General features: G+C 62.9%; 67 protein-coding genes and 1 pseudogene (2 of these 68 cut by a window edge). 53 read left to right on the forward strand and 15 right to left on the reverse strand.

Annotation, left to right across the window (positions count from 1 at the left end; all coding sequences use genetic code 11):
- From H6P80_RS04370 to H6P80_RS04380, 3 genes are all read left to right on the forward strand, one after another.
- Positions 1-743, forward strand: the 3' portion of a protein-coding gene (locus H6P80_RS04370) for a methyltransferase domain-containing protein (RefSeq protein ID WP_185800099.1). It extends 301 nt beyond the left edge of the window; 743 of the gene's 1,044 nt are visible here — the last part of the coding sequence; its start codon lies beyond the left edge, outside the window; its stop codon occupies positions 741-743.
- Position 744: 1 nt separating this feature from the next.
- On the forward strand, positions 745-1,830 hold the full coding sequence (locus tag H6P80_RS04375; RefSeq protein WP_235973708.1) for an SDR family oxidoreductase: 1,086 nt from the start codon (positions 745-747) through the stop codon (positions 1,828-1,830).
- A 222-nt stretch (positions 1,831-2,052) separates the two neighbouring features.
- On the forward strand, positions 2,053-2,832 hold the full coding sequence (locus H6P80_RS04380) for an arginyltransferase (protein ID WP_185800101.1): 780 nt from the start codon (positions 2,053-2,055) through the stop codon (positions 2,830-2,832).
- A 15-nt stretch (positions 2,833-2,847) separates the two neighbouring features.
- Here H6P80_RS04380 and H6P80_RS04385 read toward each other — a convergent pair whose 3' ends face one another.
- The 6 genes from H6P80_RS04385 to H6P80_RS04410 all read right to left on the reverse strand — a co-directional run bounded on the left by H6P80_RS04385 (position 2,848) and on the right by H6P80_RS04410 (position 8,959).
- Complete coding sequence (locus H6P80_RS04385) at positions 2,848-3,567, reverse strand: peptidase (protein WP_235973709.1); 720 nt, start codon at positions 3,565-3,567, stop codon at positions 2,848-2,850.
- A 151-nt stretch (positions 3,568-3,718) separates the two neighbouring features.
- Positions 3,719-4,543 (reverse strand): transglutaminase family protein, encoded by an 825-nt coding sequence (locus tag H6P80_RS04390; protein ID WP_185800103.1) that lies wholly within the window; start codon positions 4,541-4,543, stop codon positions 3,719-3,721.
- Positions 4,544-5,479: an alpha-E domain-containing protein gene (locus H6P80_RS04395; RefSeq protein WP_185800104.1), complete on the reverse strand. Its 936-nt coding sequence runs from the start codon at positions 5,477-5,479 to the stop codon at positions 4,544-4,546.
- Positions 5,479-6,933, reverse strand: a complete 1,455-nt coding sequence (locus H6P80_RS04400) for a circularly permuted type 2 ATP-grasp protein (protein WP_185800105.1) — start codon at positions 6,931-6,933, stop codon at positions 5,479-5,481. The genes H6P80_RS04395 and H6P80_RS04400 overlap by 1 nt, the downstream gene beginning before the upstream one ends.
- Positions 6,934-7,180: 247 nt before the next feature.
- Positions 7,181-7,882 carry a response regulator transcription factor CtrA gene (ctrA, locus tag H6P80_RS04405; protein ID WP_185800106.1) on the reverse strand — a complete coding sequence of 234 codons (702 nt, stop codon included), beginning with the start codon at positions 7,880-7,882 and terminating at the stop codon, positions 7,181-7,183.
- A 180-nt stretch (positions 7,883-8,062) separates the two neighbouring features.
- Positions 8,063-8,959: a LysR family transcriptional regulator gene (locus tag H6P80_RS04410; RefSeq protein ID WP_185800107.1), complete on the reverse strand. Its 897-nt coding sequence runs from the start codon at positions 8,957-8,959 to the stop codon at positions 8,063-8,065.
- A gap of 101 nt (positions 8,960-9,060) precedes the next feature.
- On the opposite strand from H6P80_RS04410, the gene H6P80_RS04415 reads away from it, so the two are divergent.
- Both H6P80_RS04415 and wrbA read left to right on the forward strand, forming a co-directional pair.
- The gene (locus H6P80_RS04415; protein ID WP_185800108.1) at positions 9,061-9,756 is read left to right on the forward strand and encodes a pirin family protein; all 696 of its coding nucleotides are present in this window, start codon (positions 9,061-9,063) and stop codon (positions 9,754-9,756) included.
- Between the two features lie 93 nt (positions 9,757-9,849).
- The gene (wrbA, locus tag H6P80_RS04420) at positions 9,850-10,449 is read left to right on the forward strand and encodes an NAD(P)H:quinone oxidoreductase (protein WP_185800109.1); all 600 of its coding nucleotides are present in this window, start codon (positions 9,850-9,852) and stop codon (positions 10,447-10,449) included.
- 15 nt (positions 10,450-10,464) lie between these two features.
- Here wrbA and H6P80_RS04425 read toward each other — a convergent pair whose 3' ends face one another.
- Positions 10,465-11,832, reverse strand: coding sequence for an HD-GYP domain-containing protein (locus H6P80_RS04425; RefSeq protein ID WP_185800110.1), 1,368 nt, complete (start codon positions 11,830-11,832; stop codon positions 10,465-10,467).
- Between the two features lie 111 nt (positions 11,833-11,943).
- Here H6P80_RS04425 and H6P80_RS04430 point away from each other — a divergent pair, with 111 nt between their 5' ends.
- The 4 genes from H6P80_RS04430 (at position 11,944) to H6P80_RS04445 (ending at position 14,809) form a co-directional block, all read left to right on the forward strand.
- Positions 11,944-12,603 (forward strand): RluA family pseudouridine synthase, encoded by a 660-nt coding sequence (locus tag H6P80_RS04430; protein ID WP_185800111.1) that lies wholly within the window; start codon positions 11,944-11,946, stop codon positions 12,601-12,603.
- Positions 12,590-13,003, forward strand: a complete 414-nt coding sequence (gene arfB, locus H6P80_RS04435; protein ID WP_185800112.1) for an alternative ribosome rescue aminoacyl-tRNA hydrolase ArfB — start codon at positions 12,590-12,592, stop codon at positions 13,001-13,003. Before H6P80_RS04430 ends, arfB begins: the two co-directional genes overlap by 14 nt.
- 22 nt (positions 13,004-13,025) lie before the next feature.
- Positions 13,026-13,514, forward strand: a complete 489-nt coding sequence (locus tag H6P80_RS04440) for a GAF domain-containing protein (protein WP_185800113.1) — start codon at positions 13,026-13,028, stop codon at positions 13,512-13,514.
- Between the two features lie 146 nt (positions 13,515-13,660).
- Positions 13,661-14,809: an RcnB family protein gene (locus H6P80_RS04445; RefSeq protein ID WP_185800114.1), complete on the forward strand. Its 1,149-nt coding sequence runs from the start codon at positions 13,661-13,663 to the stop codon at positions 14,807-14,809.
- Between the two features lie 74 nt (positions 14,810-14,883).
- Here the strand turns inward: H6P80_RS04445 and H6P80_RS04450 are convergent, their stop codons facing one another.
- On the reverse strand, positions 14,884-16,215 hold the full coding sequence (locus H6P80_RS04450; protein ID WP_185800115.1) for a M20/M25/M40 family metallo-hydrolase: 1,332 nt from the start codon (positions 16,213-16,215) through the stop codon (positions 14,884-14,886).
- Positions 16,216-16,270: 55 nt separating this feature from the next.
- Complete coding sequence (locus tag H6P80_RS04455) at positions 16,271-16,723, reverse strand: universal stress protein (RefSeq protein ID WP_185800116.1); 453 nt, start codon at positions 16,721-16,723, stop codon at positions 16,271-16,273.
- A gap of 142 nt (positions 16,724-16,865) precedes the next feature.
- On the opposite strand from H6P80_RS04455, the gene H6P80_RS04460 reads away from it, so the two are divergent.
- The 4 genes from H6P80_RS04460 to H6P80_RS04475 are packed head-to-tail and all read left to right on the forward strand — an operon-like array spanning position 16,866 to position 21,300.
- Positions 16,866-17,285 carry a hypothetical protein gene (locus H6P80_RS04460; RefSeq protein WP_185800117.1) on the forward strand — a complete coding sequence of 140 codons (420 nt, stop codon included), beginning with the start codon at positions 16,866-16,868 and terminating at the stop codon, positions 17,283-17,285.
- A 32-nt stretch (positions 17,286-17,317) separates the two neighbouring features.
- Entirely contained in the window at positions 17,318-18,598 is a 1,281-nt protein-coding gene (locus tag H6P80_RS04465; protein WP_185800118.1) for a pyruvate dehydrogenase complex dihydrolipoamide acetyltransferase, read from the forward strand.
- On the forward strand, positions 18,598-19,998 hold the full coding sequence (gene lpdA / locus H6P80_RS04470; RefSeq protein ID WP_185800119.1) for a dihydrolipoyl dehydrogenase: 1,401 nt from the start codon (positions 18,598-18,600) through the stop codon (positions 19,996-19,998). Before H6P80_RS04465 ends, lpdA begins: the two co-directional genes overlap by 1 nt.
- A 24-nt stretch (positions 19,999-20,022) precedes the next feature.
- Positions 20,023-21,300: a Xaa-Pro dipeptidase gene (locus H6P80_RS04475; protein WP_185800120.1), complete on the forward strand. Its 1,278-nt coding sequence runs from the start codon at positions 20,023-20,025 to the stop codon at positions 21,298-21,300.
- A gap of 19 nt (positions 21,301-21,319) precedes the next feature.
- On the opposite strand, the gene H6P80_RS04480 is transcribed toward H6P80_RS04475, so the two are convergent.
- Together H6P80_RS04480 and H6P80_RS04485 are read right to left on the reverse strand one after the other, a co-directional pair.
- A complete protein-coding gene (locus H6P80_RS04480; RefSeq protein WP_235973710.1) occupies positions 21,320-21,772 on the reverse strand; it encodes a bactofilin family protein in 453 nt (150 codons plus the stop codon).
- The gene (locus tag H6P80_RS04485) at positions 21,756-22,751 is read right to left on the reverse strand and encodes a M23 family metallopeptidase (RefSeq protein ID WP_185800122.1); all 996 of its coding nucleotides are present in this window, start codon (positions 22,749-22,751) and stop codon (positions 21,756-21,758) included. The genes H6P80_RS04480 and H6P80_RS04485 overlap by 17 nt, the downstream gene beginning before the upstream one ends.
- 344 nt (positions 22,752-23,095) lie before the next feature.
- On the opposite strand from H6P80_RS04485, the gene H6P80_RS04490 reads away from it, so the two are divergent.
- A complete protein-coding gene (locus H6P80_RS04490; RefSeq protein WP_185800123.1) occupies positions 23,096-24,022 on the forward strand; it encodes an aminotransferase class IV in 927 nt (308 codons plus the stop codon).
- A 10-nt stretch (positions 24,023-24,032) separates the two neighbouring features.
- The gene (locus H6P80_RS04495; protein ID WP_185800124.1) at positions 24,033-24,764 is read left to right on the forward strand and encodes a sulfotransferase-like domain-containing protein; all 732 of its coding nucleotides are present in this window, start codon (positions 24,033-24,035) and stop codon (positions 24,762-24,764) included.
- Here H6P80_RS04495 and H6P80_RS04500 read toward each other — a convergent pair.
- The 3 genes from H6P80_RS04500 to H6P80_RS04510 form a co-directional block, all read right to left on the reverse strand.
- Complete coding sequence (locus tag H6P80_RS04500) at positions 24,761-25,639, reverse strand: alpha/beta hydrolase (protein WP_185800125.1); 879 nt, start codon at positions 25,637-25,639, stop codon at positions 24,761-24,763. The genes H6P80_RS04495 and H6P80_RS04500 overlap by 4 nt on opposite strands.
- 9 nt (positions 25,640-25,648) lie before the next feature.
- The gene (locus H6P80_RS04505) at positions 25,649-26,998 is read right to left on the reverse strand and encodes a serine hydrolase domain-containing protein (protein WP_185800126.1); all 1,350 of its coding nucleotides are present in this window, start codon (positions 26,996-26,998) and stop codon (positions 25,649-25,651) included.
- Between the two features lie 192 nt (positions 26,999-27,190).
- A complete protein-coding gene (locus tag H6P80_RS04510; RefSeq protein WP_185800127.1) occupies positions 27,191-27,766 on the reverse strand; it encodes a uracil-DNA glycosylase family protein in 576 nt (191 codons plus the stop codon).
- 315 nt (positions 27,767-28,081) lie between these two features.
- Between H6P80_RS04510 and rpsL the strand changes: the two genes are divergently transcribed.
- The 33 genes and pseudogenes from rpsL (at position 28,082) to rimK (ending at position 49,142) form a co-directional block, all read left to right on the forward strand.
- Positions 28,082-28,453 carry a 30S ribosomal protein S12 gene (rpsL, locus tag H6P80_RS04515; RefSeq protein ID WP_185800128.1) on the forward strand — a complete coding sequence of 124 codons (372 nt, stop codon included), beginning with the start codon at positions 28,082-28,084 and terminating at the stop codon, positions 28,451-28,453.
- Between the two features lie 27 nt (positions 28,454-28,480).
- On the forward strand, positions 28,481-28,951 hold the full coding sequence (gene rpsG / locus H6P80_RS04520; RefSeq protein WP_185800129.1) for a 30S ribosomal protein S7: 471 nt from the start codon (positions 28,481-28,483) through the stop codon (positions 28,949-28,951).
- Positions 28,952-29,029: 78 nt separating this feature from the next.
- A complete protein-coding gene (gene fusA / locus H6P80_RS04525) occupies positions 29,030-31,117 on the forward strand; it encodes an elongation factor G (RefSeq protein WP_185800130.1) in 2,088 nt (695 codons plus the stop codon).
- Between the two features lie 54 nt (positions 31,118-31,171).
- Entirely contained in the window at positions 31,172-32,362 is a 1,191-nt protein-coding gene (gene tuf / locus H6P80_RS04530) for an elongation factor Tu (RefSeq protein ID WP_185800131.1), read from the forward strand.
- Between the two features lie 119 nt (positions 32,363-32,481).
- Positions 32,482-32,793 carry a 30S ribosomal protein S10 gene (gene rpsJ, locus H6P80_RS04535; RefSeq protein WP_116235891.1) on the forward strand — a complete coding sequence of 104 codons (312 nt, stop codon included), beginning with the start codon at positions 32,482-32,484 and terminating at the stop codon, positions 32,791-32,793.
- 202 nt (positions 32,794-32,995) lie between these two features.
- Entirely contained in the window at positions 32,996-33,871 is an 876-nt protein-coding gene (rplC, locus tag H6P80_RS04540; RefSeq protein WP_185800132.1) for a 50S ribosomal protein L3, read from the forward strand.
- 3 nt (positions 33,872-33,874) lie between these two features.
- Positions 33,875-34,513, forward strand: a complete 639-nt coding sequence (gene rplD, locus H6P80_RS04545; protein ID WP_185800133.1) for a 50S ribosomal protein L4 — start codon at positions 33,875-33,877, stop codon at positions 34,511-34,513.
- Complete coding sequence (locus H6P80_RS04550) at positions 34,506-34,817, forward strand: 50S ribosomal protein L23 (protein WP_185800134.1); 312 nt, start codon at positions 34,506-34,508, stop codon at positions 34,815-34,817. Before rplD ends, H6P80_RS04550 begins: the two co-directional genes overlap by 8 nt.
- Before the next feature lie 2 nt (positions 34,818-34,819).
- The gene (gene rplB / locus H6P80_RS04555) at positions 34,820-35,659 is read left to right on the forward strand and encodes a 50S ribosomal protein L2 (RefSeq protein WP_185800135.1); all 840 of its coding nucleotides are present in this window, start codon (positions 34,820-34,822) and stop codon (positions 35,657-35,659) included.
- Positions 35,660-35,662: 3 nt separating this feature from the next.
- Positions 35,663-35,935 (forward strand): 30S ribosomal protein S19, encoded by a 273-nt coding sequence (gene rpsS / locus H6P80_RS04560; protein WP_185800136.1) that lies wholly within the window; start codon positions 35,663-35,665, stop codon positions 35,933-35,935.
- Between the two features lie 3 nt (positions 35,936-35,938).
- Positions 35,939-36,316, forward strand: coding sequence for a 50S ribosomal protein L22 (gene rplV / locus H6P80_RS04565; protein ID WP_185800137.1), 378 nt, complete (start codon positions 35,939-35,941; stop codon positions 36,314-36,316).
- Positions 36,316-37,014, forward strand: coding sequence for a 30S ribosomal protein S3 (rpsC, locus tag H6P80_RS04570; RefSeq protein ID WP_185800138.1), 699 nt, complete (start codon positions 36,316-36,318; stop codon positions 37,012-37,014). Before rplV ends, rpsC begins: the two co-directional genes overlap by 1 nt.
- Positions 37,015-37,038: 24 nt before the next feature.
- A complete protein-coding gene (gene rplP / locus H6P80_RS04575) occupies positions 37,039-37,461 on the forward strand; it encodes a 50S ribosomal protein L16 (RefSeq protein WP_185800139.1) in 423 nt (140 codons plus the stop codon).
- A gap of 12 nt (positions 37,462-37,473) precedes the next feature.
- Positions 37,474-37,686, forward strand: coding sequence for a 50S ribosomal protein L29 (gene rpmC / locus H6P80_RS04580; RefSeq protein ID WP_185800140.1), 213 nt, complete (start codon positions 37,474-37,476; stop codon positions 37,684-37,686).
- A 12-nt stretch (positions 37,687-37,698) separates the two neighbouring features.
- Positions 37,699-37,953: pseudogene (gene rpsQ / locus H6P80_RS04585) on the forward strand (30S ribosomal protein S17); the annotation flags it as partial.
- A 140-nt stretch (positions 37,954-38,093) separates the two neighbouring features.
- On the forward strand, positions 38,094-38,462 hold the full coding sequence (gene rplN / locus H6P80_RS04590; protein ID WP_185800142.1) for a 50S ribosomal protein L14: 369 nt from the start codon (positions 38,094-38,096) through the stop codon (positions 38,460-38,462).
- 2 nt (positions 38,463-38,464) lie between these two features.
- Positions 38,465-38,785 carry a 50S ribosomal protein L24 gene (rplX, locus tag H6P80_RS04595; RefSeq protein ID WP_185800143.1) on the forward strand — a complete coding sequence of 107 codons (321 nt, stop codon included), beginning with the start codon at positions 38,465-38,467 and terminating at the stop codon, positions 38,783-38,785.
- Positions 38,778-39,368, forward strand: coding sequence for a 50S ribosomal protein L5 (gene rplE / locus H6P80_RS04600; protein WP_185800144.1), 591 nt, complete (start codon positions 38,778-38,780; stop codon positions 39,366-39,368). The genes rplX and rplE overlap by 8 nt, the downstream gene beginning before the upstream one ends.
- A 38-nt stretch (positions 39,369-39,406) precedes the next feature.
- Positions 39,407-39,712 carry a 30S ribosomal protein S14 gene (gene rpsN, locus H6P80_RS04605; RefSeq protein ID WP_185800145.1) on the forward strand — a complete coding sequence of 102 codons (306 nt, stop codon included), beginning with the start codon at positions 39,407-39,409 and terminating at the stop codon, positions 39,710-39,712.
- 12 nt (positions 39,713-39,724) lie between these two features.
- Entirely contained in the window at positions 39,725-40,120 is a 396-nt protein-coding gene (rpsH, locus tag H6P80_RS04610) for a 30S ribosomal protein S8 (protein ID WP_185800146.1), read from the forward strand.
- On the forward strand, positions 40,121-40,654 hold the full coding sequence (rplF, locus tag H6P80_RS04615; protein ID WP_185800147.1) for a 50S ribosomal protein L6: 534 nt from the start codon (positions 40,121-40,123) through the stop codon (positions 40,652-40,654).
- Between the two features lie 2 nt (positions 40,655-40,656).
- Positions 40,657-41,013, forward strand: coding sequence for a 50S ribosomal protein L18 (gene rplR, locus H6P80_RS04620; RefSeq protein WP_185800148.1), 357 nt, complete (start codon positions 40,657-40,659; stop codon positions 41,011-41,013).
- A 215-nt stretch (positions 41,014-41,228) separates the two neighbouring features.
- Entirely contained in the window at positions 41,229-41,921 is a 693-nt protein-coding gene (rpsE, locus tag H6P80_RS16445; RefSeq protein ID WP_185800975.1) for a 30S ribosomal protein S5, read from the forward strand.
- Between the two features lie 5 nt (positions 41,922-41,926).
- On the forward strand, positions 41,927-42,115 hold the full coding sequence (rpmD, locus tag H6P80_RS04630) for a 50S ribosomal protein L30 (protein WP_185800149.1): 189 nt from the start codon (positions 41,927-41,929) through the stop codon (positions 42,113-42,115).
- 69 nt (positions 42,116-42,184) lie between these two features.
- Positions 42,185-42,706 (forward strand): 50S ribosomal protein L15, encoded by a 522-nt coding sequence (rplO, locus tag H6P80_RS04635; RefSeq protein ID WP_185800150.1) that lies wholly within the window; start codon positions 42,185-42,187, stop codon positions 42,704-42,706.
- Between the two features lie 84 nt (positions 42,707-42,790).
- Positions 42,791-44,182, forward strand: a complete 1,392-nt coding sequence (secY, locus tag H6P80_RS04640; protein WP_185800151.1) for a preprotein translocase subunit SecY — start codon at positions 42,791-42,793, stop codon at positions 44,180-44,182.
- Positions 44,179-44,829 (forward strand): adenylate kinase, encoded by a 651-nt coding sequence (locus H6P80_RS04645; protein WP_185800152.1) that lies wholly within the window; start codon positions 44,179-44,181, stop codon positions 44,827-44,829. Before secY ends, H6P80_RS04645 begins: the two co-directional genes overlap by 4 nt.
- Before the next feature lie 85 nt (positions 44,830-44,914).
- Positions 44,915-45,436 carry an SRPBCC family protein gene (locus H6P80_RS04650; RefSeq protein ID WP_185800153.1) on the forward strand — a complete coding sequence of 174 codons (522 nt, stop codon included), beginning with the start codon at positions 44,915-44,917 and terminating at the stop codon, positions 45,434-45,436.
- 107 nt (positions 45,437-45,543) lie between these two features.
- Complete coding sequence (gene gdhA, locus H6P80_RS04655) at positions 45,544-46,902, forward strand: NADP-specific glutamate dehydrogenase (RefSeq protein ID WP_185800154.1); 1,359 nt, start codon at positions 45,544-45,546, stop codon at positions 46,900-46,902.
- A 5-nt stretch (positions 46,903-46,907) separates the two neighbouring features.
- Positions 46,908-47,315: a hypothetical protein gene (locus H6P80_RS04660; protein WP_185800155.1), complete on the forward strand. Its 408-nt coding sequence runs from the start codon at positions 46,908-46,910 to the stop codon at positions 47,313-47,315.
- A gap of 63 nt (positions 47,316-47,378) precedes the next feature.
- On the forward strand, positions 47,379-47,717 hold the full coding sequence (locus H6P80_RS04665) for a hypothetical protein (protein WP_185800156.1): 339 nt from the start codon (positions 47,379-47,381) through the stop codon (positions 47,715-47,717).
- 43 nt (positions 47,718-47,760) lie between these two features.
- Positions 47,761-48,222, forward strand: coding sequence for an ATP-dependent zinc protease family protein (locus H6P80_RS04670; protein WP_185800157.1), 462 nt, complete (start codon positions 47,761-47,763; stop codon positions 48,220-48,222).
- 14 nt (positions 48,223-48,236) lie between these two features.
- Complete coding sequence (gene rimK, locus H6P80_RS04675) at positions 48,237-49,142, forward strand: 30S ribosomal protein S6--L-glutamate ligase (RefSeq protein WP_185800158.1); 906 nt, start codon at positions 48,237-48,239, stop codon at positions 49,140-49,142.
- Between the two features lie 4 nt (positions 49,143-49,146).
- Here the strand turns inward: rimK and H6P80_RS04680 are convergent, their stop codons facing one another.
- The gene (locus H6P80_RS04680; RefSeq protein ID WP_185800159.1) at positions 49,147-50,217 is read right to left on the reverse strand and encodes a succinylglutamate desuccinylase/aspartoacylase family protein; all 1,071 of its coding nucleotides are present in this window, start codon (positions 50,215-50,217) and stop codon (positions 49,147-49,149) included.
- Between the two features lie 214 nt (positions 50,218-50,431).
- Here H6P80_RS04680 and rpsM point away from each other — a divergent pair, with 214 nt between their 5' ends.
- The 5 genes from rpsM to H6P80_RS04705 form a co-directional block, all read left to right on the forward strand.
- A complete protein-coding gene (rpsM, locus tag H6P80_RS04685) occupies positions 50,432-50,800 on the forward strand; it encodes a 30S ribosomal protein S13 (protein WP_185800160.1) in 369 nt (122 codons plus the stop codon).
- 71 nt (positions 50,801-50,871) lie between these two features.
- On the forward strand, positions 50,872-51,261 hold the full coding sequence (rpsK, locus tag H6P80_RS04690) for a 30S ribosomal protein S11 (protein WP_185800161.1): 390 nt from the start codon (positions 50,872-50,874) through the stop codon (positions 51,259-51,261).
- A gap of 97 nt (positions 51,262-51,358) precedes the next feature.
- Positions 51,359-52,432 (forward strand): DNA-directed RNA polymerase subunit alpha, encoded by a 1,074-nt coding sequence (locus tag H6P80_RS04695; RefSeq protein WP_185800162.1) that lies wholly within the window; start codon positions 51,359-51,361, stop codon positions 52,430-52,432.
- A 95-nt stretch (positions 52,433-52,527) separates the two neighbouring features.
- Complete coding sequence (rplQ, locus tag H6P80_RS04700) at positions 52,528-52,953, forward strand: 50S ribosomal protein L17 (RefSeq protein WP_185800163.1); 426 nt, start codon at positions 52,528-52,530, stop codon at positions 52,951-52,953.
- A 173-nt stretch (positions 52,954-53,126) separates the two neighbouring features.
- On the forward strand, positions 53,127-54,481 hold the 5' portion of the coding sequence (locus H6P80_RS04705; RefSeq protein ID WP_235973712.1) for a prolyl oligopeptidase family serine peptidase. The gene runs 718 nt beyond the window's last position; the window shows 1,355 of its 2,073 coding nt (coding positions 1-1,355); its start codon is at positions 53,127-53,129; the stop codon falls past the right edge of the window.

The raw sequence follows: 54,481 nt of genomic DNA on the forward strand, positions 1-54,481 counted from the left end.
CCGTCGCGCGCGCGCATCTCGATTGGCACGCCGAGCGATTCGGCTACGCCAATGTCGAATTCGTCGAAGGCGATATCGAAAAGCTCGACGCACTGGGCCTCGAGCCCGGCAGCTTCGATCTCATTGTTTCCAACTGCGTCATCAATCTTGTGGGGGACAAGGCCAAGGTCTTCCGCGAAGCGCAAGCGCTGCTGAAGCCCGGCGGCGAATTCTATTTCTCCGACGTCTATTCCGAACGCCGAGTGCCACAAGCGCTGCTCGCCGATCCCGTGTTGCACGGCGAATGCCTGTCGGGCGCGCTCTATTGGGGCGATTTCGACAGGCTGGCCAAGGATGCCGGCTTCCTCGATCCGCGCCTCGTCACCGATCGGCCGCTGGGCATCGGCGATCCCGAAGTTGCCGAAAAGGTCGATGGCATCCGCTTCTTCTCGGCCACCTATCGGCTGTTCAAGCTCGACGGGCTCGAACCGCGCTGCGAGGATTACGGCCAGGCTGTGCGCTACAAGGGCACGGTGACCGGGCACGAACGCGCGCTGACGCTGGACGGCCATCATATCATCGAGAAAGGCCGGATGTTCGCGGTATGCGGCAATACCTGGCGGATGCTCGCCGAGACGCGCTTTGCCGAGCATTTCGAATTTTTCGGCGATTTTTCGACGCATTATGGAATCTTTCCGGGTTGCGGGGAGCTGATGCCGTTCAATGCGGAAACAGGCGACGCGGCGATTTCGGGCTGCTGCTGATTTGACCACGATACTCGTCACCGGTGCCGCCGGGCTGCTCGGCGGCGAGGTTGCGGCCGCGCTTGCCGCGCGCGGTCATGGCGTGATCGGGCTCGTCCGCAAGAACCGGACCGTGCGCCACGGCGACGGCGAGGAAATCGAAACCCGGGACTGGAATGGTAGCGCGCCCGCGCCCGGCGAGGTCGCGCTGGTGACGGGCGATGTCGGCGAGCCGCATCTTGGCCTGGCCGAGCAGGATTGGCGCGAGCTCGCCGCTCAGGCCGAGACGATTCTTCACTGCGCTGCAGTCGTTGCCTTCGATGCCGCACCGGAAATCTATGCCGCGGTGAATGTCGGCGGGACGCGGCACATGCTCGATCTCGCCCGCTTAAGGCCGGGTGGTCCGGCCGGCTTTGTGCATGTCTCGACCGCTTATGTCTGCGGCGAGCGCCAAGGGGAGGTCGCAGAGGATGGCGGAGAAGCGCCCGTGCATTTCGCCAATCCCTACGAGGCCAGCAAGGCCGAGGCGGAGTCGCTCGTCCGGCAGGCGATTGTAGGCGGAATGCCAGCGGCGCTCGCCCGGCCCAGCATCATTGTCGGACGACAATCGGACGGCGCGATCGGAGCGTTTGATTCAATCTATATGGCGTTCCGGCTGCTCGCCGAAGGGCGTATTCGCACGATTCCGGCGGAGCCTGGTGCGACGCTGAACTTCGTTCCGCTCGATCATGTCGTAAAGGGTCTGGTAAGGATTGCAGAGCGGATCGAAGAGGCGAGCGGCAGGGCGTTCCATCTCGTCGCCGGATCGCCGATGCCGGTCGATGACTTCTTCGCGCTGGTCCGATCCTATCCGCAATTTGCCAACCCCGAACTCGTCACACCCGAGCGTTTCGACCTCGATATGCTGTCACCGGCCGAGCGCCGCTTCCACCGCCGCGTGGCCGTGCTCTATTCCAGTTATTTTCAGCGCAATCCGTTGTTTTTAGAAGATAATATAGAAAAATTGCTTGGCCGTTCTGGCCCCGCGGCGAATGGGGAGATGATGCGGCGCCAGATTGACTTTGCCATCCGCGCCGGCTTTCTTCCGGTCGAGTCGGTAACCGCCTGACCGTCGCCTTCTCAACTCGTCGTAGGCCCGCTGCGGACCAATTTGGCACAGCGGCGAACGTTATCCACAGTCAGGGTCAACCGGCTTGGTTAATCTTCACAGGAAATTGCACCGATTTACTAATTTAACCCTTTATTTAGGGTAAACAGCCTTTCCAACACTCTGTCCGCAAGTCATAAAAGCGCCCTCGAACAACGAAAAAGAGCGAGGGTGTCCCCAGACGTGAGTGCGCCATTCCGGTTCCCCAGATTCTTCGTCACGGCGCCGAGCCCGTGCCCCTATTTGCCCGGCAAGACCGAGCGGAAGGTTTTCACCGAGCTGCGCGGTCCGCACGCCGGTGAGCTCAACGAAGCGCTTGGGCGGATCGGCTTCCGAAGGAGCCAGTCTGTTGCCTACCGGCCGAGCTGCCAAGGCTGTCAGGCCTGCGTCTCGGTCCGCGTGATCGCCGAAGAGTTCCGGCCCAACGCCACCCAGCGCAAATTGATGCGCCGGCATCGCGATCTCGACGTCAGTGCGTGCGAAGCCTGGACGACCGAGGAGCAATTTGCGCTGCTGCGCCGCTATCTCTCCGCTCGCCATCCCGATGGCGGCATGCATGACATGGACGAGATGGACTTTGCTGACATGGTCGAACAGACGCCCGTCGATACGTTCATGATCGAATATCGCGAGCCGGCCCAGGACGGAAACCCGGGCAAGCTTGTCGGCGCCTGTCTGACCGACCGGCAGTCGGACGGGCTGTCGATGATCTACAGCTTCTTCGATGCTGGCCATCCCGACCGCGACGGCCTCGGCAATTTCATCATCCTCGACCATATCGTGCACGCGGCCAAGGCGGGTTTGCCCTATGTCTATCTCGGCTATTGGGTCGAGGGCGCGGCGCGGATGCAATATAAGACGCGCTACCGCCCGCTCGAAAAGCTCACGCCGCGCGGCTGGGAGCGGTTCGAGGTAGCGGTGGAACCGCAGATCGAGCAGAAGATTTTCGCCGACGCCGAATAACCGGCTCGCGATCGCCTATTCGGCGGAATCTTTCAGCATGAAAGGCGGCATCGGGATCGCCGCGCGGGCCTCGGCCAACGCCAGCGCCCATTTCGAGGAAAGCATGTTGAAATAGTGATCGGTCTCGTCGATCCGCTGGCTCAGCATCGGCTGTGTTTCGTCGGCCGGTAGCACCACGATATCGAGCGGGCGGCCGACGCTGAGATTCGAACGCATCGTCGAATCGAAGGAAACCAGCCCGGTCTTCACCGCATCGTCGAGCGGCGTATCATATTCGAGCGCGCGGTCGAGGATCGGCTTGCCATATTTGGTCTCGCCGATCTGCATGAACGGACGATCGGGCTGGCAGGCGATGAAATTGCCTTCCTTGTAGATGTGGAAAAGCCGCAAAGGCCGGCCCTTGATCCGGCCGCCGAGCAGCATCGATCCCGAAAAGCTGTATTGCGCGTCGTCGCCGGCGGTCTCCGTAATATCCTCGCGCGCCATGTGCAGTGCCTCGCCGACAAGGCCCGCGACGCGGTGCATGTTCGCCATATCTTTAACGAACCGGGGGCCGTCGCTGTCATCGTCTTCCTCCAGCCCCTCGCGCAATAGCGCGAAGGTGGCCTGGGTGACCGACAGGTTGCCTGCCGTACAGGCGATGATCGTGCGATCTTCACTATGCTCGAGGATATGGAGCTTCTTGTAGGAGGAGATGTTGTCGACACCCGCATTGGTACGGGTGTCGGCAATCATGATGAGCCCCTGTTCGAGCAACATTCCCAAGCAATATGTCATGCGACTCCGATAGCTAATGGCCGGTCCGGCCTCCCGGTTAGCGACGAAATTGTGCACCGCAAAGAGCGCAATTTCGCGAAAGTGTGGATCGCGACGGCGGGAACGACCCTCAGTTCTGCGCCTGATTCTGCGCCTGAGTCACCCGAACGTCGACCGTCAGCGTCTCTTCGCCGCCGCCAAGCCGCTGGCCGGCAACAGGCGCGGCTTCGAGATAGTCCAGGCCGCACGCGACCCGGATATAGGCGTCATCCGGGCTGATCCCGTTGGCCGGATCGAAACCGGTCCAGCCGATCGCCGGTAAATGGGCTTCGGCCCAGGCGTGGCTTGCTTCCTGGATATGCGCGCCGTCGCGGCGATAGAGATGGCCCGAGATATAGCGCGCCGGAATGCCCATCGATCGCGCGGCGGCACAGAAGATATGGGCGTGATCCTGGCAGACGCCCGTGTTGCTGGCAAAGGCGGTCGCGGCATTGCGCTCGACCGCGTCCAATGTCGGCACGTAGCGGATCTCGTTCAATATGCGCGACATCAGCAGGTGCATCCGGCTCAGCGGATCCTTTTCCGAGTTAGCGATGTCCGCGGCGAAGGCGCGGATCGCATCGTCGGCGGCGCTCAGATTCGTCTCTCGCAGGAACACCTCGACCGGCAAGGGTTCCGGCGCATCCTCGACAAGGCCCGAACGGTCGTCGGTCAACACTTCACCCGATACCTTGAGCGCGATCCGGTCTATCGGCCCGGTGATATAGAGCATCGTAATTTCGTTACCATAGCCGTCCCGGCTGGGCCTGAGCCGGGCATCGCAATCGACGTCGATATGCCAGTCGATAACATGCTGGGCGGCGAAATTGACCGGGGTCATCCTTAGCAGCTGCACGAGCCGGCGCTGCGGCTGCGTGAACGCGTAATCGGTGCTGTACTCTACATGGAGGCGCATCTAATCGAACCGGAACTGTCGGGTGATGGCTTGGCTTAGAAGCCGGTTCTCTTTGATAAAGGCCTGAAGATATTCGTGCAATCCGCCCGCCATGATTTCGCGGATGCGGGTCTTGCGCATCCGTTGCTGCAACAGCCGCGCCATCCGATCTGCCTCGCCCTGAAACCCCGTGGCTTTGCCGAGCGCATCAAGTATGCCGACAAGCTCGTCCGCGGTGGCCGCCAGCGAACGCGGCAGCTCGCGGCGCAGGACGAGCATTTCGACGACGCGGCTCGGCGAGAGCCCGTCGCGATAGAGCCAGCGAAAGGCGGTATTGGCGGACGCCGTCTGGAGGATCGTGCTCCATTGATCGCGGTCGATCAGCCCGCCGACCTCTTCGCCCTCGGGCAGGATCAAATGATATTTGACGTCGATCAGGCGCGCCATGTTGTCGGCGCGTTCGATACAGGCGCCCAAACGCAGGAAGAATTGGCTTTCCTGGCGCAGCATCCGGTGGATCGCGCCTTCGAAACCGCGGGTTTCGGCTTTCAGGGCCTCGATCAGGTTGATCGTCGCCTGAGTGCCGCCGACGGCGCTCCGGTCCCGAAGGCCGAGCCATGCGCGGTTGATGCTTTCCCAGCCTTCGCGGGTGAGCGCGGTGCGCACGGCGCGGGAATTCATTCGCGCACTGTACAGGCAATTGCGGACCGAATTGGAATTGTTTTCGGCCAGCATCATGAAGTTGGCGACATTGGTCGGATTTACGGTTTCGCCGGTCGCCGCATAATCATCGGCGGAGGAAGCGACGGCGAGCGCGCTTTCCCAGGCGCCTTCGCCGGCCGGCCGCGCGGAAAGCGAATCCAGCCGGACCGTGGCTTCGACGAGCCGGGCGGTAAATTCGGCGCGCTCCACATAGCGGCCGATCCAGTAGAGATAGGAGGCGGTCCGGGCGAGCATCAGGCTTTGGCCTCGGGCTGCTCGTTATCGGGGCGCAGGACGAAACTGTCCTTGGTACCGCCGCCCTGGCTCGAATTGACGACCAGCGATCCTTCCCGAAGCGCGACGCGGGTGAGGCCGCCCGGGACGGTATGGACCCCGTTGGTGCCGCTCAGGACGAACGGCCTGAAATCGACATGGCGGCCCTTGATGCCCTTGCCGGCGAGCGTCGGAACCGTCGAAAGGGCGAGCGTCGGCTGGGCGATGTAGCCGTGCGGATTGGCTTTTAACGCGGCGCGGAATTCCGCGATCTCTTCCTCGGTCGAGGTCGGGCCGACTAGCATGCCGTACCCGCCCGAACCGTCGACCTTCTTGACGACAAGCTCGGCGAGATGCTCGAGCGTGTATTTAAGGGCGTCGGGTTCGCGGCAGCGCCATGTTTCGACATTGGGCAGCTTGGCCTCGGCGCCCGTATAATATTTCACGATCTCCGGCATGTAGGAGTAGATCGCCTTGTCGTCGGCTATGCCGCCGCCCGGCGCGTTGATCAGCGTTACATTGCCGGCGAAATAGGCCGCGATCAGACCCGGTACGCCGAGCATCGAATCGGGGCGAAAGACGAGCGGATCGAGGAAATCGTCGTCGATCCGCCGATAGATAACATCGACGCGCTTGCGCCCCTCGATCGTTCGCATCCAGACGATATCGTCGTCGACGATCAGGTCCGCCGCTTCTACGAGCTCGATACCGACATTGTCGGCAAGGAAGCTGTGTTCGTAAAAGGCGCTGTTGAAATGACCGGGCGTGAGCAGCACGCAACACGGATTATTCGAGGCGCTGTCCGGGGCGACCGATTGCATCATTTCCCGCAGGGCGTCGGTATAGCTGTCGACCGGCTCGACTTCGAATATCTCGAACAGTTCGGGGCATAGCCGCAGCATCGCCTCGCGATTTTCCAGCATGTAGGAAACGCCGGACGGCGTGCGGGCATTGTCCTCGAGCACCAGGAACTCGTCGGCACTCGTGCGAACCATGTCGATGCCGCAGATATGCGCATACAGGCCGTGCGGCGGCCGATGGCCGTTGACGAGCGGCGTGAAACCCGGATTGCCGAGCACGAGATCGGATGGAACGATGCCGTCCTTGAGGATCTTCCGCGCCCCATACACATCTTCGAGGAAGAGGTTCAGTGCGGTTACGCGTTGCTCCAGTCCTTCGGAGAGCGACTGCCATTCTTCATGGGTAAAGACGCGGGGAATGATGTCGAACGGTATGATCCGCTCGGCTTCTTCATCTTCGCCATAAACGTTGAAGGTGATGCCGAGCTGGCGAAAGGCCGCCTCGGCCTGGGCCTGGCGGCGGCGCAGTTCGGGTTTGGATGTTTCCTTGATCCAGCGCGCGAGGGACTCGAAACCGGGCCGCGGCCGGCGTCCCCGGCTATATCCCCAAATCTCGTCAAAATATTTTTGCGCCATTGTGCACTGCAATAATGCACGAGCACCGGACTTTGTTCAATCTCTTTAACAAGCTGTCTAAAAGCACCGGCTTATCCCGGCCATCCCCGGCTTTGCGGCCGCGCTGAATAGGCAAGGCGAGAGGCGGGGCTAAGCGGTCCCATGGCGCTCCTGCCGACGCTGATCGGACACCGGAAAAGGGCCACAGCATTTCTGCTGCGGCCCTGCCCCTGTTCGGATATGGAAGCGGTGTCCGGGCTGGCCGCCGCTAGGCGACTTGCGCCTGTTCTTCCTCGTCCGGATCGCGCAGCACATAGCCGCGGCCCCAGACCGTTTCGATGTAATTCTCTCCGCCCGAGGCAAGGCTCAGCTTCTTACGGAGCTTGCAGATGAAGACGTCGATGATCTTGAGTTCGGGTTCGTCCATGCCGCCATAAAGGTGGTTGAGGAACATTTCCTTGGTCAGCGTCGTGCCCTTGCGCAGCGAAAGCAGCTCGAGCATCGCATATTCCTTGCCCGTCAGATGGACGCGGTTGCTGTCGACTTCGACGGTCTTGGCATCGAGATTGACGGCGAGCTTGCCGGTTTTGATGACCGACTGCGAATGGCCCTTGGAGCGGCGCACAACGGCATGAATGCGGGCGACCAGCTCTTCGCGGTGGAAAGGTTTGGTAACATAATCGTCGGCGCCGAAGCCGAAGCTGCGAACCTTGGAATCCATCTCGGCAATGCCCGAAAGGATGAGAACCGGCGTCTGGACCTTCGAGAGACGGAGCTTCTTGAGCACGTCATAGCCGTGCATGTCCGGCAGGTTCAGGTCGAGCAATATGATATCGTAATCATAGAGCTTGCCCAGATCGAGGCCTTCCTCGCCCAGATCCGTCGTATAGACGTTGAACCCCTCGGTCGTCAGCATCATCTCGATGCTCTTGGCCGTGGTCGGCTCGTCTTCGATCAGCAACACTCGCATCAGGTCTACCCCTTGCTGTGGGCACCGATAGGGAAAGCAATCCCGTTCGGCTCGGTGCAATTCATTAACCATCGAAGGTATGAACGCAAAAGGTTAAAGGCCAGTTAACTCCACGAGTCGCAAAGCTGTGACATTTGGGACTCACTAATATTTCAGCGAAAATGCCACGGAGCGACGGCGCTAGCCGGTCAGCCGTTGGGCCAGAAACGCGACCAGCGCCTCCACCCTGGCGGGGCGGTGACGGCCCGGCGGGGTGAGAATATGGATACCGCCATTGTCGTCCGACCATTCGGGCAGGATCGAAACCAAAGTGCCGTTGCGCAGATCCTCGTCGACGATGAAGTCGGGCAATCGCGCAATGCCCAGCCCGGCGCGCAGCGAGGGCAGCATTGCATCGCCGCTATTTCCCGATAGCGGCCCGTTTACTTCCACCGACACTTCGTCGCCGGCGATACTCTGGAAATGCCATAGCCGGGGGTTGGGGAGGTTGGTGTAGCTCAAACAGTCGTGTTGCGAGAGCTCGCTGGGATGGCCGGGCGTGCCCCGGCGCTCAAGATAGGAAGGGGCGACGACGATCCAGCCGGTAACGTCGCCGAGCCGCCGGGCGCGCAAGGAGCTGTCGGGCAGGGTGGCAATCCTGATCGCGAGATCGAAGCCGCGCTCTATTATGTCCACGCGTTCGTCGCTGAGATCGAGGTCGATGCGGATTTCGGGATATTCGATCAGGAATTCGGCCAGCAGAGGCGCGACGTGTAGCGCGCCATAGGACATCGGCGCTGCCATGCGGATCGTGCCGCGCGGCTTTTCGGAATCCTCCCGCGCCGCATCCTCCAGCCCTGCGCCGAGATCGAGCAGCTGCTGCGCCCGTCCCATCAGTATTCGCCCGCTTTCGGTCAGCGACAGGCTGCGCGACGTCCGGTGCAGAAGGTTGACTCCCTGCGCGCGTTCCAGCCGGGAAACGGCCTTGGATACGGTCGCCTTGGACATGCCGAGTTCCTCGGCCGTTGCCGTAAACGAGCGCAATTCCGCAACTTTCGCGAAGATCGCCCAGGCTTCGAGATCGGGTAATTGCGACATATTTGGAAACGATCATTTTCCAAAGTTTCTATTTATGAACTCTGACGGCGCACTATCTGGTTGTCAACGGAACTTCCGCCAACCTTATCGGGAGACAGAGAATGATCGAGAAACGACCCTTTTATCAGATCGGCCATGCCCATCACGGCTGGCTGGATGCGCACCATCACTTTTCGTTCGGCAACTATTACGATCCCGAGCGCATGGGCTGGGGCCCGATCCGGGTGTGGAACGACGACAGTATCGAGGCAGGTGCCGGTTTTCCGCCGCACCCGCATCGCGACATGGAGATCATCACTTATGTTCGCACCGGCGCGATCACTCATGAAGATTCCATGGGCAATCGCGGCCGCACCGAGGCGGGCGACGTCCAGGTGATGAGCGCGGGCTCCGGCGTCCGGCACAGCGAATATAATCTCGAGGACGAGACGACGACGCTGTTCCAGATCTGGATCGAGACCGCCAAACCCGGGGCCGAGCCGCGCTGGGGCGCGAAACCCTTTCCCAAGGGCGATCGCTCGGGACGGTTCGTGACATTGGCAAGCGGCTTTGCCGATGACGATGCGCTCGAAATCCTCACTCCGGCGCGCGTCATGGGCGCGACGCTGAAAGCGGGTGAGGCGATCGACTATGCTGTGGCCGGGGGAAATCACGCCTATCTGGTGCCGGCCACCGGCAAGATCATCGCCAACGATGTCGAGATCGATGCGCGTGACGGCGCTGCGATTTCCGGCGGCACGAGCCTGCATCTGGAGGCGCTCGAGGACAGCGAACTCGTTCTCGTCGACGCCGCCTGACCCCTCCGCCGTCCCGGCCCCCCGGCCGGGGCGGCGGTTCCTTTCACTGCTCTCACCACCGACAACGCAACACCGACATGACAGGAGATTTCCATGACCAAGATCCTCGTTCTCTACTATTCGAGCTACGGCCATATCGAAGCGATGGCAGAGGCCGTTGCTGAAGGCGCGCGCGAAGCCGGCGCGGAAGTCGATATCAAGCGCGTCCCCGAAACCGTCCCCGAAGAGACGGCGCGCGCAAACGGCTTCAAGCTGGATCAGGACGCGCCGGTTGCCGAAATCGGCGATCTTGCCAATTATGACGGCATTGCCATCGGTGCAGGCACGCGCTTCGGCCGCGTCTCATCGCAAATGGCGAGTTTTCTCGATCAGGGCGGCGGGCTGTGGTTCACCAATGCGCTGGTCGGCAAGGTCGGCGGCGCATTTACGGCCACCGCCAGCCAGCATGGCGGGCAGGAAACCACGCTCTTTTCGCTGATTACCAACATGCTGCATTTCGGGATGACCATTGTCGGCCTCGATTACGGCTTTGGCGATCAGAACGGCGTCGACGAGGTCAAGGGCGGATCGCCCTATGGCGCGACAACCATCGCCAACAATGACGGCAGCCGCATGCCCAGCGAGACCGAACTCGCCGGCGCCCGCTATCAGGGCCGCCGGATCGCCGAAACGGCCGCAAAGCTCACGGCCTGATGCCGTATTGGGCCGCTATTGCTCCGTGATGGCTTCGAGCGCTTCGAAGCAGCGCGGATCGATGGCGGCCCCGACTTCTTCCTTGATTATCGTCAGCGCCTTTTCGCGCGGCATCGCCCCACGATAGGGGCGGTCTGCCACCAGCGCGTCGTAGAAATCGCACACCGAGATGATCCGCGTGTCCATGCTGATCGTCACCGCGTCGAGGCCCAGCGGATAGCCTGTCCCGTCGAGCCTTTCGTGATGGGCGCCCGCGATCGCAGCCATATCCTCGAAGATCGAAATCCGGCCGAGAATCTCCGTAGTGTGCCGGGCATGATCTCGCATGATCGCCCATTCCTCCTCGTCCAGCTTTCCGGGCTTGTCGAGGATGAGGTTGGAAACGCCCAGCTTGCCGATATCGTGCAGGATGGCGGCGCGGCGTAGGGTGCGAGAGCGGTCGTCGGCATAGCCGAGATGCGCACAGATGCCGTCGACATAGTCGCCGACGCGGTTGCTATGACCGCTCGTATAGGGGCTCTTCGCGTCGATGACCTGGCCGAAGGCGCTCGCGATATCGTCGAGATAGTCTTCATCGACGAGGGTCACCTGCTGCGCGGGTTCGAGCGCGAAAATCTGCTGCTCGATGTCCGGCGCGGCGAGATCGGTCCAGAAATCGTCCTTTCCGGCGATCGCCAGGAAGGCCGTGCACAATTCGGGATCGAACCAGCTGCCCGTCCGCGCCTTCACCTCGTCGCAGGCGGCTTCGCGGCCATTGGCCTTCCAGAATATATCGACGATCTGCGCAAGCAGCGCGACCCGGGAAAAGAGCGGAATCGCATCGCCAGCGACGCCGTTCGGCTTGCCCGATCCATCCCAATGTTCGTCGAGACCGGCGATGCCGTCGGCGACATTGTCCGAAAAACGCAGCTGCCGTGCAATGTCCGCACCGCGCATGCAGCGGGTCTCGACCAGCGAGCGGGCGATTTCGGGGCCGTTCTTGAGGATATTGGCGATCGCACCGACCCTGCGGGTGAAGGGGGCATCGGTGCCGGTGCGCGTGAAGACGAATTTCAGCACATTGCCGAGATTGCCGTCGACGAATTTGTAATCATGCTTGAAGCGGTGATCGTCGGCCAGATAGAGTTCGCAGATCCGGGCTGCGTTGCTGCTGCAGCCGAGATCCTTCATCAGCAGCGTATAATAGAGCTCCCAAAGGTCGTTTTCGGGAAGGCCGAGGGCCTGGCCGATTCGGGTGCCGATCCAGCAGCTGCGCACGCAATGCCCCTCGGGCTGCCCTTCGGTCAGATCGAGCGCATAGCTGAACGCGCTCAGAATCTCGGCGAGGGAAACCAGCCGCTCGGAATCCTGCGGGAACGCGTCGGAGAATCTGCCGTGCAGCATGTTGCCACCTCCAGATGCCCGGCCTAGCCGCGATGTCGTTAGGGAATTGTTACCAATTGGGCGAAGCCTCTCGGCTATGCAGGGCCCGGTCGTCTCCGCTAAGCCGCCGCCATGCTGATCGACACCATCCTTTTTATCGACGGCGAGGCGATCGTCATCGACAAGCCCGCCGGTCTGCCCGTTACCCGGCCCAAGCGTGGCGGCGAGTGCGTCGAGGCGCGGCTGCGCGAGCTTAAGCAGGGCTTTGCGCGGTCCCCGATGATCGTCCACCGGCTGGATCAGGATACGAGCGGGTGCCTGTTGCTGGCGCGCAATCCGAAGGCGCTGAAGCGGTTCAATGCAACCTTCGCCGAAGGCGGCGCGCGCAAGACCTATTGGGCGGTTGTCGATGGTGTGCCGGCGGCAGAAGAGGGCATGATCGACCTGCCGCTTGCCAAGCGCTCGACGCGGGAGCGCGGCTGGTGGATGGAAGGCGATCCGAAAGGCAAATCCGCGCGCACGGCTTGGCGGGTGCTCGCCCGGAAAGAGGGATCCGCATTGATCGAGTTCAACCCGGAAACCGGGCGTACCCACCAATTGCGCGTCCATGCACGGGAAGGCCTCGGCATGCCCATCATGGGCGATCCGGTATATGGAACGGCTGACGGGCCGATGCTGCTCCATGCCCGCGCGCTCGTGGTGCCACGCCCCGGCAAACGGCCGGTTGAAGCCAGCGCACCCTTGCCCGGACGCTTCGGATCATGGGATCTTGCCGACGATGCCGCGTCCTGACCATCCCTCCATTCCGCCCGACGCGGTCGAGGAACGTCATCTCGCGGGGACCGGCCCGGGCGGGCAGAATGTCAACAAGGTCGCAACGGCGATCCAGCTGCGGGTCGATGTGTCGGCGCTGGACCTTGCGCCATCCGTCTATCGCCGTCTCAAGGAGCTTGCGGGCAGCCGGATGACGGCGGACGGGGCGCTCGTCCTCACGGCGCGCAGCCACCGGACGCAGGAGGCCAATCGGCGCGAAGCGCTGGCGCGGGTTGGCGCGTTGCTGGACAAAGCCCGCCAGCGTCCAGCCTACCGCATCAAGACCAAGCCGAGCCGGTCCGCCAAGGCCAAGCGGGTGGACAAGAAGAAGGCGCGTAGCCAGATCAAGCAGGCGCGCGGGAAACCGCGGCTGGACTAGGCCCTTCGACCAGGAACGCCCGATGCACGAAATCGCCATTACCACAACGCAGGACAAGCCGGCGCTCTATGCCGATCTCCTTTCGGCACTCGACGGGCTGACGGCGGACGAACCCGATGCCATCGCCAATATGGCGAATGCAGCGGCGCTGCTTTGGGAATATCTGCCGGATATCAATTGGGCCGGCTTCTACCGGCTGGTCGGCGAGGAATTGGTGCTGGGGCCGTTCCAGGGGAAGGTCGCCTGTATCCGGATCGCGATAGGCGCCGGCGTATGCGGCACGGCAGCGGCGACGCGCGAGACGCAGTGCATCGCGGATGTCGATGCCTTTCCCGGTCACATCCCCTGCGATGCCGCCTCGGCCTCGGAACTGGTTGTGCCAATCGTCGCCGACAACCGGCTGATCGGCGTTCTCGATATCGACAGTCCGTCGAAAGCGCGTTTCGATGGCGAGGATGTCAGAGGCTGTGAAGCGTTGGTGGATCTGCTTGCGTCGCGGCTGACGGGCTAGCCACCCCAGCAAAAGCATTGCTTCAAATCGGGACAGAAACCTCCCGAAAGCCGCGTGGCGTGGCCCTTCCGAAACTGTTAAGAAAAGGTAAATGGTGGTGCCGGGCGCGTTCGCCGGCCAGGCAGTTCAGGCAGGAAGGGCAAGACATGCGGACCTTAGTATTTCTCGGCATTTTGGCGGTTTCCGCAGCATTGCCTGCGGCGGGCCAGGCGCAATCCGAATCGGGTGGATCGAGCGCCGGCGTGGCGACGGCGACCCAGGCGATGCGCGGCGCCGGTGGTGGTTGGCAGGGTGGCGGAAGCCGGCAGGGCGGCGGCAACTGGGGCGCGCGCGGCGGCGGTAATTGGCATGGCGGCGGTAGCTGGGGCACGCGCGGCGGTGGCAATTGGAGCGGCGGCCATGGCGGTTCGACCTATGTCTGGCGTGGTGGTGGCGGATATCGGGGCGGCTATAGCCGGGGCCATCGGTTCTTCGTCGGCGGGTACATGCCGACCTATTTTCTCGCGCCGCGCTATTATGTGGTGAACTATCCCTATTATGGCCTCGCCCAGCCGGCCTATGGCTATCGCTGGGTTCGCTATTATGACGACGCCTATATGGTCGATGGGCGCGGATATATCGTCGATTACCGCACCGGCGTTCCCTATCAGGGGGGGTATCGGGGCGATCGCCAATATGACGACCGTTATTATGACGATCGCCGCGACGAGCGCGATTATCGGGACCGCCGCGGCGGTGACGGTGCCGCCGCCGGGGCCGTGATCGGCGGCCTTGTTGGCGGCGTGGCGGGTAATCGCATTGCGGGGAGCGGCCACCGCACCGAAGGCACGATCATAGGCGCGGGTATCGGCGCGATCACCGGCGCGGCCATCGGCACCGCATCGGAGCGCAGTCGCTATCGCGATGACGGCTATCGGGGAGGGCATCATCGCGGCCCTGTCCCCGAATATGTCGGCGAGGGCGATTACTATCCGCAGATGGAATATGGCACGACCTACGACTATGAATATCGCGACGAGCGCGCCGCGCCGCCGCCGGCTTATTATGCGCCGCCGCCCGTCCAGACCCATGTCCAGGTCGGCGGGGCGGCATCGCACGCCGTCAGCTATGCCGGCGGCGGGCAGAGCGCGACGACGACGATCGTGGTCAATCCGGCACCGGCCGTGACGACAACCACCACCTTTATCGAGGAAGAAGTCGAATATGTCGCGCCGCGCCGCCGCGCGCGGAGGCCCGCGCGCCGCACCGCGCCGCAGCCGACATGCCGCGTCGTTTGCCCGTGCGTCTGCAACTAGCCTAGGGGCAGGGGGAGAAAAGGGCGGCCGGAGCGCGTCTCCGCCGCCCTTTTTGATTCACGGTGAGAAAACCGTCAGTAACGCCTCGGCCCACCGCCAAAGGTAACGATGCTCTCCGCGCCGTTTTCCGAAATCGTCGAGACGCCGAAAAAATGATCGTCGACCACGACATTTTCCAGCGTCAGTGCGGTTGCGCCGATCACGTCCTGGCTATGTTCCCATTCCAGCCGGTCGTTGCGCCGCCAATGCACGCGGTAGCGCGCCGCGCTTTCCACCGCTTCCCATGTGATAGTGGTGTCAGGCGAAACCGCGCCGGCGATGACCACCGATGAGGGCGGTGGCGGCGCGTTGGCAAGTTCGCGCGCAGCAGCGATATTGAGCGCGGTTACCCGGGCGAGATAGGGAAAGTCCATATAGTCGGCCGTGTCGCCGTAGAAGACGCCGTCCTCGGTTCGCAGATCCTGATGCTGGTGCGCATAATTCTCCGCGCCCACGGTAAAGCGCACGGCGGGGAAACCCGCGGCGAGCATCGGGATATGGTCGCCACCGCGGCTGAACCGGTCAGGACGTCCGACCTTGAACACTTCGAGCCCGATCTGCGGGTTTTCTTCGCCGACCCGCTCGATCAGCCGTGCGAGCGCCCGCGACGGGCCGTCCATCTCGCCGCCGTTTCCGCGCCGGGCGATCTGCGCGTCCATCTCTTCCGACGAGCGGATGCCTTCCGAAAAGACGCGCACCCTGCCGTCGACGATCTCGCCGGAGCTACCGAGCGTGTTGCCGACGATATCGTTGTTGAGCACCGCGGCGACGTCCCAGCCCTGTTCCTGCGCATGCCGCGCGAGCAGCTGGCCGCCCCACAGCCCCTGTTCCTCGCCCGAAAGCAGCGCGAAGACGATCGTCGCGCCATGCTCTTCGCCGCTCAGCACGCGCGCCGCCTCGATGACGAGCGCGGTGCCCGATCCGTCGTCATTGGCGCCGGGTGCGTCGCTCGTGGAATCCATCGGATCGGAAACGCGGCTGTCGATATGGCCCTGGATGATGATGACGCGGTCGGGATGGGTCGTGCCGCGCTGGATGGCGAGCACGTCCTCGACGACGACGCCATCGGGCGCGCGATCGCCGGTGAAGGTGTCGGATATCCGCCGGACTTCGATACATCCGCCGCACTGCATGGAATAGGTCTGGAACTGGTCAGCACCCCAGTTGCGCGCAGCGCCGATCCCGCGCGTCGGGTGGTCGGCACTCGACAGGGTGTGCCGCGTGCCGAAGGAAACAAGCCGCTCGACCAGCGCGCGCATTCGCTCCGGCGAGGTGGCGTCGGCGGGGCTGGCATCCGTTTGCGCCGATGCCGGCGCGGAGAGCGCAATTGAGAGCGCGGCGGCGGAGAGAAGGAGGTGCTTTGTCATAAGCTGCAGGCTGACGCTTTCCGGGAGCCAAGGCAAGGGTGCCCGAGCGCCTATTTTACCCCAGCTTCTCCAGCTCTTCGAAGCTGAGATTGCCGGGTACGATAATGACGGGGCAGGGCAGGTCTCCGGCGATGCTCGTGAAATGTGTGACGAGCGGACCAGGCGATCCGCCCGCCGCTGCACCGAGCATGATGCCGGCGATATTCTCGCTTTCCTCGACCGCCTCGCGAACCATCTTGACCGGATCGCCGCGTTTCACCGTGATCTTGGGCTGGACGCCGGTCACTTCGACCAGTTCTCCCGCCGCCTGAGCGACGGCGGCTTCGGCGCGCAGCTGCGCCTCTTCCTCGAACGTCGCTTCGACGGCGGCCCAGTTCACGAATTCCTGCGGCGGAATCAGCGCGACGATCTCGACCGTGCGACCCAGCCTGATCGCGCGCACGGCTGCATAGTGAAGCGCGGTTTTCGCTTCCGCTGTCTCGTCGATGACGACCAGATAGGTCCGCATCTTTCGCCCCCTTGCAAACCGGATGCTCAATCGCCCGAAGACTGCGACAATATCGGTTCGCTGGCAAGCAAAGGGCGTCGGCCGGGCTGTTCGCAAAGCCGGTTGGGCGCTATGTTGGGACGCTGAACCAAGAGGAACAGGCGTGAACAAGGCGATATTCTGGGGGGTTACGATGTTGGCGCTGCTGCTCAACGGCTTCGGCGTCTACGATCTCTACATGACGATCATGCACGATCCTGCCTATCTGCAGCATGTTCCGGCGGAAATGATCGCGATGATCGACGCTTTTCCCGAATGGCGCCGGCTGCTCTGGATCGTCGGCATATTCATGGCCGCGATCGCGGCCGTGCTGATGCTGCTGCGCATGGCGATGGCCGAGCGCGTCTTCTGGGCGACCGCCGCCTTCATGGGAATCGGGTTTCTCGGCTATGATCTGCCGTTCGGAAACGGGCTGGAAGGCTATGGCACTGCCGGTGTTATATTTTCTTTCGTGCTTATCGGCATTCAGGCCGCCTTCGCCCTTTACGCACGCCGGGCGGCGCGGCATGGAATGCTGCGCTAAACGCCGCGCTTGAGGGAGCCAGGGATAAAGACATGCCCATCGAATTGAAGATGCCCGCGCTTTCGCCGACCATGGAGGAAGGCACGCTTGCCACATGGTTGGTGAAGGAGGGCGACGAGATTTCGTCCGGCGATATCATGGCCGAGATCGAAACCGACAAGGCGACGATGGAATTCGAAGCGGTCGATGAGGGTATTCTTGCCAAGATTTTGGTGCCCGAAGGGACCGACGAGGTCGCGGTCGGCACGGTGATCGCGCTGATCGCCGAAGAAGGCGAAGACCCGGCGAGCATCGAGGCGCCGTCGGGCGATACGAAACCGGCTCCTGCGCCCGCGAAGCAAGAGGCCAAGGAAGAGGAGGACGACGCTGCTGCTCCGGCGCCCGCTCCTGCTGCACCGACTCCCGCACCGGCAGCGCCGGTTGCCGATGGCGACCGGATCAAGGCGAGCCCGTTGGCAAGGCGCCTGGCCGAAGCCAGAGGCGTCGATCTGGCCAGCCTGTCTGGCAGCGGACCCAAGGGGCGGATCGTCAAGGCGGATATCGAGGCGGCGGATGGCGGCGCGCCTGCGAAAAGCTCCACCGCTGCGCCGATGGCTCAATCCGCGCCGGTCGATCTGGGCGATATCCCGCACGAGACCGAAAAGCTCTCGAACATGCGCAAGACGATCGCGCGCCGGCTGACCGAGGCGAAGCAGACGGTTCCGCATATCTATCTCACCGTCGATATCCGGCTCGATGCGCTGCTGAAGCTGCGCAGCGAGCTCAACGCCTCGCTGGAGCCGCGCGGCATCAAACTGTCGGTCAACGATCTCCTCATCAAGGCGCTGGCGCTCTCGCTGATGCAGGTGCCCAAGTGCAATGTGTCCTTCGCGGGCGACCAGCTGATCAGCTATAGCCGCGCCGATATCTCGGTGGCGGTCAGCATCCCGGGTGGCCTGATCACGCCGATCGTCGCCGGCGCGGACCAGAAGACGGTCTCGGCGATTTCGACCGAGATGAAGGAACTCGCGGAGCGCGCCAAGGACGGGAAGCTCCAGCCGCACGAATATCAGGGCGGGACGGCCAGCATCTCGAACATGGGCATGTTCGGCATCAAGGCGTTCGACGCGGTGATCAACCCGCCTCAGGGCATGATCATGGCGATCGGCGCGGGCGAGAAGCGCCCCTATGTGATCGACGACAGCTTGCAGATCGCGACAATCATGTCCGCCACCGGCAGCTTCGATCACCGCGCCATCGACGGCGCCGACGGCGCGCAGCTGATGCAGGCGTTCAAACAGCTCGTCGAAAACCCGCTGGGGATGCTCGCATAATGGCTGACCAATACGATCTTATCATTCTGGGCTCCGGCCCCGGCGGTTATGTCGCGGCGATCCGGGCTTCGCAGCTCGGGCTCAAGGTAGCGATCGTCGAGCGGGAACTGCTGGGCGGCATCTGCCTCAACTGGGGCTGCATCCCGACCAAGGCGCTGCTGCGGACGAGCGAGATCTATCACTATATGACGCACGCGGAATCCTACGGGCTTTCGGCGGAGAAACCCGGTTTCGATCTGAAGAAGATCGTCGAGCGGTCGCGCGGCGTGGCTAAGCAGCTCAACATGGGCGTCACGGGCCTCATGAAGAAGAACAAGGTCGACGTGCATCTTGGCACAGGCACGATCACGGCCAAGGGCAAGATGAGCGTCGAGGATGCCGAGGGGAAGAAGACCGAGCTTTCCCCAAAAAACATCATGGTCGCGACGGGCGCCCGCGCTCGCGACCTGCCCTTCGCCAAGGCCGATGGCAAGCGCATCTGGACTTACCGCCACGCGATGGTGCCGCAAGAGGTGCCGACGAAACTGCTCGTCATCGGATCGGGCGCGATCGGCATCGAATTCGCCAGCTTCTATTCGGATCTCGGCGCGGAGGTGACGGTCGTCGAGATGCTGCCGCGCATCCTGCCCGTCGAAGACGAGGCGATTTCCAAGCATATGGAAAAGACGCTGAAGAAGCAGGGCATGACGATAATGACCGGCGCGGGCGTCGAGAAGCTGGAAGCCGGCGCCAAGGGCGTGAAGGCCGCGATCAAGGATGCCAAGGGCAAGGTCAGCGAAACCGAATTCAGCCACGCCATCGTCGCCATCGGCATCGTGCCTAATACCGAAGGTGTGGGGCTCGATGCGCTGGGCGTGAAGACCGCCAAGAATGGCCATATCGAGGTGGACGGCTATGGCCGGACCAATGTCGAGGGAATCCTCGCCATCGGGGACGTCACCGGCCCGCCCTGGCTTGCGCACAAGGCCAGCCATGAAGGCGTGGTCGCGGTCGAGAAGCTGGCGGGCGGGAATCCGCATCCCTTCGAGACATGGAACATTCCGGGCTGCACCTATTCGCGCCCGCAGGTGGCGAGCGTCGGCTTTACCGAAGCCAAGGCCAAAGAGGCCGGGCACAAGGTGAAGGTCGGTAACTTCCCCTTTATCGGCAACGGCAAGGCGATTGCGCTCGGCGAGGCCGAGGGATTTATCAAGACGGTGTTCGATGCGGAGACCGGCGAGCTATTGGGTGCGCATATGGTCGGCGCCGAGGTCACCGAGTTGATCCAGGGCTATGCGGTCGCGCGGCAGCTGGAAACGACCGAGGCCGAGCTGATGGAAACTGTCTTCCCGCATCCCACCCTGTCGGAGATGATGCACGAAAGCGTCCTCGACGCATATGATCGTGTGCTGCATATCTAGGCGGCAACACACAGGGGCACACATATGTTGAGATTGATCGCCGCGCTGGCGTTGCTGATGGCGCCCGTTGCCGCGGCCGCCGAAACGCTCGTCGTCACCGCCGACCGGATGATCGATGTGTTGAACGGCCGCACGGTCGCCAATCCGGTGGTCGTCGTCACCGACGGCCGGATCGTGTCCGTATCGAGCGGCGAGATGCCGGGCGATTTGCCCGAGGATGCGGAGACTCTCGCGCTGCCCGGCATGACGATCCTGCCCGGCCTGATCGACATGCATGTCCATCTCGATGGCAGCGCCCTGATCGGCGGCTATCGCGGGCTGCAATATACCGATGCCTTCTGGACGACCCTGGGTGTGCCCAATGCCGCGGCGATCCTCGAATCGGGTTTCACGACCGTACGCAATGTCGGCAGCGACAATTATGCCGATGTCGCGCTTCAGCAGGGAATCGATGACGGCTTCTATCCGGGTCCGCGCATCGTGCCGGCGACCTATGCCTTCGGCGCGACCGGGGGGCATTGCGATTCCAACGGCTTTCCGCCCTCCTGGGTGCCCCGCGACGGGGAACGCGGCGTCGACGGCGTCGAGGCCGTGCGCCGCCAGGTTCGCGAGAATCATCGCCGGGGCGCCGAGGTCATCAAGATCTGCGCGACCGGCGGCGTCTTTTCGCGCAACACCGATGTCGGTGCGCAGCAGATGACCGACGACGAGATTCGTACTGCGGTGGAAGAGGCCCACATGCTCGGCATGCGCATCGCCGCCCATGCGCATGGCAATGCCGGCATTCGCGCCGCGATCCGCAACGGCGTCGATACCGTCGAACATGCAAGCTTTCTCGACGACGAAACGATCCGCATGGCGATCCGCGCCGGCACCTGGCTGTCGATGGATATCTACAACACCGAATATACGCTCGCCGAGGGCGAGGAAAATGGCGTGCCGGAGGAAAATCTCGCCAAGGAACGCCAGGTCGGCACCGTCCAGCGCGAAAGCTTCCGCCGTTCCGTCGAACTCGGCGCGCGCCACGTTTTCGGTTCGGATGCAGGCGTTTACCCGCACGGGCTCGGCGGGCGGCAGTTTGCGCGTATGGTGCGTTTTGGGATGACACCGATGCAGGCGATCCAGGCGGCGACGACCAACGCGGCGCAGGCGCTCGACCGGGTCGACGATGTCGGGGCGATCGCGGTTGGCCGCTATGGCGACATTATCGCGGTGGACGGCGATCCGCTGGCCGACATCTCGGCGCTCGAGGATGTCGATCTTGTCATCAAGGGTGGCGCTGTCGTCAGCGACCGGCGCTGATCATCGGCCGCGGCGATCGCTAGATAGCGGTCGAAACCTTTGCGGGCTCTTGCGACGGGCTGCCGGGGACTTTCGACTGCTGGTCGACCAGCTTCAGCGAGGGATCCTGCGGATCCTCCTTCTTCAGCGTGCCCGAGCTCTTGTGCCGGAAGCTGCCTTCGACATGGCCGCCCGGTGAAATGCTGAGCTTTTCGTAAGTCACATCGCCGACGACCTTGGCGGATGCCTCCACGATCAGTTCCTTCGCGGTGATCGAGCCTTCGACATTGCCGGAAATCCGGGCCTGTTCGGCGCTGATCCCGCCCTTGATCATGCTGTTGGAGCCCTGAACGAGCGTTGCGCAGCGGATATCGCCTTCGACGCGGCCGTCGACATGGAGATCGACGGTGGCGTCGATGTCTCCCGATACGGTGACGTCCGCACCGATGACCGAGAAGGTGGAGCTGTTGGCCGAGCTAGAGGGTATCGCCATTTCTTCGCTCGGCGCCGGATTGGATTTCGAGAACATCGCGATCTGCCTCCAGTAGGGGCCGCGGGTTTACCGCGCGGCCGTTGATACGGACTTCATAGTGAAGATGCGTGGAAGTGGAGCGGCCCGTGCTGCCCATCCTTCCGATACGATCCCCCCGATCGACTTCTTGCCCCACCGTTACGTCGATGCCCGAAAGATGGGCGTAGCGGGTCACGACGCCCGCGCCATGATCGACTTCGATCGCGCGGCCATAACCGCCCTTCCAGCCAGCGAAGATGACCCGGCCCGGCCCGGTGGCGAGAATGCCCTGGCCGCGCGTACCGCGGAAATCGATGCCCGTATGCATGGCCCGTCCGCGGGTGAACGGATCGCGGCGCAGCCCGAACGGGCTCGACATCGAACCGTAGCTGGTCGGCTGGGCGGACGGGATCGCGCGCAGCGACACTTCCATGACGGAAAGCTGGTTGAGCGCGATTTCGAGGTCGGCGATTTCGCTATCGATGCCGCCCGGAACCGTGGCGGTATGGACCGGCCGGAGCGGGCCGCCCATGGCCTGGCTGGCGAGCATCAGCGGATCAAGGCCGAATTCGCGAATTGCATCGGCCGTTTCCAGGGTCCGTGCTTCAACGGCGTTGCGCAGCCTGCGAGCAAAGGCGATCTGCCGGCGTTCCAGCCGCTCGAGCTCTGCCGATTCCGGAAGGGCACTACGTTCGGCGTCGGATACGGCGGTTTCCCCGCTCTCGGCGACGGCATCCTCATCTATCTCCAGATCCCCGAAATGGCTGCTCACCAGTTCGTCGAGCACGGCCTGGCGGCGTTCGACCCGGGCGACATGCTCGTCGACCGATCCGCGATAGGCGGCCACGCGCGCTTCGGTTTCGTTGACATGCTGCTCGCGCTGATCGAGTGCGATTCGATCACTCGCGCCCTTCACCTGCAGGCCGATCATGACCAGCGTAAAGGCCAACCAAGCGCCCAACGCGAGCGCCGCGACCGACACCACGCGAACCTGCAACTTGCTGGAAATTCGGAAAAAACGAAGCTTGCCGCCGGAGCGGATATGGAGCTCATGGTCAGGGAATAGGCCCTTGAACCGAGACCATAGGCTCGGGCCAGCTTTGTTATTTTGCGACACTTGCAACCCTGTGAATTGAAATTTGTGCAATCGGGCTAACAACAATCTGCTGCGATGGCGAATCTATCGAACCCAAGCACGATGAATCGTGATCGACTCGGGTTGAACCGACCGGAATGGCGGAACTGTGCGATTTGTTAGGGCGAATTTGACTTTGTTCCGCTCAATTGCGCGCTTATAGCCCGCCGATGGCCAAAGGAACACATGACTATCACCAGGACGCGCGCAATGCCGACGTTCTCATCAATATCAACGGGACCAACGTTCCCCGCGCGGAGGCGATGGTCTCGGTGTTCGATTCGGGCTTCATGCTCGGCGACGGCGTTTGGGAGGGGCTGCGCGTCCATCAAGGCAGGATCGTCTTTCTCGATCGTCACATGGACAGGCTCTATGAAGGCGCCAAGGCGATCGACATGGATATCGGAATCGCGCCCGAAGAAATGGAGCGCCGCCTATACGATACGCTGGACGCCAATGGCGACATGGAGGAGGGCGTCCATATCCGCCTGATGGTGACGCGCGGCATCCGCTCGACGCCCTATCAGGATCCCCGCGTCATCATCTCGCCCGCGACGGTGGTGATCGTGCCCGAATATAAGGAGCCACTGCCCGCGACGGTGGAGCAGGGCATTCGCCTTTTCACCGTCCATGTCCGGCGCGGCGATCCCGCGGTCCAGGACCCCAAGCTCAATTCGCATTCCAAGCTCAACTGCATCACCGCCTGCATCCAGGCGACCAAGGCGGGCGCCGACGAAGCGCTGATGCTCGATCCGCACGGCTTTGTCGCGACCTGCAATTCGACCCACTTCTTTATCGTCCGCAAGGGCGAGGTTTGGACGTCGAGCGGCGACTATTGCCTCGGCGGGATCACCCGGGCGACTGTGATCGAGCTGTGCCGCGAGGCCGGCATCCCGGTATTCGAGAAGAATTTCTCGCTGACCGATGTCTATGGCGCCGATGAGGCGTTCGTCACCGGCACCTTCGCAGGATTGGTGCCCGTCACCGATGTCGACGGCCGCAGCCTGACCGCGGCGCGCGGGCCGATGGTCGAGCGGCTGCAGGAACTCTACAAGGCCAAGCTTGCGACCGATGTCGCGGGGCGGGCGAGGCCGTGAGGATATCTGCATGACAGTGCGAATCGCAATGTGGTCGGGGCCGCGCAACATCTCGACCGCGATGATGCGCAGCTTCGGCAGCCGCGGCGATTGCGCCGTGACCGATGAACCCTTTTACGGCGCCTTCCTGAAGGCCAGCGGCGAACCCCAGCCGATGGCCGGGGAAACGATCGCGGCGATGGATTGCGACTGGAACTCTGTCGCCGCGACGATGAGCGGGCCGGTGCCTGGCGGCAAGGCGGTCTGGTATCAGAAGCATATGCCGCACCATATGGTCGGCCCGCTGGCCATTGCCGATTTCCCCGATCATGCGCACGCTTTCCTGATCCGCGAGCCCGAACGGGTCGTCGCCAGCTATGCGGCAAAGAACGAGCTGCGCGGGCCGGACCTGCTCGGCTATGCGAAGCTGCGGGCTTATTTCGAAAGCGAAGCCGATCGGACCGGCAAGGCGCCGCCCGTCATCGACAGTACGGACGTGCTCGTGGATCCCGAAGGCGTGCTCTCGCAGCTTTGCGCCGCGCTCGGCATCGCTTGGAATCCCGCGATGCTGGGCTGGGAGCCTGGCCGGCGGGAGACCGACGGGGCCTGGGCGCCGCACTGGTATGCCAAGGTCGAGGCCAGCACGGGCTTCGCGCCGCCGCCGGGCGATCTTCCGGCGCTCGAACCCGACCAGCAGGCGGTCGCCGATGCCTGTCGCGCTGATTATGAAGCCTTAGCCGCGCATCGCATACTGCCGGGCTAGCGGGGCGCGCAGCGTGCCCGCGTTTCCCAACTCGCATTGCCTTCCAGACGGGTTCCGGCGAGCTGGCCGCTTTCGACCGCGTCTATCCAGCCGGTGACGATCGGTGCGATCAGCCGGAAATTGGGCCGGTGCCTCACCCCGGTGATGATCGAGAGGGTGGCGCCCGAACAGGCCGCGGCAAAAAGCCGCCGGGCGTGGCTGGGCTCGACATAATCGTCGTCCGCGCCGTGGATCAGCAGCAGCGGTTCTTCCACCTGCGCCAGCGCGGCGAGGCTTTTCCATTCGTCGGGGATGAACCATTCGGCGAAGCCCGGCGCGGCGCGCGCGAGATCGCTGAAGGTGGCGAGGGTGATGAGGCCCTCCAACTGTTCGCGCGCGGCAAGCTGGATTGCGACTGCTCCGCCCAGCGAATGGCCGAAGACATATACCCGCCCATTGGGGCCGCCGCGTAGCCTGGCGAGCCGGTAGAAGGCCCGCGCGTCGCGAATCAGCCCGGCCTCGCTGGGCGATCCGGGATTCTCGTTGAAGCCGCGATAAGAGGCGACGAGCACGCCGCGCCCGCTCTCCACCAGCCGCTGGACATAGCCCGCCATCCGCCCCGCATTGTCGCGGCGCCCATGGAGGACGAGAACGATATCGCGATTGTCCGCCGCCGGCGCCCAATAATAGCCGGCGAGATCGAGCCCGTCCTCGGTATGCGCGGTCACGGCTTCGGGGGCGGGGCCCGTCCATTCCGGGGTTGCGACTGGTCCGTCGCCCGGAGCGTAGAGCTGATCGCGTGCGAAATGCGCACAGCCCGATTGTCCACCGACGATCGCCAGGCCGAACAGGGCAGGCAGGGCGTGGCGCCATTTGGGACGGAAGGGGAGGGCCATCGGGGCGCTCTAGGAGGCCGCATCTGAACGGAAGCTTTCGCCGGGCCGCCTGCGGCCCTCGATCATCGGCGGTTGCGCCGGCGCCGTCCGGCCCGTGCCGGGCGCGCCGCCCGGCCCGCCGCTTTCGATCCACTGGGCATCGGGCAGGCCGTAGAGCCGGTCGAAGATATCCATCGGAATACCGAAGGGTCGGCCGGTGTTCGAATTCCACAGCGCCACGACGCCCGACCGCGTTGCGGGATCGATCATGATCACCGCGCGATAGCCGCGCACCGCGCCGCGATGGGCGATCATCCGATGCCCGGCATAATCGTAGATACGCCAGCCGAGCCCGTATTGGCTGTTCGATATGCGGCCCGCATAGCGGCTGTTGCGCCGGTCTTCGCGTTCGGTGCGGACGCGCGCGCTTTGGGTAAGCGCGAGCACCTCGGCAGGCACGATATTCGGGGCGCCGCCCACCTGCACCTGCATCCAGCGGGCAAGGTCGCGGATCGATCCATTGACGCCGCCCGCCGCCGGGATGCGGTAATAGGGTTCGACTGTCGCGATTTCCTCGGCGTTCCCGTCATGGCTGTGCGCCCAGCTTGCGCTTTCGAACAGGCCGCGCCGGGATATCGTTGCCGTCTCCATGCCGAGCGGCACGAGAAGCCGCCGTCGGACGGCTGCCTCGAAGCTGGTGTCGGTAACCCCTTCGACGAGCTCGCTGGCCGCGTCGAAACCGATATTCTGGTAGCGATGGCAAGTGCCCGGCGGGCAGACCGACGGACGCCCGCCCAGCGCGGTGCGCAGTAAGTGCGGATCCTCGCCCGCCTCCAGCCGGTTGTCGAGATTGTTGCGTTCGATGCCGAGACGGTGGGAGAGGATATCGGCGACACTGGCGCGCATCTGGCCCGATCCGGGCAGGCGGAGCGACGGGGCGTAGCGCGAAATCGGCGCGGAAAGATCGACGGTGCCGTCATGGGCGAGCAGCGCGACCATCGTCGCCGAGACGCCTTTCGACAGCGAGGCCCAGCGGAATACGGTGTCGAGCGTGACCGGATCGTTCGAAGCGTTGACGGTTTCGCCATAGCCGCTGGCGAAAACGATCTCGCCATTTTCCATCACCGCGACGGCAAGCCCGACCATCGCCGGATCTTCCATCAGCGATTCGATCCGCCGGTCGATCTCGCGATAGTCGACCAGGCCGGACCGGGCGTCGAAATCGATGATGCGGCCATTTTGTTCGACCGGCGCTGGCTCGGTGGGCGGTACGGCGATCACCTCCGCGACCGCATTTTGCGGCAGACCGATGAACTGCGCCATGACGAGCACACCGAGCGCGACCAAGACCAGGGTAAGGGGCAGGGCGAAACGGTTCATCGTTCGATCCCTATTGCGCGAACTTCCCGAAGGTCGCGCATAGGACGATAGAGAAAAACTCGCCCCTTCCGGGAAGATATTCCGTCGCCGATCGAAGAAAATGGCCCTCTGGCCTCGCTTGCCGCACCCATGCGCCGGAAATGCCAGAAGGTGGCGGGATAGGACAGAGATTTTTGCCGCGGGCCGGGCCGCTTATCGCAGCGCTGCGGCGATCCGGCTCCGGAGATCCGGCAGCAGCTCTTCACCGAACCAGGGATTGCGTTTCAGCCAGATATTGTTGCGCGGGCTGGGATGCGGCAGCGGGATGAGGCTGGGCCCATGATCGCGCCATGTCCGCACGGCCTCTGTGAGCGTCCCCTTATGCTTCTTTATATGCCATCCTTGCGCATACTGCCCGATCGCGAGCGTCAGCCGGAGGTTCGGCAGCCCCGCCAGCAGCTTTTCGCGCCATGTTTCGGCGCAAATCGGCGGCGGCGGCAGATCGCCCGATTTGCCGGTGCCCGGATAGCAGAAGGCCATCGGCAGGATCGCCACCTTTTCGGGATCGTAGAAGGTCGCGCGCGTCACCCCCATCCAGTCGCGCAGCCGCTTGCCGCTGGCGTCGTCGAAGGGAAGGCCGCTCGCCTGCACCTTGCGCCCCGGAGCCTGGCCCGCGATCAGGATGCGCGCCCCGGAATGGTGCTGCACCACGGGCCGGACGGGATCGGGAATCCCGCCCGCGCATAGCCGGCAACGGCGGACCTGGGACAGGAGATCGGGCGAATCCATGGTGCAGGGTTCGATAGCGAAAACCGCCCGGTTACGCCCGGCCAAAAACCGGCATTTTCTTGGCCGACCCCCCATTGACCGGGTGCCGACCCGTCGCTATATCGCCCGCCGTCCCGAGGATCGGTCATGGGTGTTCAGCACCGGACGAGATTCGGCCGAGGGACAAGAGCTTGAACATTGCCATTGGCGTGTATGGGGCCTTGCGGAGCCGCTAGCGGTTGCCGGAAGGCCTTTGTTTGTTTTCCGAACCTTCCTTGCGGGACGGCGAAGCAAAGCGCGCATTTGGCAAAGTAACTTATAAAGGTGAAGGGCTTCATGCCGACGATCAACCAGCTGGTCCGCAAGGGCCGCACGCCGCAAAAGGCGAAATCGAAAGTGCCCGCGATGGAGGCGAACCCGCAGAAGCGGGGCGTTTGCACGCGCGTTTATACCACGACCCCGAAAAAGCCGAACTCGGCTCTGCGTAAAGTTGCGAAGGTTCGCCTGACCAACCAGCGCGAAGTCATCAGCTATATCCCGGGTGAAGGGCATAACCTGCAGGAGCACTCTGTGGTGCTGATCCGTGGCGGTCGCGTTCGCGACCTTCCCGGCGTCCGCTATCACGTGCTGCGCGGCGTTCTCGATACGCAGGGTGTGAAGGACCGCAGGCAGAGCCGTTCGAAATACGGCGCCAAGCGTCCCAAATAATTGATCGTTAGAAGAGGCTTATAAAAAATGGCTCGTCGTCGTCGTCCCGAAAAGCGGGAAATCCTGCCCGATCCCAAATTTGGTGATCAGGTGCTTTCGAAATTCATGAACAACCTGATGTTCGACGGCAAGAAGTCCGTCGCGGAAGGTATCGTCTATGGCGCGCTCGACCAGGTCGAAGCCAAGGCCAAGGTCGATCCGATGCAGGTGTTCCATGACGCGCTGAACAATGTGAAGCCGGGCGTTGAGGTCCGCAGCCGCCGTGTCGGCGGCGCGACCTACCAGGTGCCGGTCGAGGTTCGTCCCGAACGCGCCCAGGCGCTGGCCATCCGCTGGTTGATCTCCGCATCGCGTTCGCGCGGCGAGAAGACAATGGCGGCGCGGCTTTCGTCCGAGCTGATGGATGCAGCGAACAATCGCGGCAATGCCGTGAAGAAGCGCGAAGACACGCACAAGATGGCAGAAGCCAACCGCGCCTTCTCGCACTACCGCTGGTAAAACGGGCGGCTGCGAGAACCGCTGGTAGCACAGACACTGAACTGAATCGGCCGATGGCCGACACTGGAGCAATTTGAAATGGCCCGCGACACTTCGATCGACATGTATCGCAATATCGGCATCATGGCCCACATCGATGCCGGTAAGACGACGACGACCGAACGCATCCTCTACTACACCGGCAAGTCCTACAAGATCGGCGAAGTCCATGACGGCGCCGCGACGATGGACTGGATGGAGCAGGAGCAGGAGCGCGGGATCACGATCACGTCGGCTGCGACCACGACCTTCTGGAAAGATCACCGGATCAACATCATCGACACGCCCGGGCATGTCGACTTCACCATCGAAGTCGAACGCGCGCTGCGCGTGCTCGACGGCGCGGTCGCGGTGTTCGACGGCGTGGCCGGGGTCGAGCCGCAGTCCGAAACGGTGTGGCGCCAGGCGGATCGCTACAAGGTTCCGCGGATGTGCTTCGTCAACAAGCTCGATCGCACGGGCGCGAATTTCGAAATGTGCGTCGACATGATCAAGGACCGGCTCGGCGCGACCGCGCTGGTGCTGACCCTGCCGATCGGCATCGAGGCGGATCTCAAGGGCGTCGTCGATCTGGTCGCCAACAATGCGATCGTCTGGAAGGACGAGGCGCTGGGCGCCGAGTTCGAGATCACGGATATCCCGGCCGATATGGTGGATGCCGCCGCCGCCGCGCGCGAGACGATGATCGAACTCGCCGTCGAGCAGGACGACGACATCATGGAATCCTATCTCGAGGGCAATATCCCCGACGAGGCCACGCTGAAGAAGCTGATCCGCAAGGGTACGCTCGGCCAGAAGTTCGTGCCGGTGCTGTGCGGTTCGGCGTTCAAGAACAAGGGTGTCCAGCCGCTGCTCGACGCGGTGGTCGATTATCTGCCTTCGCCGCTCGACGTTCCCGCGATCAAGGGCGTCAAGCCGCACAATGAAGGCGAGGAAGAGGTCGAGGATACGCGGCCTGCCGACGATGGTGCGCCCTTCTCCGCGCTGGCCTTCAAGATCATGACCGACCCGTTCGTCGGCACGCTGACCTTCTGCCGCATCTATTCGGGTTCGCTGTCGCGCTCCGACCAGGTGCTGAACTCGGTCAAGGAATCGAAGGAAAAGATCGGCCGCATGCTGCTCATGCATGCGAACGACCGCGAAGACATCGAAAACGCCTATGCCGGCGATATCGTCGCCATTGCGGGCCTTAAGGACGTAACGACGGGCGATACGCTGTGCGCATCGAACGCGCCGATCATCCTTGAGCGGATGGATTTCCCCGATCCCGTCATCGAGGTGGCCGTGGAGCCCAAGACCAAGGCCGACCAGGAAAAGATGGGCATCGCGCTCAATCGTCTTGCCGCCGAGGATCCGAGCTTTCGCGTCACGTCCGACGAGGAATCGGGCCAGACGATCATCAAGGGGATGGGCGAGCTCCACCTCGAGATTCTCGTCGATCGCATGAAGCGCGAATTCAAGGTGGACGCCAATGTCGGCGCGCCGCAGGTTGCTTATCGCGAGAGCCTCGCCAAGCCGGTCGAGCTTACCTACACCCATAAGAAACAGTCGGGTGGTTCGGGTCAGTTCGCCGAGGTGAAGGTTGCGGTCACGCCGGGCGAACGCGGCACCGGCATCGAATTTTCGGATTCGGTCAAGGGCGGCAACGTGCCGAAGGAATATATTCCCTCGGTCGAAAAGGGCATGCGCGAAACCGCGGAAACCGGCTGGCTGATCGGCTTCCCGATCATCGATTTCTCGATCGAGCTGCTCGACGGCAAATATCATGACGTCGACTCGTCGGCGCTGGCGTTCGAGATTTGCGGCCGGGCCGCGATGCGCGAAGTGGCGCAGAAGGCAGGCATCAAGCTGCTCGAGCCGGTGATGAAGGTCGAGGTCGTGACGCCCGAGGAATTTATGGGCGACGTGATCGGCGATCTGAACTCCCGTCGCGGGCAGGTTCAGGGCACCGACAGCCGGGGCAATGCGCAGACGGTTGATGCGATCGTCCCCCTTGCCAATATGTTTGGCTACGTTAATGAGCTTCGCTCGTTCTCCCAGGGAAGAGCGCAGTATACGATGCAGTTCTCCCATTACGAGGAGGTGCCGCAACAGGTGGCCGATGAGGTCAAGGCGAAGCTCGCCTAGCCCGTTCGTGGGACTTTGGGTTTTTGAGAGTTTAGAAAACGAGGAAAGACGAAAATGTCGAAGGAAAAATTCGAGCGGAACAAACCGCACTGCAACATCGGCACGATCGGCCATGTCGACCATGGCAAGACGACGCTGACCGCGGCGATCACGAAGGTCCTCGCGGAATCCAGCGGCGGCGTTGCCGTCGATTTCGCCAATATCGACAAGGCGCCCGAAGAGCGCGAGCGCGGCATCACCATTTCGACGGCGCACGTCGAATATGAGACCGAAGCCCGCCACTATGCGCATGTCGATTGCCCGGGCCATGCCGACTATGTGAAGAACATGATCACCGGCGCGGCGCAGATGGACGGCGCGATCCTGGTGGTGAACGCCGCCGACGGCCCCATGCCGCAGACCAAGGAGCATATCCTGCTCGCACGTCAGGTCGGCGTGCCGTCGATCGTCGTCTACATGAACAAGGTCGACCAGGTTGACGACGAAGAGCTGATCGAGCTCGTCGAGCTGGAAATCCGCGAGCTGCTCTCGAGCTACGAATTCCCGGGCGACGATATTCCGATCGTCAAGGGTTCGGCGCTTGCCGCGCTCGAAGGCCGTGACGACGAGATCGGCAAGAACTCGATTCTCGAACTGATGAAGGCTGTCGACGATTATATCCCGCAGCCCGAGCGTCCGCTGGACAAGCCGTTCCTGATGCCGATCGAAGACGTGTTCTCGATTTCGGGTCGCGGTACGGTGGTTACCGGCCGTGTCGAAACCGGCATCGTCAACACGGGCGACGAAGTTGAAATCGTCGGTATCAAGGATACCACGAAGACGACCGTCACCGGCGTTGAAATGTTCCGCAAGCTGCTCGACGAAGGTCGGGCCGGCGACAATATCGGTGCGCTGCTTCGCGGCGTCGAGCGTGAAGGCGTCGAGCGCGGCCAGGTTCTGGCCAAGCCCGGCTCGATCACGCCCCACACCGAATTCGACGCGGAAGTTTACGTGCTGTCGAAGGACGAAGGCGGCCGGCACACGCCGTTCTTCGCCAACTATCGTCCGCAGTTCTACTTCCGTACGACGGACGTTACCGGCGAGATCACGCTGCCCGAGGGCACCGAGATGGTCATGCCCGGCGACAATGTTAAGCTCGGCGTAAAGCTGATCGCTCCGATTGCCATGGACCAGGGCCTGCGCTTCGCCATTCGCGAAGGTGGCCGCACGGTCGGTGCAGGGGTTGTCGGCACCATTACGGCGTAGTATAGGACCCGCAAGCCCGCCCGATTCCCCTCGGGGAGTCGGGCGGCTTGCTTTTTTAAAATTTGGATGATGGCGCCGCCTGGCGGCGAAATCAGGCTCTTTCGCATCGGTAGTTGGACATGGAAACGCAGAATATTCGTATTCGTCTGAAGGCATTCGACCATCGTGTGCTCGATCAGGCAACCGGCGACATCGCCGATACGGCACGCCGTACCGGCGCGCTCATTCGCGGACCCATTCCGATGCCTACGCGAATTGAAAAATTTACGGTGAACCGCGGCCCGCATGTCGACAAGAAGTCGCGCGAGCAGTTCGAGGTTCGTACCTACAAGCGGCTGCTGGATATCGTGCAGCCCACGCCGCAGACGGTCGACGCGCTGATGAAGCTCGATCTGGCCGCCGGCGTCGACGTGGAAATCAAGCTGGCCTAGCCCAGCACTGCCGTCCCTCGGGGCGGTCACTATCGGGATACCGCACGGCTTCGGCCGTGGGCTGCGTCCCCCGTCTTTTTTGCGGCTTGGCCTTCCGGCCAGCCGCAAGAGTTCAGCCCGGACGGGGCGATGCATGGAAAAACTGGGTTGAGGCAAGCCCGTGGCAATTTCGCCATGGGCCTCTGTAGGGAGACGTATTGTGATGCGCAGCGGCGTTATCGCGAAGAAAATGGGCATGACCCGTCTGTTTCAGGCGGACGGCCGGCATGTGCCGGTGACCGTCCTCCAGATGGACAATTGCCAGGTCGTTTCGGTCCGCGAAGCGGAGCGCGACGGCTATACGGCCGTCCAGCTCGGTGCGGGTACGGCCAAGGCCAAGAACGTGTCCAAGCCGGTTCGCGGCCATTTCGCAAAGAACGAAGTCGAGCCCAAGGCTCGCGTGGCGGAATTCCGCGTCGACGAGGATGCTCTGCTTCCGGTCGGCGCGACGCTGACGGCCGATCATTTCGTCGCCGGCCAGCTCGTTGACGTGACCGGCCAGACGCAGGGCAAGGGCTTTGCCGGCGCCATGAAGCGGCATGGCTTTGGCGGCTTGCGCGCCACCCACGGCGTTTCCATCTCGCACCGTTCGCACGGCTCCACCGGTCAGAACCAGGATCCGGGCAAGGTTTTCAAGAACAAGAAGATGGCCGGCCATATGGGCGACCGTCAGCGCACCCAGCAGAATCTGGAAATCGTCCGCACGGACGCCGCGCGCGGCCTGATCTTCATCAAGGGTTCGGTTCCCGGCCACAAGGGTGCCTGGCTGATCATCAACGATGCCGTGAAGGTGCCGCTGCACGCCGACGCGCCGATCCCCGGCGCGCTGCGTCGCAACGCCGACGAAACGGCGACCGAGGAAGCGCCCGCAGGCATGGTGGAAGCCGCTGCCGAGCATGAAGCGGTTGCCGGCCCGACCGACGCCGAGATCGAAGCGGCTGCCGCCGAAGCTCCGGCCGAGGAAGCGCCTGCTGAAGAAACACCCGCCGAAGAAGCTCCGAAAGCTGATGCCGGCGATGACGAGAAGAAGGAGGGCTAGGCCGTGAAGCTCAAGGTTAAAACCCTCGACGGCAAGGCCGTGGCCGGCGCCAAGGGCGAACTCGACGTCAATGACGAGATTTTCGGTCTGGATCCGCGCGCCGACATTCTGCACCGCGTCGTCACCTGGCAGCTCGAAAAGCGTCGCGGCACCGCCCGCGCCGCGCGCGAGCGTTCGGACGTTGCCCGCACCGGCGCCAAATATGGCAAGCAGAAGGGCGGCGGCCGCGCTCGTCATGGCGATCGCCGTGCCCCGATCTTCATCGGCGGCGGCAAGGCCCATGGCCCGCGCAAGCGCGATTTCAATCCGTCGCTGAACAAGAAGATCCGCGCGCTCGGCCTCCGGATGGCTCTCTCGTCCAAGGCCAAGACCGACACGCTGATCGTCGTCGACAGCCTCGACATGAAAGACGCCAAGACCAAGGCGCTTATCGGCCAGTTCGACAAGCTTGGTTTCGGCAAGTCGGCGCTGTTCATCGATGGCGAGGGCGTGAACGACAACTTCCGCAAGGCTTCGGCCAATATCGTCGGCGTCGACGTGCTCCCGGCAATCGGCGCGAACGTCTACGATATCCTCAATCATGAGACGCTGGTGCTGACCCGCGCCGCGGTCGAGCAGCTGGAGGCGCGCTTCAATGGCTAAGAAGAAAGAAGCGGTCGCTCTTGAGCATTACGACGTGATCAAGGGCCCGCACATTACCGAAAAATCGACCCTGCTGGGCGAGCATAATGCCGTCGTGTTCCAGGTCGACAAGGATGCTTCCAAGCCGGCTATCAAGGCCGCGGTGGAGGCCCTGTTCGACGTGAAGGTGACGGGCGTCAACACGCTCATCCAGAAGGGAAAGTCGAAGCGCTGGCGCGGTCGTCCGTATCGCCGCAGCGATTTCAAGAAGGCGGTCGTCACGCTTGCCGATGGCGACTCCATTGATGTGACGACGGGAATTTAGTCATGGCACTCAAATCAGCCAAACCGACGAGCCCGGGCAGGCGCCACCTTGTCATCGTCGACAAGTCGGGCCTGTACAAGGGACGCCCGGTCAAGGCGCTTGTCGAAGGCAAGCGCAAGACCGGTGGCCGCAACAATATGGGTCATGTCACCTCGCGCGGCATGGGCGGCGGCCACAAGCAGAAGTATCGCAAGGTCGACTTCAAGCGGCGTAAATGGGACATGGAAGCGACGGTCGAGCGGATCGAATATGATCCGAACCGGTCGGCGTTCATCGCGCTCATCAAATATACCGATGGCGAGCTTGCCTATATCATCGCGCCGCAGCGGCTCGAAACGGGCGACACCGTCATCGCCGGCGAAAAGACCGACACCAAGCCGGGCAACGCGATGCTGCTCGGCCAGATGCCGGTCGGTACGATCTGCCACAATATCGAGATGCGCCCCGGCAAGGGGGGGCAGATCGCCCGCGCCGCCGGCACCTACGCCCAGCTGGTCGGTCGCGACCGCGGCATGGTGATGGTGCGCCTGAAGTCGGGCGAGCAGCGTTTCGTTCCGGCCGATTGCATGGCGACGGTGGGCGCGGTATCGAACCCCGACAACGCCAACACCTATTTCGCCAAGGCCGGTCGCAATCGCTGGCGCGGCAAGAAGCCGCTGACCCGCGGCGTCGCCAAGAACCCGGTCGATCACCCGCATGGCGGCGGCGAGGGTAAGACGTCCGGTGGCCGTCACCCCGTTTCGCCGACCGGCAAGTCCGCCAAGGGCGGCCGTACCCGCAATCCCAAGGCTGCCTCGAACAAGCTGATTATCCGTTCGCGGCACAAGAAGAAGAAGAGGTAAGCCATGGCCCGTTCCGTCTGGAAAGGTCCGTTTGTCGACCTGCATCTCCTGAAAAAGGCCGAAACGGCCCAGGACGAAAATTCATCGAAGCCGATCAAGACCTGGTCGCGCCGTTCGACGATTCTGCCGCAGTTCGTCGGCCTGACGTTCAACGTCTATAACGGCCGCAAGTTCGTGCCGGTTTCGGTCAACGAGGACATGGTCGGGCACAAGCTCGGCGAGTTCGCGCCGACCCGGTATTTCCCCGGTCACCAGGCCGACAAGAGGGGCAGGTAAGCGATGGGCCAGCAGAAGAACCCCCGCCGCGTTGCCGAGAACGAGGCTTTCGCCGTCGGTTCCGCCATCCGCGGTTCGGCGCAGAAGCTGAATCTCGTCGCCGGTCTGATCCGCGGCAAGAAAGCCGAAGAAGCGCTTAACGTGCTGTCTTTCTCCAAGCGCGCCATGGCGGTGGATGTCCGCAAGGTGCTGCAGTCGGCGATCGCCAATGCGGAGAACAACCACAATCTCGACATCGATGCGCTGGTCATCAGCGAAGCGAGCGTCGGCAAGTCTCTGTCGATGAAGCGCTGGCGTGCCCGCGCCCGTGGGCGTTCGGCCCGGATCGTCAAGCCGTTCAGCCGGATCCGCATCGTCGTCCGCGAAGAGGAAGAAGCCTAATGGGTCATAAGTCCAATCCGATCGGCATGCGCCTCCAGATCAACCGGACCTGGGACAGCCGCTGGTTCGCCGAAGGCCATGAATATGGTCGTCTCCTGATGGAGGATCTCAAGATCCGCAAATACATCATGGAAACGGTGCAGCAGGCCGCGATTTCCAAGGTCGTGATCGAACGTCCGGCAAAGCTTTGCCGCGTCTCGGTCTATGCCGCGCGTCCGGGCGTGATCATCGGCAAGAAGGGCGCCGATATCGAAAAGCTGCGCAAGAAGCTCGGCGAAATGACCGAGAGCGACGTGTCGCTGAACATCGTCGAGATCCGCAAGCCGGAAATCGATGCGCGTCTCGTTGCCCAGTCGGTTGCCGATCAGCTGGAGCGCCGGATCGCGTTCCGCCGCGCCATGAAGCGCGCCGTCCAGTCGGCGCTGCGTCTTGGGGCTGAAGGGATCAAGATCACATGCGGCGGCCGTCTCGGCGGCGCCGAAATCGCGCGCACCGAATGGTATCGCGAAGGCCGCGTGCCGTTGCACACGCTGCGCGCCAATGTCGATTATGCCGAAGTGGCCGCGCACACCGCCTATGGCGTGTGCGGCGTGAAGTGCTGGATCTTCAAGGGTGAGATCATGGGGCACGATCCGACGGCGCAGGACAGGCTGATGGTCGAGGCTCAGACCTCGGGCGTCCGTCCGGCCCAGCGCTAAAGTTTGATTTGAAGGGTTAGCGAGATGCTACAACCGAAACGCACCAAGTTCCGCAAGGCTTTCAAGGGCCGGATCAAGGGCGACGCCAAGGGTGGAACGACGCTGAATTTCGGCGCCTTCGGCCTGAAGGCCATGGAACCGGAACGGATCACCGCGCGCCAGATCGAGGCCGCGCGCCGTGCGATCACGCGCCACATCCGCCGCCAGGGCCGGTTGTGGATCCGCATTTTCCCGGATGTGCCGGTGTCGAAAAAGCCCGCCGAAGTCCGCCAGGGCAAGGGCAAGGGTTCGCCCGAATTCTGGGCGGCCCGGGTGAAGCCCGGCCGGATCCTGTTTGAACTGGACGGTGTTCCCGGCCCGCTTGCGCGTACTGCGTTCCAGCGTGCGGCCGAGAAATTGCCGATCAAGACCAAGGTGGTCGCCCGCCTTGGTGAATCGATTTACTAGGAGGCGCGAGCGATGGCACGGCCAATCGAAGACCTGCGGGTCAAGAATGACGATGAGCTGGCGGCTGATCTTGCCGACCTGAAGCGCGAGCAGTTCAACCTGCGCTTCCAGTCGGCGACCAACCAGCTCGAAAATCCGTCGCGGGTTACGGAAGTCCGCCGGACGATCGCGCGTATCAAGACGCTGCAGGGCGAGCGCGTTCGCGCGGCCGCCGAGCAGGCTTAAGGAGTTATTGTAATGCCGAAGCGCGTGCTGACCGGGATGGTGGTGTCTGACAAGACCAACAAGACGGTCGTGGTGAAGGTCGAACGGAAGGTGAAGCACCCTCTGTATGGCAAGATCATCCGGCTTTCGAAAAAATACCACGCCCATGACGAGAGCAACGAGTTCAAGGCCGGCGAGACGGTCCGGATCGAAGAGACCCGGCCGATTTCCAAGCTGAAGACCTGGAAGGTGCTGGACCGCGTCGACACGCACAAGGCGCCCAAGCATGTCGAGAAGATCGACATCGCCGAAAGCAAAGAGGTCGATCTCGAAGCCGCGAAAGACCCCGAGGCCGAGCAGAAGGCCGAAGCCTAGTTTTTGAAGTTTCCCGCGTCGGAAATGCGGGATGAGGAAGAAGGAACGGATCGATGATCCAGATGCAGTCAGTTCTCGACGTCGCCGATAACAGCGGCGCCAAGCGCGTTCAGTGCATCAAGGTGCTGGGCGGCTCGAAACGCCGGACCGCGAGCGTCGGCGACATTATCGTCGTCAGCATCAAGGAAGCTGCGCCGCGCGGCAAGGTGAAGAAGGGCGACGTTCACAAGGCCGTCATCGTGCGCACGCGCAAGGATGTGAAGCGCGCCGACGGCTCGACGATCCGTTTCGACAGCAATGCCGCGGTTCTTGTGAATGCGAACAAGGAACCGATCGGTACGCGTATCTTCGGCCCGGTCGTGCGCGAGCTGCGCGCCGCGCGCCACATGAAGATCATCAGCCTTGCACCGGAGGTGCTCTAACCATGGCAGCCAAGATCAAAAAGGGCGACAAGGTCGTCATCCTGGCCGGCAAGAACAAGGGCTCGCACGGTACCGTGACCAAGGTTCTTCCGAAGGAAGACCGGGTGCTCGTCGAAGGCGTGAATATCGCCGTGCGTCACCGCAAGCCGACCCAGCAAAATCCGCAAGGCGGCATCGAGCGCAGCGAAGCCCCGCTGCACATCTCGAACGTAGCGGTCGAGGATCCGAAAACGGGTAAGCCCAGCCGGGTCCGTTTCGAAACGAACAAGGACGGCAAGAAGGTTCGCGTTGCGGCGCGTTCCGGGGAGACGATCGATGGCTGATTATACGCCGCGTCTACGCACGGATTACAAAGACCGCATCGTTTCGGCGATGACGGAGAAGTTCGGCTACGCGAACCATATGGAGGTTCCGAGGCTCGAAAAGGTGGTCATCAACATGGGCGTCGGCAAGGCTGTCGACGACAAGAAGCGCGTCGAAAAGGCCGCTGCCGAGATGGAGAAAATCGCCGGCCAGAAGCCGGTGATCAATCTCGCCAAGCAGTCGATCGCCGGTTTCAAGCTGCGCGAGGGCATGCCGATCGGCTGCAAGGTCACGCTGCGCGGCGATCGCATGTATGAATTTATCGACCGGCTGGTCACCATTGCGCTGCCGCGCGTCCGCGACTTTCGCGGCCTTAACCCGAAGAGTTTCGACGGGCGCGGAAATTTTGCGATGGGTCTCAAGGAACAGATGGTGTTCCCCGAGATCAAATATGACGATGTCGACGAAGTCCGCGGCATGGATGTCATTGTGACGACGACGGCGAAGACGGATGACGAGGCGCGCGAGTTGCTGCGCTTCTTCAACTTCCCCTTCCCGCCGGAAGCCGAACCCACGAACGAAGAGCAGAAGGAAGCGGCATAAGCCGCCCCTTCTCGCAACAAGGAGCGAGAACTTAAGTCATGGCGAAACTGAGTTCCATCAACCGGAATGAAAAGCGTAAGCGTATGGCCAAGAAATATGCGGCCAAATATGCGAAGCTGAAAGAACAGGCGAACGACAAGACGCTCGACGATGGCGAGCGGCTGATTGCGCGCCTCAAAATGGCGGAAATTCCGCGCAACGCGAACCCGACTCGCATCCGTAACCGGTGCGAGCTGTCCGGTCGTCCGCGCGGCTATTACCGCAAATTCAAACTGTCGCGCATCGCGCTTCGCGATCTGGCCAACAAGGGCCTGATCCCGGGCGTGACGAAGTCGAGCTGGTAGGGATTTAGAGATATGGCAATGACCGATCCCCTGGGCGATATGCTCACCCGCATCCGCAACGGGCAGCAGGCGAAGAAGGACTCTGTGATGAGCCCGGCTTCGAAGCTGCGCGCCCGCGTGCTCGAGGTGCTCCAGCGCGAAGGCTTTATCCGCGGATATAGCGAAGAAGCGCTGGGCAAGCACAAGGGCCTGCGCATCGAACTCAAATATTTCGAAGGCCAGCCGGCGATCCAGTATGTCGCACGCGTCTCGACCCCGGGCCGCCGTGTCTACTCGGCCTCCAAGGAGCTGCCGCGGGTTCGCAACGGCCTTGGCATCACCATCGTCTCGACGCCGCGTGGCGTGCTTTCCGACGCGGAAGCGCGTGAGCAGAATGTCGGCGGCGAAGTGCTGGCGGAGGTATTCTAGATGAGCCGCATCGGTAAACGGCCGGTTGCACTGCCTGACGGCGTAACCGCGGAAATTTCGGGACGGGACCTCAGCGTCAAGGGGCCGAAAGGCACCCTGTCGATGACGTTCGTCGACGAAGTTCGCTTTTCGCTCGAGGATGAAGGGATTCTCGTCACGCCGGCCAACGACACCAAAAAGGCCCGCTCCCATTGGGGCATGCAGCGTACGCTCGTCGCCAATCTCGTCGAGGGTGTGACCGAGGGCTATACCAAGGTGCTGGAGATCAACGGCGTCGGCTATCGTGCGCAGCTGCAGGGCAAGACCCTGAAGCTGCAGCTCGGTTTCAGCCATGACGTGGATTACGATATCCCCGAGGGCATCGAGGTCAAGACTCCGGACCAGACGACGATCGAGATCAGCGGTATCGACAAGCAGAAAGTCGGACAGGTCGCTGCGGAGATCCGCAAATGGCGGAAGCCGGAACCCTATAAGGGCAAGGGCATCAAATATCGCGGCGAGTATATTTTCCGCAAGGAAGGCAAGAAGAAGTAGCCATGAACAAGCGCATGACACCCTTCGAAAAACGCCGCCAGCGTGTTCGCGTGGCGCTGCGCCGCAAGGCCGGCGATCGCCCGCGCCTGTCGATCCATCGCTCGGGCCGGCATATCTATGCCCAGGTGATCGACGACAAGGCCGGCAAGACGATCGCCGCGGCTTCGACGCTCGACAAGGAGCAAAAGGGCAAGACCGGTGCGACCGCCGCTGCCGCCGCCGAAGTCGGCAAGCGCGTCGCCGAGCGGGCGAGCAAGGCCGGCGTGAAGCGGGTCGTGTTCGATCGCGGTGCTTTCCTGTTCCATGGGCGCGTGAAGGCGCTCGCCGATGCCGCCCGTGATGGCGGACTGGAGTTCTGATGATGGCCGAAGACAAGAAGACCGAAGAGGCCCCGGAAGAGGCAAAGGCCGAAGCAGCCCCGGAAGAGGTCAAAGCCGAGGAAAACGAAACCAAGGCGGAGGCCGCTCCGGCTGAAAACGCCCCTGCGGAAGCTCCGGCAGCGGAAGCCGCGGCCGAAGTCCCGGCGCCCGTCGTCGAGGAAAAGCAGCTCGATACCGATGCGAGCGTCGAAGCCGTGACCCAGCCTGCCGAAACCAAGCCCGCTGAAAAGGCGAGCCCGCGTGGCCGTGGCGGCCGCGGCGATGGACGTGGCGGTGGCGGTGGCCGTGGCGGGCGCGATGGCGGCCGTGGCCGCGGTCGTGGCCGTGACAATCGCCGCGACGACGATGGCGAGGATCTGGTCGAGAAGCTCGTCCATATCAACCGCGTCTCGAAGACCGTGAAGGGCGGCAAGCGCTTCGGTTTCGCCGCGCTGATGATCGTGGGCGACGGCAAGGGCCGGGCCGGTTTCGGCCATGGCAAGGCGCGCGAAGTGCCCGAAGCCATCCAGAAGGCGACCGCCGCTGCGAAGAAATCGATGATGCGCGTTCCGCTGCGCGATGGCCGCACCCTGCACCATGATGGCCAGGGCCGGTTCGGCGCGGGCAATGTGACCGTCCGTTCGGCACCGCCCGGCACCGGCATCATCGCCGGCGGCCCGATGCGCGCCGTGTTCGAAAGCCTTGGCGTTGCCGATGTGGTTACCAAATCGGTCGGTACGTCCAATCCCTACAACATGATCCGGGCAACCTTCGAGGCGCTCAAGGATCAGTCGAGCCCGAAATCGGTAGCGGCGCGACGCGGCATGAAAATTGCCGATCTCGTCCAGCGGCGCGGTGACATCGGTGTCGCCGAGGCCAATGCCGAGGCCGAAGCGGTTACGGAGTAAAGACGATGGCGAACACCAAAACCATCAAGGTCACGCAGACCGGATCGCCGATCCGCCGCGACCCGAAGCAGCGGCAGACGCTGATCGGTCTCGGGCTGAACAAGATGCACAGGACCGTCGAACTTGAGGACACGCCCGCGATCCGCGGGATGATCCGCAAGGTTCATCACATGGTCGAGGTGCAGGAAGCCTAAACCGGTTTTTCAATCATAGGGCTGCCTTTCTCCGCGGCTGCGCGAACATAGCGAAAGCGAGTGCACGACATGAAACTCAACGAAATCAAGGATAACGAAGGCGCTCGCAAGAGCCGGACCCGCGTCGGACGCGGTCTGGGCTCGGGCAAGGGCAAGACCGGCGGTCGCGGCATGAAGGGCCAGAAGAGCCGTTCGGGCGTTGCGATCAAGGGCTTCGAGGGCGGCCAGATGCCGCTCCACATGCGCCTGCCGAAGCGCGGCTTCAACAATCCGTTCGGCAAGGATTATGCGATCGTCAATCTGGGCGCCGTCCAGAAAGCCGTCGATGCGAAAAAGCTCGACGCCAAGAAGACGATCGACCAGGCGGCGCTGAAGGCGGCCAATCTGGTGCGCGGCGGCAAGGACGGCGTGCGTTTGCTCGGCAAGGGCGAAATTTCGGCCAAGCTCAATTTCGCGGTCGCCGGTGCCTCCAAGAGCGCGCTCGAAGCGGTCGAGAAGGCCGGCGGCAAGGTCGAGATCGTCGTCCGCGCGCCCAAGGTCGAAAAGCCTGCCAAGGCGGCCAAGAAGGCCGACGCCGAAAAGGCCGAATAACGGTTCTGTCGGGCGGGGGTTGCCGACCGGCGCCCCCGCTCCGATATAACGGCTTTCACCGAGAGCCGGGGGATGGATTAGTTTATGGCAAGCAATGCCAACGCTGCAGGTGGTATGAATCTGGGCAAGTTCGCCCAAGCGACCGAACTGCGCCAGCGCATCTGGTTTACCCTTGGTGCGCTGATCATCTTCCGCCTGCTTTCCTTCGTTCCGCTGCCCGGCATCGATCCCGTCTCCTTGGCGCAGGTCGTCGATATTACGCAGGACAATACCGGCGGCGGCGGCATCCTCAACGTGTTCAATACCTTTTCCGGCGGTTCGCTGGAGCGCATGAGCATCATCGCGCTCGGCGTCATGCCCTATATCACCGCCTCGATCGTGGTGCAGATGGCGGCGGCATTGTCGCCGACGCTGAACGCGATCAAGAAGGAAGGCGAAAGCGGGCGCAAGAAGCTCAACCAATATACGCGCTACGGCACTGTCGGCCTGACGGCCGTACAGGGCTATTTCCTCGCGGTCGGCCTGGAAACGCTGGCAACCGCGCAGGGCCAGCAGGTCATCGTTTCCGACAGCATCATGCTGTTCCGCCTCGGCGCGGTCATCAGCCTTGTCGGCGGCACGATGTTCCTGATGTGGCTCGGCGAGCAGATCACCTCGCGCGGCGTCGGTAACGGCGTGTCGCTGATCATCATGGCGGGTATCGTCGCGCAGATGCCGACCGAACTGATCCAGCTTTTCGCGTCGGGCCAGACCGGCGCCATTCCGACCGGCTATGTGGTCGGCTTCCTCGCGCTGTTTCTCGCGCTGATCTTCGGCATCTGCTTCATGGAGCGTGCCCAGCGCCGTGTCCTGATCCAATATCCCAAGCGCGCGCAGCAGCGCGGTGGCATGACGCAGGAAAAATCGCACCTGCCGCTCAAGATCAACACCGCCGGCGTGATCCCGCCGATCTTCGCTTCGTCGCTGTTGCTCATGCCGCTCACCGTGGCGCAATTCCTGTCGGGCGGGGTGACCGACACCGCCTCGACGAGCAACGAGTTGCTGCTGACGATCACCAATGCGCTCGGCCGCGGCGGATCGCTCTACCTGGCGCTCTATGCGGGCCTGATCATCTTCTTCTGCTTCTTCTACACGGCCGTCGTCTTCAACCCCGAAGAAACCGCCGACAATCTGAAGCGCTATGGCGGGTTCATTCCGGGCATCCGCCCCGGCGAACGCACGGCCGAATATCTCGATTATGTGCTCACGCGCATCACCGTGGTCGGCGCGGCCTATCTGACGCTGATCTGCCTCATTCCCGAATTCCTCTCTACCCAGGCCGGCATCCAGGCCTTTGTGCTCGGCGGCACCAGCCTTCTCATTGTCGTCAACGTGACCATCGATACGGTCAGCCAGATCCAGTCGCACTTGCTTGCGCACCAATATGGTGATCTGATCAAGAAGGCGAAACTGAAGGGCGGGGGACAGCGTCGGTGAATATCATATTGTTGGGGCCTCCGGGCGCAGGCAAGGGCACCCAGGCCTCCAAGCTCGAAGACGAGCGCGGCATGATCCAGCTCTCGACCGGAGACATGTTGCGCGCGGCGGTGGCCGCGGAAACGCCCGTCGGGCTGCAGGCCAAGGCGGTGATGGAACGCGGCGACCTGGTGTCAGACGATATCGTCACTGGTATCCTTTCCGATCGCCTCGACGAAGATGACGTAAAGGACGGCTTCATCCTCGATGGCTATCCGCGGACCGAAGCCCAGGCCCATTCGCTCGACGCGCTGCTCGCCGAAAAGGGCATGAAGCTCGATCACGTCATCGAGTTGGTTGTCGATGAGGATGCGCTCGTCGAACGCATCACCGGCCGTTTCACCTGCGCCGAGTGCGGCGAGGGCTATCACGACACGTTCAAGCAGCCGAAAGTGGAGGGCGTTTGCGACAGTTGCGGTTCGTCCAGCTTCAAGCGCCGCCCGGACGACAATGCCGAAACCGTGCGCACCCGGATGCAGGAATATCGCACCAAGACGGCGCCGATCATCCCGCATTACGAGCCCCAGGGGCTGGTGCGCCGGGTCGACGGCATGGCGGACATCGAAACGGTGTCCGACTCGATCGAGGCGATACTCGACGGGAAATAATCCCGCTTCGACGAACGGTTCGCTCCGGCTCGCGTCCCTTCCCAACCCTGCTATGCTCTCCGCCTGATCCAATGGGGAGAGAGCCATGACGAGACCGATATTGGGAGTAGCGCTCGCAGTAGCGGCGGTTCCAGCACAGGCCGAAGTCACGATTTCCGATACCGGCTTTGCGACCAGCAACAGCGCCACGGTCTCCGCTCCACCGGCAGAGGTGTGGGCGGCGCTGGTCGAGCCGTCGCGCTACTGGAATCCCGATCACAGCTGGTTCGGCCAGGCTTCGGGCTTCTCGCTCGATCCGGTCGCCGGGGGCTGTTTTTGCGAAACCAGCGATAACGGCGGCAGCGTCGAGCATCTGCGCGTCACCATGGTGCAGCCCGGATCCATGCTGCGCCTCGCCGGTGCGCTTGGCCCGCTCCAGGGCGAAGGGCTGGCGGGATCGCTGACATGGCAGCTGGAGCCGGAGGAGGGCGGCGGTACGCGCATCACCCAGGCCTATTCGGTGGGCGGCCATATGCAGTTCGATCGCGAGGAGCTGGCGCCGGTAGTCGACGGCGTCGTACGCGAACAGCTGCAGCGGCTCGCCGCGCTGTTCGACGCTACGGATTGACTGTTTTCCCCCAATCCATCTGCTAGACAGGGCTACGGACCGGAATCGATTCGAACGGAATTCCGGCCGGGGGCGCGCCTAATATTTTTGGCTCAGGGGAAACGACAATGGCGGTTGGCGATCATGTAGATCTTGAAGGCTTCATGACGGGTGTCGAGAAGCGCAATCCGGGACAGACGGAATTCATCCAGGCGGTCCGCGAGGTCGCTCAGGATATTTTCGAGTTCATCGAGGACAAGGAAGAATATCACGAGGCGCAGATCCTGCGGCGCATCGCCGAGCCGGACAGGGTCGTCTCGTTCCGGGTCTGCTGGGAAGACGATAATCACAATATCCGCGTCCAGCGGGGCTGGCGCGTCCAGAACAACAATGCGATCGGCCCCTATAAGGGCGGCATCCGCTTTCACCCGACGGTGACGGAGAGCGTCCTCAAATTCCTCGCCTTCGAACAGACGTTCAAGAATTCGCTGACCGGCCTTCCGATGGGCGGCGGCAAGGGCGGTTCCAACTTCAATCCCAAGGGCAAGTCCGACAGCGAAGTCATGCGCTTCTGCCAGTCCTTCATGACCGAGCTCTACCGCCATATCGGCCCCGAGACGGACGTGCCGGCCGGCGATATCGGCGTTGGCGGGCGCGAGATCGGCTATATGTTCGGCCAGTATAAGCGCATCACCAACCGCTGGGAGGGCGTTCTTACGGGCAAGGCGCTCGAATATGGCGGATCGCAGATGCGGCCCGAGGCGACGGGCTATGGCGCGGTGATCTTTCTCCAGAACATGCTCCAGCATGCCGGCAACGATGTCGAAGGCAAGAATGCCGTGATCTCGGGTTCCGGCAATGTCGCGACCCATGCCGCCGAAAAGATCACCCAGCTGGGCGGCAAGGTGCTCACCCTGTCGGACAGCGGCGGCTTCATCCACGATCCCGACGGCATCGGCCAGGAGAAGATCGACTGGATCAAGGAGCTCAAGAACGTCAAGCGGGGCCGGATCAGCGAATATGCCGATCACTTTACCGGCGCGACCTATCACGAAGGCGCGCGGCCCTGGGCCGTTCCCTGCGACGTCGCCTTGCCCTGCGCCACACAGAACGAGCTCAATGGCGAGGAAGCCAGGGAACTCGTCGACAACGGCGTGATCGCGGTTTCCGAAGGCGCCAATATGCCGACGACCCTGGAAGGCGTGGACGTTTTCCACGATGCCCATATCCTCTATGCGCCCGGCAAGGCCGCCAATGCCGGCGGCGTGGCGGTGTCCGGCCTCGAGATGAGCCAGAATTCCGAGCGCGTTTCCTGGAACACCGAACGGCTCGGAGATCTGCTGCACGACATCATGACCGACATCCACGCCAAATGCGCCCAATATGGCGGCGGCGAGGAAGGCGGTTATGTCAACTACGTCAAGGGCGCGAATATCGCCGGCTTCAAGAAGGTTGCCGATGCGATGCTGGCCTTCGGCGTCGTCTAGGGCCGGTGACGGCCGGCTATTCGGGAACGCCGCTTGCCGGGAAGCTGGGCTATAGGGACGGGATGTCCGTCTGGCAGCGCGGCCTTCCCGATAGCGTAAGGGCGGAAATCGAAGCGCAGGCCGATGTGCATTGGGAAACGGGGGCGATCGGCGCTCCCATTGCCGCCCATATCTTCACGACGCAGCGCGCCGAGATGGAGGCGTTGCTCGGCGAACTGCGCGGCGCGCTGGTTCCCGACGGCTTCATCTGGATGTCCTGGCCGAAAAAGGCCGCGAAAGTGCCGACGGACATCGGCGAAGACGCGATCCGCGCCGTCGCGCTGCCGATGGGGTTCGTCGATATCAAGGTTTGCGCGGTCGATGCCGTCTGGTCGGGCCTCAAGCTCGTGATCCGCAAGGAATTGCGCGGCTGACCGCGTTGTAACGTCCGGGCGCGATTGGCCGAACCCTGGGGCAGTGACAAGAGGAGGCCCGCAATGCTGGCTGCGATCAATGAATGGTTTTTGGGCCTGGGCGCCGATTATGGCGTAAACCCCTATATTTTTGGCGGCATTTATGTCGGTGCGATCCCTTTCTTCCTGGCGACGATCGCCTGGATGGTGCGGCGCAAGCGGCGCGGGCAGTCGATCGCGATGCAGGTGTCGATTGCCGGCTTCCTTGCGCTGTCTTCCTATATCTATCTGGTGATCGCCGGACGGAACCTGGCCTGGTGGGTCTATGCGCTGTTGGTGCTGCTGGTACTCTACACGATCTGGTCGCTGGTCCAGAAGGTGCGTGCGCCAGTGGCCGGTATCGGCGGCGAGCAGGCCGAATAGCGGCGCTATTCCCACGCCTTGCGGCTTGGGCTAGGCATTGGGGATGGAAAAACCCTCTCGCCCCTTGCGGCGAAGACTTCGCGAACCTGCCGAGATCGGCTGGTGCGAGCTTGTCGACCTTCCCGCGCTAGGGCTCGAGCGGATGCACGCCAAGATCGATACCGGCGCGCGGACCTCCTCGCTCCATGCCACGCGCATCGAGGAGTTCGAGCGCGACGGCGAAGACTGGGTGCGTTTCCGGTCCCCGCGGTCGATCGGCCACCGCCCGCAGGACTGCGAAGCGCGCCTGATTGAAAAAAGACATATCACCAGTTCGACCGGCCACCGCCAGGAACGCTATGTTATTGCTACGGAGATGTGTCTCGGCCCCTTGACTTGGATGGGGGAACTGACATTGGCGAACCGTGCAACGATGGCGTTTCCGATCCTTATCGGCCGCCGGGCCTTGCGGCGCGGATTCCTCGTAAACAGCGCAAAGCGCTGGACGCTGGGAAGGCCGGAATAATCTAGGGAACAGACATGAAAATCGCGATGCTTGCGCGCAATCCGAATCTCTATTCGCACAAGCGGCTGGTTGAGGCGGCCGAGGAGCGTGGTCATACGCTCGATATCCTCAATACGCTGCGATGCACGATGAGCATCACCTCGCACCGCCCGACCGTCATCTATAATGGCGAGACGATGAGCGGCTATGATGCGGTGATTCCGCGCATCGGCGCATCGGTTACCCATTATGGCCTCGCCGTGCTGCGCCAGTTCGAAATGATGGGAGTCTGGCCGCTCAACGAGAGCGTCGCCGTCGGCCGTTCGCGCGACAAGCTGCGCTCGATGCAGATTTTCGCCAAACATGGGCTCGGCCTGCCCGTCACCGCCTTTGCCCATGACCCCAAACAGACCGAGGAAGTGCTCAAGATGGTCGGCGGCGCGCCGGCGGTGATCAAGCTTCTGGAGGGCACGCAAGGCATCGGCGTCGTGCTCGGCGAGACCGAGAAATCCGCGAAATCGGTGATCGAGGCGTTTCGCGGGGTCAACGTCAACATCCTCGTCCAGGAATTCATCAAGGAAGCCGGATCGAGCGACATCCGCATCCTCGTCGTCGGCGGCAAGGTCGTCGCCTCGATGATGCGGACGGGCGCCGAAGACGATTTCCGCTCCAACCTCCATCGCGGCGGCTCTGCGAAAAGCATCAAGATCACGCCCGAGGAACGGTCGACGGCGGTACGCGCTGCCAAGGTGATGGGGCTGAACGTCGCGGGCGTCGATATCCTGCGCGCCAATCACGGGCCGGTGATCATGGAGGTCAACAGCTCGCCCGGGCTCGAGGGCATCGAAAATGCGACCGGCAAGGATGTCGCGGGCATGATCATCGAATTCGTCGAAGCAAAAGCGCAGCCGGGAAAGACGAAAACGCGCGGCAAGGGCTGACCGGCTAGACGATCTCGTCCTCGTCGAGCATCGCCCCGCCCAGTCGCGCCTCGGTCGCCTCGTCGAGCGGTTCGCTGCGCTCGCCCAGTTCGGCGATATGGACGAGCGCATCGCCCTGGTTGACGACCCCGAGCCGGCTATGGCCGATGACGATGCCGCCGATCGGCGTCGTCACCGCCTCTTCCTCCAGCCCCACGGGATTGGCGACGATGCCGAGCTTGGCGCCGGGCTGGACGAAGCGGCCCGCCTTGACGCCGATCAGCCAGGAACCGCCGCGCGGCGCCCGGATCCACAGGCTTTTCGAGGATTCGACGGGTTTGGCGATCGCCTGTTTGCGCGGTTTCAGCGACAGCATGTCCATCGCCGCCATGACCCGGACGATGCCATTGACGCCGACGCGGATCGAAAAATCGTCGAAACGCAGCGCCTCGCCGGCTTCGTAGAGCAGCATTTCCACCCCGGTTTCGAGCGCCGTCGCGCGCAGCGACTTTTCGCGCAAGGGCGAAACGATGATCGCCGGCGGCGAAAAGGCCGCGGCAAGCGCGTGCGCGCGCGGGCTGTCCGGGCTGATCCGGAGCTGGGGCAGGTTGGTGCGGTGGATCGCGGCCGAATGAAGATCGATGCCGAAATCGGCGCGGGCGATGATCTCGGTCCGGAAGGTGCTGGCCAGCTGGCCGGCCAGAGAGCCGGATTTCGCACCGGGAAAGCAGCGGTTGAGATCGCGCCTGTCGGGCAGATAGCGGCTGTTGCCGACGAAACCGAGGACGTTGACGATGGGCACGCAGAGCAGGGTTCCCGCAAGTTTGCCCGGCCTGATCCGCTTGAGCAGCCGGCGGATCACCTCCACGCCGGTAATCTCGTCGCCATGGATGCCGGCGCTCACGAAAAGCACCGGCCCGGGCCGCTTTCCATGGACGATGCGGACGGGAAGGGTGATCAGATGGTCCGACGAAACCCGGCTGATCGGCAGCTCGATTTCGCCGCGCGTGCCAGCGGCGATCGTCTCGCCCGCAAATTCGAAGGGTGCGGCCGTTTGCGCGCGTTTTCCGTCTTTCGGCCCTGCCGCTGAAGCCATGGCGTTTCCTTTGCGAAAATGCTGTAAACCGGCGCTATCTTTTGTGCCAGCGGCTTGACACAAAGCCGTGCAAATCCTATTTCGCTGCTATTCCGAAGACACCGGTCTACCCGGCGGCGCGATTCGTGCGTCCGTCGGGTTCGTTCGTTTTCGGTTCATGAAGCTTTGAGATAGGCCGCACGCCAAGCAGCCTGTGGAGCAGGAGTAGAAACACGTGGCACGTATTGCTGGGGTCAACATCCCTACCCAAAAGCGCGTCGAGATAGCGCTTACCTATATCCATGGCATTGGCCCGACAACGGCGAAGAAGCTGACTGAGAAGCTCGGCATCCCGTTCGAACGCCGGGTCCAGGATCTGACCGACGCCGAAGTCGTCCAGATCCGCGAAGCGATCGATGCCGAACATACCGTCGAGGGCGATCTTCGCCGCGAAACGGCGATGAACATCAAGCGATTGATGGACCTCGCCTGCTATCGTGGTCTTCGTCATCGCAAGGGCCTCCCGGTCCGCGGCCAGCGCACGCATACCAACGCGCGCACCCGCAAGGGCAAGGCCAAGCCGATCGCTGGTAAGAAGAAATAATCACGTTTCCTCGGGGCGGCCTGTCGGCCGTCGGCGAAACGTTTTTCAGGATATAGGTAGGAAATCGAAACATGGCACGCGAACCGCAACGGGTAAGGCGCCGGAACCGCAAGAACATCACTTCGGGTGTGGCGCACGTCAACGCGACCTTCAACAACACGTTGATCACCATCACCGACGCGCAAGGCAATGCCATCAGCTGGTCCTCGGCCGGCATGATGGGCTTCAAGGGGAGCCGCAAATCCACCCCCTATGCCGCGCAGGTTGCCGCCGAAGACGCCGGCAAGAAAGCGCAGGAGCATGGCGTGCGTACGCTGGAAGTTGAGGTCAAGGGTCCGGGTTCGGGCCGTGAATCGGCGCTCCGCGCGCTGCAGGCCGTCGGCTTCCAGATCACGTCGATCCGCGACGTGACCTCGATACCGCATAATGGCGTTCGGCCGGCCAAGCGCCGCCGCGTCTGATGGCGAAACGGGAGGCGGCGGGCTCCGCTTCCTGAGATATTTTTGAATTTCCGGCAGAGGCCAGCCCCGCCTCCGCCACGATGCCAAGGGGAATACCGTGTCCGTTAACATGAAGAATTGGCAAGAACTCAAAAAGCCCAATGGTCTGGAAAAGAAGGCTGGCGGCGACGCCCAGCGCAAGGCGACTTTCGTCGCCGAACCCCTTGAGCGCGGTTTCGGCCTGACGCTCGGCAACGCGCTGCGCCGCACGCTGCTTTCCTCGCTTCAGGGCGCGGCCATCACCTCGATCAAGATCGAGAATGTGCTGCACGAGTTCTCGTCGCTTGCCGGCGTCCGCGAGGACGTCACCGATATCGTGCTCAACATCAAGCAGGTCGCGATCGCGATGGAATCCGAAGGGTCGAAGCGTCTCCAGCTTTCGGCCACGGGCCCTGCCGATGTGAAAGCCGGCGATATCACGACTTCGGGCGATATCGAGGTTCTGAACCCCGATCTCCTGATCTGCCATCTCGACGAAGGCGCGACGCTCAACATGGAGCTGACCGCCAATGCCGGCAAGGGCTATGTCCCCGCCGCGCAGAACCGTCCGGCCGATGCGCCGATCGGCCTGATCCCGGTCGACAGCCTCTACAGCCCGGTTCGCCAGGTCGCCTACAAGGTCGAGAACACCCGCGTCGGCCAGGAGCTCGACTACGACAAGCTCACCCTGACGATCGAAACCGACGGCACGGTCGCGCCCGAAGATGCGCTCGCCTATGCCGCGCGCATTCTGCAGGACCAGCTCCAGCTGTTCGTGCATTTCGACGAGGAACTGCCGGCTCCCTCCGCGACGATCGGCGAAGCCGCTTCGTCGGGAATTCTCGGCGGCGCCGCTCCCGAAGGCGATACCAACCAGCTCAACCGCTACCTTCTCAAAAAGGTCGACGAGCTGGAGCTGTCGGTCCGTTCGGCCAACTGCCTCAAGAACGACAACATCATCTATATCGGCGATCTTGTGCAGAAGACCGAAGCCGAGATGCTGCGCACGCCGAATTTCGGGCGCAAGTCCTTGAACGAGATCAAGGAAGTCCTTGCCACCATGGGCCTGCGCCTCGGCATGGATATCCCCGGCTGGCCGCCTGAAAATATCGAGGAAATGGCCAAGAAGCTCGAGCAGGAACTGCTCGGCTAGAAAGCCGCGACAAGGGGTTTCGGCGGTGCCCCCAATTCACCGCCTGGCCCGGGGATTTCCGTTAAACGGCCCCGGTACGAACGAAGGAAAAGACAATGCGTCACAGAAAAGCACATCGTAAGCTCAACCGGACGAGCAGCCATCGCCAGGCGATGCTGAAGAATCTGGCCGCCGCGCTGATCAAGCATGAGCAGATCCTGACGACCCTGCCCAAGGCGAAAGAGCTTCGGCCCTATGTCGAGAAGCTGATCACCCTGGCGAAAAGGGGCGGCCTTTCGAACCGTCGCCTCGCCCAGTCGCGGCTGATGGACGAAACCCAGCTCAAGAAGCTTTTCGACGATCTCGCCGATCGCTATTCGGATCGCCAGGGCGGCTATAGCCGGATCATCAAGGCCGGGTATCGTGCGTCGGACGCTGCGCCGATGGCCGTCATCGAACTTGTCGACCGCGACGAAGACGCCAAGGGGCAGGATTCGGGCCCCGTCGAAATGGTCGAGGACTATGAGGATGTGGCCGCCTAACGGCGCCTCACGCATCCCATTCCGGATTTCTTCAAGGGACCGCAGCTGCTAGGCTTGCGGTCCCTTTTTCTTTTGGGGGCTGACCGATGACCCTTGCTCGCCTGGCCTGTCTGCCGCTCCTTTTGCTCGCTACCCCCGCCCTTTCCCAGGCCGCCGCTACAGGATCTTCCTCGATGGACGCTTCGATCGCCTATCCCGAAACCCGCCGCGGCGATGTTGTCGAGGAACAATTCGGGGTTGCGGTCGCCGATCCCTATCGCTGGCTCGAAAACGATGTGCGGACCGATACCGAGGTCCGCGACTGGGTCGCGGCGGAAAATGCGGTGACGGGCGCCTATCTCGAAACGCTGCCGGGGCGCGCGGCGATCACGGCGCGGCTCACCGAATTGTGGAATTACGAGCGCGTCGGCATCCCGGTCGTACGCCAAGCGCGATATTTCTACACGCGCAATGACGGCCTCCAGAACCAGTCTGTGCTTTACGTGCGTCAGGGGCTGGACGGGGAGCCGCGTCTGCTGATCGACCCCAATACATGGTCGGACGACGATGCGACGGCGATGGCCGAATGGGAACCGTCGCCGGACGGCAGCCGCGTCGCCTATGCGATCCAGGACGGCGGCACCGACTGGCGGACGATCCGTATACTCGATGTGGAGTCCGGCCAAACGCTCGACGACGCCCTTGTCTGGGCCAAGTTCACGGGGATCAGCTGGGCCAGGAATGGCTCCGGCTTCTACTATTCGCGCTTTCCCGAGCCGGAGGGCGCCGAGTTCCAGTCGCTGAACATGGACCAGGCGATCTGGTTCCACACCGTCGGCACCGACCAGTCGGCGGACCGGCTGGTCTATGCGACGCCGGACCGCCCCGGGCTCACACATGGCGCCGAAGTCACCGACGATGGCGACTGGCTGGTCATCTATTCGTCGGAAGGTACCGATGATCGTTACGATGTGACAATCATCGGCCTGCGATCGCCGGAGGCGGCGCCGCGGACGATCGTCAGCGGCATGGAGCATAATTGGGACCTTGCCGGGTCGATCGGCGACATCTTCTATTTTCGCACCAATCTGGATGCCCCGCGCGAACGGATCGTGCGGATGGACGTGTCGGGCGACGAGCCCGTCATCAGCGAGGTCATCGCCGAGGATGCGGCGACGCTCGAAAGCGCTTCGCTCGTCGGGGGGCGGATCATCGCCAATTATCTCGTCGATGCGCGCAACGAGGCCCGCGTCCTCGATCTCGACGGCAGTCTGGTGACGATCGTCGAAGTGCCGGGCATCGGCAGCATCGCCGGATTCGAGGGCGGGCTCGGCGATCCGGAGACCTTTTTCGCCTTCACCAGCTTCGCGCGGCCGACGACCATCTATCATTATGACAGCGCTCGCGGCGATGTGACGGTGTTCGCAGAGCCCGAAGTGACGTTCGACCCCGAGGATTATAGCGTCCGCCAGGTCTTCTACGCGTCGGCGGACGGCACGCGCGTCCCGATGTTTATCGTCCACCGCGCCGATCTCGACGCAAGCGCGCC

This window comes from Parasphingopyxis marina (assembly GCF_014237875.1).
In the GTDB taxonomy this organism is placed as follows: Bacteria; Pseudomonadota; Alphaproteobacteria; order Sphingomonadales; family Sphingomonadaceae; genus Parasphingopyxis; species Parasphingopyxis marina.

Bases quoted from the DNA above. Each gene is read 5' to 3' on its own strand.
- H6P80_RS04385 (WP_235973709.1), bottom strand. From the start codon at position 3,567: ATGATTGCCGACACCCGTACCAATGCGGGTGTCGACAACATCTCCTCC.
- H6P80_RS04390 (WP_185800103.1), bottom strand. From the start codon at position 4,543: ATGCGCCTCCATGTAGAGTACAGCACCGATTACGCGTTCACGCAGCCG.
- H6P80_RS04395 (WP_185800104.1), bottom strand. From the start codon at position 5,479: ATGCTCGCCCGGACCGCCTCCTATCTCTACTGGATCGGCCGCTATGTG.
- H6P80_RS04400 (WP_185800105.1), bottom strand. From the start codon at position 6,933: ATGGCGCAAAAATATTTTGACGAGATTTGGGGATATAGCCGGGGACGC.
- ctrA (WP_185800106.1), bottom strand. From the start codon at position 7,882: ATGCGAGTGTTGCTGATCGAAGACGAGCCGACCACGGCCAAGAGCATC.
- H6P80_RS04410 (WP_185800107.1), bottom strand. From the start codon at position 8,959: ATGTCGCAATTACCCGATCTCGAAGCCTGGGCGATCTTCGCGAAAGTT.
- H6P80_RS04415 (WP_185800108.1), top strand. From the start codon at position 9,061: ATGATCGAGAAACGACCCTTTTATCAGATCGGCCATGCCCATCACGGC.
- wrbA (WP_185800109.1), top strand. From the start codon at position 9,850: ATGACCAAGATCCTCGTTCTCTACTATTCGAGCTACGGCCATATCGAA.
- H6P80_RS04425 (WP_185800110.1), bottom strand. From the start codon at position 11,832: ATGCTGCACGGCAGATTCTCCGACGCGTTCCCGCAGGATTCCGAGCGG.
- H6P80_RS04430 (WP_185800111.1), top strand. From the start codon at position 11,944: ATGCTGATCGACACCATCCTTTTTATCGACGGCGAGGCGATCGTCATC.
- arfB (WP_185800112.1), top strand. From the start codon at position 12,590: ATGCCGCGTCCTGACCATCCCTCCATTCCGCCCGACGCGGTCGAGGAA.
- H6P80_RS04440 (WP_185800113.1), top strand. From the start codon at position 13,026: ATGCACGAAATCGCCATTACCACAACGCAGGACAAGCCGGCGCTCTAT.
- H6P80_RS04445 (WP_185800114.1), top strand. From the start codon at position 13,661: ATGCGGACCTTAGTATTTCTCGGCATTTTGGCGGTTTCCGCAGCATTG.
- H6P80_RS04450 (WP_185800115.1), bottom strand. From the start codon at position 16,215: ATGACAAAGCACCTCCTTCTCTCCGCCGCCGCGCTCTCAATTGCGCTC.
- H6P80_RS04455 (WP_185800116.1), bottom strand. From the start codon at position 16,723: ATGCGGACCTATCTGGTCGTCATCGACGAGACAGCGGAAGCGAAAACC.
- H6P80_RS04465 (WP_185800118.1), top strand. From the start codon at position 17,318: ATGCCCATCGAATTGAAGATGCCCGCGCTTTCGCCGACCATGGAGGAA.
- lpdA (WP_185800119.1), top strand. From the start codon at position 18,598: ATGGCTGACCAATACGATCTTATCATTCTGGGCTCCGGCCCCGGCGGT.
- H6P80_RS04475 (WP_185800120.1), top strand. From the start codon at position 20,023: ATGTTGAGATTGATCGCCGCGCTGGCGTTGCTGATGGCGCCCGTTGCC.
- H6P80_RS04480 (WP_235973710.1), bottom strand. From the start codon at position 21,772: ATGGCGATACCCTCTAGCTCGGCCAACAGCTCCACCTTCTCGGTCATC.
- H6P80_RS04490 (WP_185800123.1), top strand. From the start codon at position 23,096: ATGGCCAAAGGAACACATGACTATCACCAGGACGCGCGCAATGCCGAC.
- H6P80_RS04495 (WP_185800124.1), top strand. From the start codon at position 24,033: ATGACAGTGCGAATCGCAATGTGGTCGGGGCCGCGCAACATCTCGACC.
- H6P80_RS04500 (WP_185800125.1), bottom strand. From the start codon at position 25,639: ATGGCCCTCCCCTTCCGTCCCAAATGGCGCCACGCCCTGCCTGCCCTG.
- H6P80_RS04505 (WP_185800126.1), bottom strand. From the start codon at position 26,998: ATGAACCGTTTCGCCCTGCCCCTTACCCTGGTCTTGGTCGCGCTCGGT.
- H6P80_RS04510 (WP_185800127.1), bottom strand. From the start codon at position 27,766: ATGGATTCGCCCGATCTCCTGTCCCAGGTCCGCCGTTGCCGGCTATGC.
- rpsL (WP_185800128.1), top strand. From the start codon at position 28,082: ATGCCGACGATCAACCAGCTGGTCCGCAAGGGCCGCACGCCGCAAAAG.
- rpsG (WP_185800129.1), top strand. From the start codon at position 28,481: ATGGCTCGTCGTCGTCGTCCCGAAAAGCGGGAAATCCTGCCCGATCCC.
- fusA (WP_185800130.1), top strand. From the start codon at position 29,030: ATGGCCCGCGACACTTCGATCGACATGTATCGCAATATCGGCATCATG.
- tuf (WP_185800131.1), top strand. From the start codon at position 31,172: ATGTCGAAGGAAAAATTCGAGCGGAACAAACCGCACTGCAACATCGGC.
- rpsJ (WP_116235891.1), top strand. From the start codon at position 32,482: ATGGAAACGCAGAATATTCGTATTCGTCTGAAGGCATTCGACCATCGT.
- rplC (WP_185800132.1), top strand. From the start codon at position 32,996: ATGCGCAGCGGCGTTATCGCGAAGAAAATGGGCATGACCCGTCTGTTT.
- H6P80_RS04550 (WP_185800134.1), top strand. From the start codon at position 34,506: ATGGCTAAGAAGAAAGAAGCGGTCGCTCTTGAGCATTACGACGTGATC.
- rplB (WP_185800135.1), top strand. From the start codon at position 34,820: ATGGCACTCAAATCAGCCAAACCGACGAGCCCGGGCAGGCGCCACCTT.
- rpsS (WP_185800136.1), top strand. From the start codon at position 35,663: ATGGCCCGTTCCGTCTGGAAAGGTCCGTTTGTCGACCTGCATCTCCTG.
- rplV (WP_185800137.1), top strand. From the start codon at position 35,939: ATGGGCCAGCAGAAGAACCCCCGCCGCGTTGCCGAGAACGAGGCTTTC.
- rpsC (WP_185800138.1), top strand. From the start codon at position 36,316: ATGGGTCATAAGTCCAATCCGATCGGCATGCGCCTCCAGATCAACCGG.
- rplP (WP_185800139.1), top strand. From the start codon at position 37,039: ATGCTACAACCGAAACGCACCAAGTTCCGCAAGGCTTTCAAGGGCCGG.
- rpmC (WP_185800140.1), top strand. From the start codon at position 37,474: ATGGCACGGCCAATCGAAGACCTGCGGGTCAAGAATGACGATGAGCTG.
- rplN (WP_185800142.1), top strand. From the start codon at position 38,094: ATGATCCAGATGCAGTCAGTTCTCGACGTCGCCGATAACAGCGGCGCC.
- rplX (WP_185800143.1), top strand. From the start codon at position 38,465: ATGGCAGCCAAGATCAAAAAGGGCGACAAGGTCGTCATCCTGGCCGGC.
- rplE (WP_185800144.1), top strand. From the start codon at position 38,778: ATGGCTGATTATACGCCGCGTCTACGCACGGATTACAAAGACCGCATC.
- rpsN (WP_185800145.1), top strand. From the start codon at position 39,407: ATGGCGAAACTGAGTTCCATCAACCGGAATGAAAAGCGTAAGCGTATG.
- rpsH (WP_185800146.1), top strand. From the start codon at position 39,725: ATGGCAATGACCGATCCCCTGGGCGATATGCTCACCCGCATCCGCAAC.
- rplF (WP_185800147.1), top strand. From the start codon at position 40,121: ATGAGCCGCATCGGTAAACGGCCGGTTGCACTGCCTGACGGCGTAACC.
- rplR (WP_185800148.1), top strand. From the start codon at position 40,657: ATGAACAAGCGCATGACACCCTTCGAAAAACGCCGCCAGCGTGTTCGC.
- rpmD (WP_185800149.1), top strand. From the start codon at position 41,927: ATGGCGAACACCAAAACCATCAAGGTCACGCAGACCGGATCGCCGATC.
- rplO (WP_185800150.1), top strand. From the start codon at position 42,185: ATGAAACTCAACGAAATCAAGGATAACGAAGGCGCTCGCAAGAGCCGG.
- secY (WP_185800151.1), top strand. From the start codon at position 42,791: ATGGCAAGCAATGCCAACGCTGCAGGTGGTATGAATCTGGGCAAGTTC.
- H6P80_RS04650 (WP_185800153.1), top strand. From the start codon at position 44,915: ATGACGAGACCGATATTGGGAGTAGCGCTCGCAGTAGCGGCGGTTCCA.
- gdhA (WP_185800154.1), top strand. From the start codon at position 45,544: ATGGCGGTTGGCGATCATGTAGATCTTGAAGGCTTCATGACGGGTGTC.
- H6P80_RS04665 (WP_185800156.1), top strand. From the start codon at position 47,379: ATGCTGGCTGCGATCAATGAATGGTTTTTGGGCCTGGGCGCCGATTAT.
- H6P80_RS04670 (WP_185800157.1), top strand. From the start codon at position 47,761: ATGGAAAAACCCTCTCGCCCCTTGCGGCGAAGACTTCGCGAACCTGCC.
- rimK (WP_185800158.1), top strand. From the start codon at position 48,237: ATGAAAATCGCGATGCTTGCGCGCAATCCGAATCTCTATTCGCACAAG.
- H6P80_RS04680 (WP_185800159.1), bottom strand. From the start codon at position 50,217: ATGGCTTCAGCGGCAGGGCCGAAAGACGGAAAACGCGCGCAAACGGCC.
- rpsK (WP_185800161.1), top strand. From the start codon at position 50,872: ATGGCACGCGAACCGCAACGGGTAAGGCGCCGGAACCGCAAGAACATC.
- rplQ (WP_185800163.1), top strand. From the start codon at position 52,528: ATGCGTCACAGAAAAGCACATCGTAAGCTCAACCGGACGAGCAGCCAT.